The sequence below is a fragment of the Lentibacter sp. XHP0401 genome (assembly GCF_025751535.1).
Taxonomy (GTDB): Bacteria; Pseudomonadota; Alphaproteobacteria; order Rhodobacterales; family Rhodobacteraceae; genus Lentibacter.
The window spans coordinates 169,234-223,822 of sequence record NZ_JAOWLC010000007.1 but is presented as its reverse complement, the minus strand read 5'-3'; the positions used below and the strand labels follow the sequence as shown (position 1 = coordinate 223,822).

Here is a 54,589-nt window from a genome sequence, read left to right as displayed (position 1 = left end):
AATCAAACCAACTAGATGAGCCAAACTCTCTCTTAGTTTAGGCCGCTCTTGGACCCAAAAACTCTGACGACGGACAGCCAAGCGCCCAACTCATCGGGAGTGATATGCGGATACCTTTGTCAAACGAACCTTCGCCGAACCGTTCTGATGAAAGGGTGGTTTTTGTGACATATGCACCAACGCTCCATCCATTCCCAAATTCGCGATCCAGGGAGGCCGTAACACCCCAATCACCCACAAGGTAACGACCGGCATCAATCTGTGTATGGAAGCCGTGCCCCAAATCATAGTAGGCTGAAACGTGGCCCGTTGCGACTTTGTAATCTTGAAGGCCAAAGCCCTGATTAAAGTCACGTTGCGCGACATAGTTAATTTCTCCACCCAACGCGAGGCGGCTGTTTACGGGTTTCCAAAGCACTTCGCCTGAAACACCTGCATACATTTGCTCGAGGTAGCCAAGAGTTACACGGCCGTAAAGGTCGTCACTCAAACGCCCATATTTGGCGATTGTCAGGTGTTCGATCTTGGGGCCATTGCCTTCTGCATATAGACGAGCATCAGAGCGCACGGCATGGGGCGGATTGACAGCAACCACACCAGTGCGGTTCTGAGGAAGGTCATCAAGGTTGCCGCCGATTTTATAATTGAACGAACCCGAGGCCACCCACCCGGGGGCGATGTGATATTGCCCCTCCAAGCTAGCGAGCACATCGGCTCGCACGGGGCTGTCCGGATCGAAAACACTTAACTTCACAGTCGGGCCGAAGCTCCAGAGCAGGCGCGGGTAGGTCTCGTCAATTACGTCGAAATCTCGGTTTCGGCTGTCAGCTGAAAAGCGTGCGCGCTCAAGAATAGCGGAAGAGGGCGCATTTTCGAACGCTTCGAGATCAGATCTTGCAAGGGTGACTGAACCAGCGGGAACACCTTGATTGGCCTGTGTTACTTTCAGGGTCTCGACCGAAGCAGGTAAAATGCGGCTCATGATGCGCATCGTGCGTCCAACGGCCTGACTTTCAATGTCAAAGCGTTCGTTACGGATAAGAACTTCAGCAGAAGTCGCATCAATCTTCACGCCTTCAAGGGCTATGCCTTCGCGCTTAAGCGCAGTCGTCAGAGAGGCTTTGATCTGAGGCTTTCGGCTGGCATCAGCGGTCCAGCCAAGGTCTTGCGCAGATTGCGCATTGCGGCGCGCGACTGGTTGTGGTGCCGTATCAGTGCCGCCCGCAGCGGGAGAGCTTTTCGGATCGAGCGCGATAGATACATTGATGCCGAACTCGCTGCCATACATGTACGAGGCGCCAAGTTGTACAGTGTTGTTAAACTTGTATTTGAGGCCAAAGTTAAACGGTGATTTGACATCGAACATATCGACGCCTTCTTGCAAGTATGCGTCAGATGAGTACTCAACAGCGAAGCCAAGCTTATCATTATGTTGGTAGCTTGCGCCTGCAAACGCAGCCATTGGGCCGCGGAACCAGCGGTCGAAGTTAGGGCTTCCGCCACCGCCAAGCAATTCGGTTGGCCGAGTTCCAAAGCTTGCAAAGCTGTTGTGGCTGCCTAGGCGCCCCCAGCCAACGCCACCTGTCAGGCGAACTTTTCCGCCTACGGATTTTGTGGCGACAATGTACTCACCGCCATAAAGGCCGGTTCCAAGTAGGTCGCGCAGGCCGACTGCAACCGCTGGACGGTAGTTGCCTTCGTCTAGAAGTTGGTAGTGAAGATCGAAGCTTCGGTCGTAATAGGTTGCAAGTGGAAAAGCCGGGTTTGTTGTTTTCTTTAGGTCTCTTAAGGCTGAATACCGGAACACTCCAGACAAGCGAGGTGTAAGCTGAAAGGCGAGGTTTGTTCTTGTAGTGCCGCCAAAGTGCGAGACAGTTGAGGTAAGTTGTCCGTCAGGGGCAACTTCGGCGGTAGGCATATCAATCAGCCCGCCGGAAACGCCATACATGTTGACCCAGGGTGTTGTCTGCGGTTCGGCTGAGGGCGTTGCTGGCGCAAGGGTAAGCGCGGCGATGCCTGACAGAAAGTGTGATTTGCGCATTTCGTGCGTTTGCCTCGTGTTCGTTGCGGGCCAAACTAATGCAAGCCAAGCTGGTTTCATAGGCATAAGCAGCGAGCTTTCGCCTAGTTGCTGCAAATTCGCCTCAGACTGAGAATAAAATGAAGCCAAGGGCGGTAAGCCCGGCACCGCATAGAGCCGCAACAGCGACTAGGGTGCGCGATGTTTTTGGAGTTGTCTTAGATGGCTCTGCGGCCTGTGCCGCCAGCGCGCTTTCAACAAGGCGCGGTAGCCGCGGACCAAATCGCGCGACAACCTGAAGCGTTTTGATGAGATCGCCCGCAAGAGCGCGAGGGCCGAGAGACTGTTTTATGTAGTCTCCAACAATCGGGCGGGCTACATCCCAAATGTTGAGCTGCGGGCTGAGGCTGCGCGCAACGCCTTCAACAACAACCATGGTGCGCTGTAAAAGAATAAGCTCGGTGCGCGTTTCCATGCCAAAGCGCTCGGTAACTTCAAAGAGATAGCTCAAGAGCTTGCCCATGGAAATGCGTGTGGCATCCATCCCGAAGATAGGCTCGCCAACGGCTCTGAGGGCACGAGCGAACTCTTCTACATCGCGGTCGGAAGGGACATATCCCGCTTCGAAGTGAACTTCGGCCACGCGCTGATAATCGCGTTTGATAAAGCCGTAGAGAATTTCGGCATAAACGCGACGGGTGTATTCATCAATATGGCCCATGATTCCAAAATCAAAGGCGATAATATCTCCGTTGGGTGCAACCTTGAGATTGCCTTGATGCATGTCTGCATGGAAAAAGCCGTCGCGTAGTGCGTGGTTCAGGAAGAGTTGCAACACGCGCGTTCCCAGTTCGTCCCGGTCGTGGCCCATGGCGTCAATGGCAGCGTTGTCTCCCAAGGGAACACCTTCGGCCCAGCTCATCGTCATCACGCGGCGACTGGAGTGATCCCAGATAATTTTTGGCAAGGTGAAGCCGGCGTCGCCTGCAGTATTGGCTGCAAATTCACTTGCGGATGCGCTTTCAAGCCTTAGATCCAACTCACCTTTTACGACGCCTTCAAAATGCTTGATGACATCACGAGGTTTGAGACGGCGCGACCCGGGGCTGAAGGCTTCGATAAAACCGGCCACAAAATAGAACACATCGATGTCGCGCTGAAAAGCGCGCTCAATACCAGGGCGAAGAACTTTGATCGCGACGCTCTCCCCTGTTTCACGCAGGCGGGCCTTATGAACCTGCGCAATTGAGGCCGCTGCCACAGGCTCGCTGAAATCTTCAAAGATGGTATCCAAGGGCTGGCCGAGTTCAGAATCAATCATTGCCTTGGCTGCGGGCGTCGGGAAAGGTGGTAGCTTGTCTTGTAGAACCCGGAGTTGCACCGCCAAATCATTTCCGACAAGGTCAGGTCGCGTACTGAGTACCTGACCAAATTTGATGTAGGCGGGCCCAAGAGCAGAAAGTGCGCGGGAAGGTGGCGGCAACTCGGCATCGCCGCGTTTGCCAAGCCATTGAAATGGCCAAACCAGTGTGCGCGCAAGAATTCGCAGGGAGCGGGGCGCATCGAATGCCTCGAGAACGATTGGCATCGCACCCGTGCGTTCAAGGGTGGCTCCCATCCGGATCATCCGGAAGATATTGTGCGGACCCTTCAAATTTTCCAGCCTGAGTGAAGGGCCGCAATTCCAAGGCTGAGGTTGCGATAACTAGCGTTTTCAAAGCCTGCGTCTTTGATCATGCCAAGGAAAGTTTCCTGATCGGGGAAGCGGCGAATAGATTCGACAAGATACTGGTAGCTGTCTTTGTCGCCTGCAATGGCTTGGCCAAGACGCGGAATGATGTTGAACGAATAAAGGTCGTAGGCTTTTTGCATCAGATCGTTTGGGATTTGGCTGAATTCCAGCACCATGATCCGCCCGCCAGGTTTGAGCACGCGGTAAGCCTCGTTCAGTGCTTCCTGCGGGCGGGTGACATTCCGGATGCCAAAGGATATCGTATAAACGTCAAAGTTGTTGTCTGGGAAGGGCAACGCCATGGCATCCCCCACAACCCAACTCAATTTGCTGGCCATTTGCTCGGCCTCAGCGCGCTTGCGCCCTTCGATAAGCATCGGCTCGGTGAGGTCGCAGACAACGGCTTCGGCCTCGTCCGCACGCTCGATAAAACGGAAGGAGATGTCGCCCGTGCCACCTGCCACATCAAGCAAGCGCTGTCCTTTGCGGGGCGCAAGCCAGTCCATCATCGCGTCTTTCCAGATGCGGTGAATGCCGAGGCTCATTGCATCGTTCATCACGTCATATTTGGATGCGACCGAACCGAAGATGCCCTGAACGCGCCCTGCCTTCTCGGATTCGGGGACAGTTTGAAAGCCGAAATGTGTTGTTTTATCTGCCATGGGCCTTGCCGATTGATTTGTACATTCCTCATATAGTGCTGGTGTGTCGCGCACAATGCGTTGAAATGACACGAAACAGTAAAGCGAGTGGCATATGCCTGAACTGCCCGAAGTTGAAACCGTCAGATGTGGCCTTTCGCCTTCTATGGAAGGGGTGCGAATTGAACGGGTTGACGTGAACCGCCCTGACCTGCGCTGGCCCTTTCCCGAGCGCATGGCCGAGCGGTTGGCGGGGCAAGAGGTTTTACGACTGCGTAGGCGTTCAAAATATATCTTGGCGGATCTCTCCAGCGGGGAATCGCTTCTCATTCATCTGGGCATGTCCGGGCGTATGACGGTCTCGGGCGACCCTTTGGGGCAGTTTGTTCACGAGCACCCGCAATTGGAAAAGCATGATCATGTGATCATCTGGATGGAGGGTGGTGCGCGCATTGCTTTTAACGACCCTCGCCGCTTTGGGGCGATGGATCTTTTGCCCACGCAGACAGCCGAGAGCCACCCACTTTTGGCCAAGCTGGGGCCGGAGCCTTTGGGCAATGCTTTTTCTGAAAGTTATCTGGCGGAGGCGCTTGCGGGGCGGCGTACCCCGATGAAAGCGGCGCTGCTGGATCAGAAGATTATTGCGGGGCTAGGCAATATCTATGTCTGCGAAGTGCTTCATAGAACAGGCATTTCTCCAACGCGACTGGCAGGAAAGGTGAGCCGAGCCAAGCTTGCAAAGGTTGTTCCCGCTGTCCGTGAGGTGCTCCAGAATGCGATTTCTGCGGGAGGATCTTCGTTGAAAGATTTTAAGCAAGCCAGTGGTGAACTCGGCTATTTCCAGCATCAGTTTCATGTCTACGATCGCGAAGGGGCCGCTTGTCAGACGCCCGAGTGTGGCGGCACGATTAAACGGATTGTGCAATCGGGGCGCTCAACCTTCTACTGTCCGCGCTGTCAAAGATAGCTTGAACCGAACGACAGGGATGATATGCAAACGTCTCTGAGTGAAACAAGCGAAAGCGACATTCTCATGGCCTTTGAGACGATCATCGTCGACGTGGAAGACCACATTGCACTTATCCGCCTAAACCGCCCTGATGCCCTCAATGCTCTTAATGCCGAGCTTCTCACCGAACTTGTGGAGGCGCTCAAGGAAGCGCAGTCCAATGAGAAAGTGCGCTGCATTGTAATTACGGGGAGCGAAAAAGCCTTTGCTGCGGGCGCTGATATCAAAATGATGAGCGAGAAAAGTTTCGTGGATGTGTTCACGGAAGATCTCTTTACGCCCGAAAGCCACGAGATCGGGCGCATTCGCAAGCCTATTGTTGCAGCTGTTTCCGGCTATGCGCTAGGCGGCGGGTGCGAACTTGCGATGATGTGCGATTTCATCATTTGCTCTGATACGGCCAAGTTTGGTCAACCCGAAATTAACCTTGGCGTTATGGCCGGACTTGGCGGCACGCAACGTCTGACACGGGCGATTGGCAAGGCAAAGTCGATGGATATGAACCTGACTGGTCGCTTCATGGATGCTGAGGAAGCCGAGCGCGCAGGGCTTGTAAGCCGTGTTGTGCCAGCGAAAGAGCTGATGAAAGAAGCGATGGGAGCTGCAGCCAAGATTGCCGAGAAGTCGATGATTACAGTTATGGCCATCAAGGAAGCAACGAACCGCTCTTTTGAGACCACGCTGAACGAAGGTTTGCTCTTTGAACGTCGTGTCTTCCATTCGCTCTTTGCCACGGAAGACCAGAAAGAAGGCATGGCTGCGTTTAGTGAAAAGCGTCAGCCACAGTTCCGCGACCGTTAACCACAACAGCGAGGCTGCTATATAAGGGTTTGCATTTACAGCAAACTGGCTTATACGGCCTCGCAATACATGCGTGTGCAGCCCGCTAAGGCTCGAATCACCACTTCGGTGTCGGCTAATGGGCGCATTGCGTTTTAACGAAATAACATAACCGAACCGAGGTCACTCACATGGCAAATTCGCCCCAAGCAAAAAAACGCGCCCGTCAGAACGAAGCACGCTTCGCTGTGAACAAGGCGCGTCGTTCGCGCATTCGCACATACCTGCGTAAAGTTGAAGAAGCACTCGCATCTGGCGACAAAGAAGCAGCCGCCGCCGCTCTGCGCGCAGCTCAGCCAGAGCTGATGCGCGGCGTGACAAAAGGTGTGTTTCATAAAAACACAGCAGCGCGCAAAATGTCGCGCCTGACATCACGCGTGAAGGCGCTCGGCTAAGCTCCGAGGCCAGACTATGGTTAAAATGCGGCGTTCCTTCGGGAGCGCCGTTTTTCGTTTTTTCTTATGTTTTCAACATTCCGTGAGCGGCCGTGAGATTCTTTTTAAAGGAATCGTGAGTCAAGCGTGAAGATAAGTTGCGGCAGGCGCGCGCATATTGCTAATTTCAGCTTCAGCGATTCACCTCGCATTGGGGGGACAGGCCGCAAAAAGTCATGCTTGATTTGGGAGTTGAGCATTGAAATTGGCCATATGTCCTAAGGTTGCAGTGATAAAGTGCACATTTACCGGCCTTTGCCGGAGTGTTTTTCTATTTCGCGACCTTAAGGGGATCGCTCAATCGAAGTTGCCCTCTGCGGGTATTTGATTGCTGTTTGAGAATTGGTGGCGGCCTCTTTTAGGGCCCTAGGGACGAAGCGGGAAAAGTATGACGGACGAACAATGGGGCGCGTTGCAGGGCAACCTTCTTAACGCAGTTGGTAAGAACAATTTCGCAAGCTGGATTGAGCCTTTGGCATATGAGGGCCTCAACGATGGGGTTGCGACATTCAATGTTCCCACGACCTTTTTGGGCAATTACGTAAAACAAAATTTTGGCGATCAAATACTTTACCAAATGATGGGTCTTGGCTTGGATGTGTCACGCGTCCGCTTCATGGTTCCTGCCGGGAACGCTCCTGCGGTCAAAGGCAGCAGCACTTCAAACAGCGTGGAAACCGAGACCGAAGCGGTCCCTCAAAAAGCTGAAAAGCAACACAGTGTCCTTGCTGCGGCTCCGTTGGACCCGAAGTTTACCTTCTCTCGTTTTGTTGTAGGCAAGCCCAACGAGCTGGCACATGCGGCGGCCAAGCGTGTTGCTGAAGGTGGGCCAGTCACGTTCAATCCACTGTTTCTCTACGGTGGTGTTGGCCTTGGGAAAACCCACCTTATGCACGCAATTGCTTGGGAGCTTCAGGCCTCACGGCCTGATCTCAACGTGGTTTATCTCTCGGCTGAACAGTTTATGTATCGCTTCGTGCAGGCTTTGCGTGACCGCAAGATGATGGATTTCAAAGAGCTTTTCCGCTCCGTTGATGTTCTTATGGTCGATGACGTCCAGTTTATCGCGGGAAAAGACAGCACGCAGGAAGAGTTCTTCCATACGTTCAATGCATTGGTGGATCAGCATAAACAGATCATCATTTCAGCTGATCGTGCGCCAGGTGAGATCAAGGGGCTCGAAGAGCGGATCAAGAGCCGCCTGCAGTGTGGCCTCGTTGTTGATCTTCACCCGACAGATTACGAACTTCGCCTTGGCATTCTGCAGTCAAAGGTTGAAGTGCAGCAGGCGCAATACCCTGAACTCGAGCTTGACGCAGGCGTGCTCGAGTTCCTCGCGCACCGTATCAGCACCAATGTGCGTGTGCTGGAAGGCGCTTTGACGCGGCTCTTTGCCTTCGCTTCACTTGTTGGGCGTCCGATTACGCTTGAGCTGGCGCAGGACTGTCTGGCCGATGTGTTGCGTGATTCCGAGCGCAAAATATCTGTTGAAGAAATCCAGCGAAAGGTTTCGGAGCATTACAACATTCGCCTGAGTGACATGATTGGCCCCAAGCGCGTGCGCACCTATGCACGACCACGCCAAATTGCGATGTATCTTTGCAAGCAGCTCACCAGCCGCTCGTTGCCGGAAATTGGCCGCTGCTTTGGCGGGCGTGACCACACGACAATCATGTATGGTGTGCGTAAGATTGACGATCTGCGCATGCAGGATGGTCAACTTGCCGAAGATATAGAAATCCTGCGGCGTCTGCTTGAGGCCTAAGCCTCTTGTAGGGCGTCTGCGCTTGACGGCTCCCGCTTTCCAGTGGACAACACAATAAAAGAACTTGAGTTGGCTGGCAGATGGGATAACTTGCCCCTCCCGCCAGCACAGAGGAGCTAGGGATGAAGTTTAGCATAGAGCGCGCCGCATTGTTGAAGGCCGTGTCACAAGCGCAGTCTGTTGTGGAGCGCCGCAACACGATCCCCATTTTGGCAAATGTGCTGATTGAAGCGCAGGACAGCGATGTGCGCTTCCGGGCAACTGACCTTGATATCGAAGTGGTCGACCGTGCCGATGCGCAAGTCGAGCGCGCGGGCGCAACGACTGTGTCGGCTGTGATGCTTCATGAGATTGTGCGCAAGCTTCCTGACGGCGCCCTTGTGACCTTGATAGATGACGGTGCGACCGGCCGCCTTACTGTTGAGGCGGGGCGCTCGAACTTCTCGCTGGCGACCTTGCCTAAGGAAGATTTCCCCGTGATGGCAACATCTGAATACAGCTCGAACTTTTCAGCGCCTGCACCTATGCTGCGTCGCTTGTTTGACAAGTCAAAATTCGCGATTTCGACGGAAGAGACGCGCTACTATCTCAATGGCGTTTACATGCATGTTTCTGATGCGGACGGCGGCAAGGTTTTGCGCTGTGTTGCCACTGATGGACACCGCCTTGCACGTATTGATGCAGAGTTGCCCGGAGGCGCTGCTGATATGCCAGGTGTGATCGTGCCCCGTAAAACGGTCAATGAGCTGCGCAAGCTTCTGGATGATGACGAAGCCAAGATTGCGGTGTCTGTGAGCGAGACTAAAATTCGCTTTGCCACGCCTGATATCACGCTCACCTCCAAGGTGATCGACGGCACATTCCCCGACTATACCCGCGTTATTCCGCAGGGCAACACTCGCAAGCTTGAGGTGGATGCAGCCGAATTTGCCAAAGCGGTTGACCGTGTGGCGACTGTTTCATCCGAGCGTTCTCGCGCTGTGAAGCTGACGCTTGAAGAAGACAAGCTCATCCTCTCAGTAAATGCACCCGACAGCGGTGCGGCGGAAGAAGAGCTGGCTGTGGCCTATGGCGATGAGCGCCTCGAAATCGGCTTTAACGCCAAGTATTTGCTCGAGATCGCCAGCCAGGTTGACCGCGAAAACGCAGTCTTTATGTTCAACTCTTCGGGCGATCCAACGTTGATGCGCGAAGGCAATGACACGTCGGCTGTTTACGTCGTGATGCCCATGCGCGTTTGAGCTTTGGCGGGGTAAGCACGCATGGCTTCGCTTGCCCTCACCAAGCTTTCACTCTCTCATTTCCGTTCGCACAAGGCTGCGCGGCTTCAGGTTGATGCGCGCCCTCTGGCTATCTTCGGAGCCAATGGCGCGGGTAAAACCAACATCTTGGAAGCGGTCTCTTTGTTTTCGCCCGGGCGCGGTATGCGGCGCGCTGCGGCCAAGGATATGGCGAAGCGGCCTGAAGATATCGGCTGGAAGCTTGCAGGGCTTATCGAGAGTGATGGCCGCACATATGAGATTGAGACCAGCTCCGAAGACGGCGCAGCGCGTTCTGTGCGGATTGATGGCAAGCCCGCGGCGCAGACGGCGCTGGGGCGCATTGCGCGGGTAGTTTGGCTGATCCCGTCGATGGATCGACTCTGGATCGAGGGCGCTGATGGGCGGCGGCGCTTTCTGGACCGCATGAGCATGAGTTTTTTTCCTGATCACTCCGATGTGTCGCTTGAGTATGAAAAAGCTATGCGCGAGCGTAACAGGCTACTTAAGGCCGAGGTGCGCGATACACATTGGTATGTGGCGCTTGAAGGGCAAATGGCGCGGAGCGGAGCGGCTATTCATGCCAATCGTGTGGCGGCGCTAGAGCGGCTTAGAGCCGCACAGGAAGGAGCGGAAACGGCCTTTCCATCTGCGGAGCTTGAGCTGGTCCAAAGCGAAGGTGGAATGCCCGAATCCGAGACGGATCTGGCTGAGGCTTTAGCCGAAAGCCGCTTTCGTGATATGGCTGCGGGGCGGGCTTTGGTTGGGCCGCATCGCTCTGATTTATATGGGGTTTTTGCGGCTAAAGGCGTGCTTGCCAAAGATTGCTCTACAGGGGAGCAGAAGGCGCTTTTGATCTCGCTCATTTTGGCCAATGCGCGGGCCTTGAAGGCGGATTTGGGCGCGCCTCCGATCGTGCTGCTCGATGAGGTGGCAGCGCACCTGGACGCGAGCCGCAGAGCCGCGCTTTATGATGAGATATGCGCGTTAGGGGCGCAGGCATGGATGACGGGGACCGGCCCCGAACTTTTTGCAGAACTGGGCGCGCGAGCACAGCACATTGAGGTGCGCGAAAACGCTGGTGCTTCAGAGGTTATCTTGCTCTGAGGGCTTGTTTCGCCACGCTTTGAAAGCCCATTGCGCCAGCAGTCCGATAACGCCAATCAGAAAGACGGGCTCGAACAGATAAGCGACGTAAGCGTAGTTGGCCTGACCCATGGTGAACGCGAAAACGGATACAATCGCTACGGAAAACAACACGAACTCCAGAGGGGACCAAAGTTGGTCATCCTTGGGCTTGTTGGGCCTGAAGGCTTCGGCATGTGGCTTGCGGGGCTTGGATGCTTTTTCATTTATCATGCCGAGAGTTTAGCAAAAGACTGTGCCGATATGCGGAAACCGGCGTGGCAAAATCAAGACATTTGCCGAGAACAGGATACAAAATTCAACGTGACAGGTTCCTTTGGCTTAACCCGCGTGGGGGCCGCAAAATCTAGCGGTTGGGCGTGACATCCCCCCCTATAAACAGTATAAAATGACAAAATCGCAAAGGAAGCGTGTGAATGTCAGATAATGAGCAGAAGCCGGAAGAATATGGCGCGGATTCTATCAAGGTTCTCAAGGGGTTGGAGGCTGTTCGCAAGCGTCCCGGGATGTATATCGGCGATACTGATGACGGCTCCGGTTTGCACCATATGGTCTACGAAGTTGTCGATAATGGCATCGACGAAGCGCTGGCGGGCCATGCCGACTACGTAAACGTCAAAATCCACGCAGATTCTTCTGTTTCCGTGCGTGACAACGGGCGTGGCATTCCTGTGGGCATCCACGAGGAAGAGGGCGTTTCGGCTGCAGAAGTTATCATGACGCAGCTTCATGCGGGCGGCAAATTCGACAGCAACTCTTACAAGGTCTCAGGCGGCCTCCATGGGGTTGGTGTTTCGGTTGTGAACGCGCTCTCTGTCTGGCTTGAGCTGCGCGTGTGGCGCGATGGTAAGGAGCATTATGCGAAATTTGCTCATGGTGACACGGTAGAGCACCTGCGCATTGTGGGCGATGCCAACGGCGAGACGGGAACGGAAGTGCGCTTTCTGGCCTCGACAGACACATTCTCGAATCTTGATTTTGAATTCTCCATTCTCGAGAAGCGCTTGCGCGAACTGGCGTTTCTGAACAGCGGTGTGCGGATTATTCTGGAAGACGAGCGCCCCGCAGAGCCGGTTAAATCGGTTCTGTTCTATGAAGGCGGTGTTAAGGAATTTGTTAAATATCTCGATCGCTCCAAAAGCTCGGTCATGGAAGAGCCGATCCATATCATCGGCGAAAAGGATGATATCGGCGTTGAAGTGGCAATGTGGTGGAATGACAGCTACCACGAGAATGTTCTTCCTTTCACAAACAACATCCCGCAGCGGGATGGAGGCACGCATATGGCGGGCTTTAGAGGGGCGCTGACACGGACGATCAACAACTATGCGCAATCATCGGGTATAGCTAAGAAAGAAAAGGTTAACTTCACGGGCGATGATGCGCGCGAGGGGCTGACCTGTGTTCTTTCGGTAAAAGTTCCTGACCCGAAATTTTCAAGCCAGACGAAGGACAAATTGGTCAGTTCGGAAGTGCGGCCTGTTGTTGAAGGTTTGGTGGGCGACAAGCTGGCGGAGTGGTTTGAAGAAAATCCTGCGCAGGCGAAAACGATCGTAGGCAAAATTGTCGAAGCGGCACATGCCCGTGAAGCGGCGCGCAAGGCGCGCGAGTTGACGCGGCGCAAGACGGCTATGGATGTGAACTTTCTGGCCGGAAAGCTCAAGGATTGCTCGGAGAAAGACCCAAGCAAAACAGAGCTTTTCATCGTGGAGGGTGACTCTGCCGGCGGCTCGGCCCAGACGGGGCGTGACCGTGGCACACAGGCCATTCTGCCGCTCAAGGGTAAGATCCTCAACGTGGAACGCGCGCGGTTCGACCGGATGCTGGGAAGCCAGGAAATCGGCAACCTTGTGATGGCGCTTGGAACAGGGATCGGGCGTGACGAATTCAACATCGAAAAGCTGCGCTACCACAAGATCGTTCTGATGACGGATGCGGACGTGGACGGCGCGCATATTCGCACGCTTTTGCTGACGTTTTTCTACCGTCAGATGCCAGAGCTGATTGACGGCGGTTATCTCTACATTGCGCAGCCGCCGCTTTACAAAGTCGGGCGCGGCAAATCCGAGGTCTATCTCAAGGACCAGACGGCGCTGGACGACTACCTTGTGCAACAAGGCGCAGACGGCGCTGTTTTGAAGCTTGGTAACGGCAGCGAAATGGCTGGGCAGGACCTGATCCGCGTGATTGATGAAGCACGGCAACTGCGGCGAGTTTTGGACGCGTTTCCAACGCATTACCCACGCCACATCCTTGAGCAAGCCGCGATTGCAGGGGCGTTTGTACCTGGTGCGATCGAGGGCGATTTGCAGGGTGTTGCGGATAAGGTTGCGCAGCGGTTGGACCTTATTGCATTGGAATATGAGAAGGGCTGGCAGGGCCGCATTACGCAGGATCACGGTATCCGGCTGGCGCGGATTTTGCGCGGTGTGGAAGAGGTCCGCACGCTGGACGGGCCTATGCTGCGCTCGGGTGAGGCGCGCCGTACGGGCAGCTTTACGCAGAGCTTGCAGGAGGTTTACGGAACCCCCGCAAAGCTGGAACGCAAGGACCGCAACCAGATGATTTATGGGCCGCTGGACCTACTGAAAGCGATACTGGAAGAGGGTGAGCGCGGGCTTTCACTGCAGCGCTACAAAGGGCTTGGCGAGATGAACCCGAGCCAGCTCTGGGAGACAACTCTGGACCCTGATGCACGCACGCTTTTGCAGGTGAAAGTGGAGGATATGGCCGAAGCTGACGACCTCTTCACCAAGCTGATGGGCGATGTGGTTGAACCGCGACGCGAGTTTATTCAGCAGAACGCGTTGAGCGTGGAAAACCTAGATTTCTAAGAGACTTAGAGACAGACCAAGGCCCGAATTTCGAGAGAGGTTCGGGCCTTTTTTATGTGCCCTCAGTCATTCACCGCGCGGATGAGTTTGCGCTCGAGCACGCGCAAAACGGACTTGAGATCATGGCCGCGTTTGAGGGTTTGACCGCCCAAACCTATGACGGAGTATTGCCCCTGTTTGAGCCTGAGTTTCGGGTGCTTTTCTATGCGATAGAGCGGGTGCTCGGCGGTGCGGCGGAAGACGGAAAAAACGGCATGATCCTTGAGGCAGGAAATGCCGTAATCGCGCCATTCACCCGCGGCTACCATGCGCCCGTAGAGGCTTAGAATGAGTGCCAGTTCGGTGCGATGAAAGGCCACTTGCGAGCTGATCGGGAAGGGCGTGTGAGGTGCCATGTTCATACCCCTAGCTTTGCCCCGATTGTCGCCCGAATCAAGCCCCTCGTGAAAATGGTTAATTGGGGGTGATTCCAGGGGGGTGATGTGCGTGCACAACCCGTGCACCATATGTGCACCGCCAAAACGGGGTTTTGGAGGGTGAACGGGGCGTGCGGTGAAGGCGAAAGCTTGAACGAAAGGTTTATTCGCCTGCGAAAGCGTTAACAGTGTTCTTCGGGAACCCAGTCGGGTGTTTCACGGTTCCAGAATTTGTGGGGGCTGTCCTCGCCAAGGCCGCGAATGTGGCGGGTTCGGGTTGTCGGGGTGAGGTAGATCACCGGCTCCTCATAAGGGTGGGCATGGTAGAGCGCGTCGATGAGAGCGGTTAGGGCAGCGCCCGAGAGAGCGGTGAAAAAGCGCAGGTCATGGCAGGGCACGGCGACGGCAGACCCGGTGGCGGCGTTGCGGCCTGTGCCGAGCGAGCGAAACTGCTGTATGCCGCAGGCCGAGTGAAAGGCAACTTCGCCATAGTCGCCATAGAGCAGGGGATCGTGGGCGAGAATGGCGGCGAGCACGGTGGCGCGCGCCTCTTGTGGCAGCTCGATGATGACGAGGTGGCCTTGTTCCAGGCTGAAACGGGAGTTGGTTGTCATTGGAAGTGCTCTGGTGTGAGGCCCAAGAGCGTGCCGTAGGCGCGGCGGCCTCTGGGGGTGATTTCGAGAAAGCGGGCTTCACGGGCGGGGCGGGCGAGCCAGCGCTTTTCGAGTGCGTGAGTGAGCAAGGCTGTGCCCATGGGGCCAGCGATGTGAAACTTGCGCTCGGACCAGTCGAGGCAGCATTTACCGAACGGCGCTTTGGGCGGCGCGGCGGGGAGAGTCACGCCCAACTCGGCCCAGAGCGGGGAAGGTTGCGGCGCGAAGTGGCCGTTTTCCTCGCGAATGAGATCCTTGGAGGTAAGGGCTTCGGTGATGTTGATGGCGATGCGGCCTGCGAGATGATTGTAGCAGGAACGGGCGCGCCTGAGTTCGGGCGGGGTGCGCGAGGCCAGCGGATTGGCTGTGAGGGTTGAAAGCGTTTCGAGTGCGCTTGCGACCTCGGGTGAGGCGATACGCGCGTAACTGTGGCGGCCCGATTTGAGGCGGGTGATGAGGCCGGCGTATTGCAAGCGGTCGAGATGGGCTGTCGCGGTTTGCGGCGTGATACCGGCAAAGCTTGCCAGCTCCTTATTGGTGAAGGCGCGGCCATCCATCAGCGCGTTGAGCATCCGTGCGCGGGAGGGGTGGGCGAGGGCATCGCCGAGAATATCGAGGCGGTCTGTTTCCATGGATTGAAGGTAGGGCGGCGGCTTGGGTTTGGGAAGCGCTATCGGTTCGCTGTGAGGCGAAGCATGGTTTCGAATTGCCCTGCGGGCAATCCTACCAACCGGGGGACGCTGTCCCCCGGACCCCACGTATCGTAGGATATTTGGGGAAAGAGGAAACAGGGGAGGCGCGGCCGAGGCCTGTTAACAATGTTGCGGACACAGGCCCGCGGAGTGGTCTGAGGGGATTTCAAAACCGTCGGGATTGTTGACGAAGGGTAGGAAATCCAGCGCGACGCGGGCGGCGAAATTGGCCTCCCAGCCGAGTTTGGAAAAATGCAGGCGGTTGTGGCGGATATTGTCGATGAGTTTGCCTACGCGAATGCGGGCATCGCGGTTTGAGTGGGAACAGAAAGGGAGGGCCTCGACTGCATAGGCCACGGCTGCTTGAGCCTCTTCCGTGTTCGAGTAGGCTTTGAGGAACTTGACGATCGTGGTTTCGGCGCGGAGCCTGTCGGAGCGGTTCAGGCTGAGGTGAGCCCAGAACTTCTTGAGCGCATCAAAGGCCAGCTCACAGATGTCAAACCGGGTCCAATTTTCTTCAAGGGCTGTCATGAGGATCTGAAATGTGGCGGCGTTTGGCAGACGGGCAACATAGTGCAGGGCTTCGGCGGGCATGTGCCAGCGCATCAGAGCGCTTGGCAGGGCAACGCCTTCTGCGACAAGCTCTTCATCTGTGAGGCAGCGGAAGGTGCTGCCTTCAAAAACGACCAGTTCATCTTGAAGTTTTTTGAAAGAGATCAGGGAGAGGCGGTGATCTTCTACCACGGCGTTGGTGCCGCCGATGAAGTCGGGTGTATTGGCGCCGTGGTGCACGAGGGTACGGATGTAGCCATCGGCATGGGCGGAGAGATTTGCGCCGTTCACATCATATGTGCTCTTGAGCTCGCCGTGGGTCTGGATGCGGGCTATGGCAGGCTTGAGGGCCGCGTGATTGGCACTGAGAAAGCGGGTGAGGGTGAGTGTTGTTGTTCCGTCGAATGTGATCGCTTGTTTGCGAGGCTTCAGCTTTTGGACATTGGCGAGGAAAGGCGTGATGCCTTTGCGTTCAAGCTTGCTGTCGCTGATTTCGAAATAGTTATAGGCGAGCCCGATTTTGCTGGCCACTTCGCGGGCGCGGTGTGGCGGCATACTTTGATACCAGTTGTGAACGGACCGAGGATCAACGCCAAGCGCGTCTGCGAGAGCTTGTTTGCTCATCACATTGAAGTCGGTGATCAGCATTTTGAGGCGGGCCCCTGCTTTCTTTCGAAGATCGTCTTTCATGACTTCCGATTCCCTTCCGATCCAATTTGACCGCTCTCGTTTAGAACGATTCTAGCGGTCAGGCAGTCAGCATGGTCGCTGAACGTAACAGTTTTGTGACAGTTGGAGGGGTGAATTCCGGCGGGTGTTACAGAACCTTCATCGCAAGGGAGAAACCGATGAGCGAGACGAAAACGGCAAGTGACTATCGCGCAGAAGCGCGGGCGCTGGAGCAGAAGGCCGAAGCGCTGGAGACGAAGGCGGCCGGGAGTGATTGCGGCTGTGAAGTTGTCAAGGCGGTGGCCAGCACGGCTGTGCGCGTGGGGATCATGGCGGCGATCGGGCTTCCGCTCAGCCTTTAGAAGAACGCTCCGGGCGGCGGGCTGTTGCCCGGGGCACAACGCAGACATGCCGGAAAGGAGAGAGAGATGGCGAGAGCGGATGCATTGAGAAAAGAGGCCGAGCGCAAGCGGATGATGGCACAATCTATCGAGGAGGCCGAGTATGCGCAGAACCTTCGTAATCAGGCCGCACAGGCAGAGCAGAGGGCGCAGAAGCTGGCGAGCGATGCCAAGGGCGACGAGATCGGCGAAGTGATTGGCGGGATCATCGGAGTGATCGTTCTGATTGTGATTGGCTTTTGGATATTTGGGTGAGGGTTTCGAATTGCCCTGCGTGCAATCCGACCAACCAGGGGACGCTGTCCCCCAGGCCCCGCGATACGTGGGGGACCAGTCCCCCACACCCCCTGGGATATTTGGGGCAAGAAAAAAGGGTGGGCTGGAGTCTTGTGTTAGAGCGGGTCGATGTCGCCTTGGGCGCGGGTGCTGTGGAAATTGCGCTCGAATTCGGCGAAGCGGTCTTCTGCGATTGCGGTGCGCATCCCGGCCATGAGGTCTTGATAGTAGTGCAGGTTGTGCCATGTGAGCAGCATGGAGGAGATAATTTCCTGACTGCGGAAGACATGGTGCAGGTAAGCGCGGCTGTAGTGCGAGCAGGCGGGGCAGGCGCAGTTTTCATCGAGCGGGCGGGGATCATCCTGATGCCTGGCGTTTTTGATATTGAGCACGCCGAGGCGGGTGAAGACCTGCCCTGTGCGGCCTGAACGCGAGGGGAGGACGCAGTCCATCATGTCGATCCCGCTGGCGACGGCGCCGACGATATCGTCGGGTTTGCCCACGCCCATGAGGTAGCGGGGTTTGTCTTCGGGCAGTTGGTCAGGCGCGAAATCAAGCGTGGAGAGCATGGCTTCCTGACCTTCGCCTACCGCGAGGCCGCCGACGGCGTAGCCTTCGAAGCCGATGTCTTGCAGGGCGTCTGCGGATTGAGCGCGCAGGTCTTCCTCGAGGCCGCCTTGCTGGATGCCGAAGAGGGCATATCCCGGGCGATCACCGAAGGCTGTGCGCGAGCGGCGCGCCCAGCGCATGGAGAGTTCCATCGACTTGGCGATGTCATCGCGGGTTGCGGGGAGTGCGGGGCATTCATCAAAGCACATGACAATGTCAGACCCGAGGAGGCGCTGGATTTCCATGCTGCGTTCGGGGGTGAGCATGTGTTTGGAGCCGTCGATGTGCGACTTGAAGGCGACGCCTTCTTCGGTGAGCTTGCGCAGATCGGCTAAAGACATGACTTGAAAACCGCCAGAATCGGTGAGGATCGGGCGATCCCAGTTCATGAATTTGTGCAACCCGCCAAGGGCCGCGATGCGCTCGGCTGTGGGGCGCAGCATGAGGTGATAGGTATTGCCGAGGAGAATATCGGCCCCTGTGGCGCGCACGCTTTCGGGCATCATGGCCTTTACGGTGGCCGCTGTGCCGACCGGCATGAAGGCGGGTGTGCGAATGTCACCGCGCGGTGTGCTGATGAGCCCTGTGCGGGCCTTGCCGGAGGTGGCTTTGAGGGCGAATGAGAATGGCTGTGTCATAGTTCTGTGTCTTGGCGCAAATATGGCTGATTGCCAAGAGAGAAGCCGACAAACTTAAGGGCTGGCCGAGCGCTAGAAACTGTGCGAAAGCCCGCGAGTTGGGTTCTGAGCTTATATCGGGTAGGTTCGGACACAACATTTTCAAACATTGGAACGAGCCGCATGAGCATTGAGAAGAAAGACGCCATTTTGTCATTTGGTTGGGAGGAGTGGGTTGCTTTGCCAGAGCTTGGTTTGCCCGCTATTCAGGCCAAAGTTGATACGGGTGCGAAGACTTCTGCGTTGCATGCTTATGACATCGAGGTGTTCGGGCCTTCGAGTAAGCCGAAGGTGCGCTTTATGGTGCATCCTGTGCCGGGGCGGGAGGATATTGTTTTTCCCTGTTCTGCCGAGATCAAGGACCGTCGCGAAGTGACCTCTTCCAACGGGGAGAGCGAGAACCGTTATGTGATTGAAACCATCTTGCAGGTGAGCGGGCATCGCTGGCCTGTCGAGATTACGCTGAGCAACCGTGCGACCATGAGCAACCGTATGTTGCTTGGGCGGCAGGCGCTCAAGGACCATATCAGCATTGTGGCGACCGAGCGGTTTTTGCAGCCCGAGCTGAGCTATGATGTGTATCACTCCAAGGGGCTGCGCGAGGCTGCGCCCGAGCGTGCGCTGCGGATTGCTGTGCTGAGCCGGGAGGACAATTACTCGACCCGCCGCCTTGTGGCAGAGGGAGAGAAGCGGGGCCATGTTGTTGAGGTGATCGACACGACGCGCTGTTATATGGCGCTGAATGCGCTTGCGCCCGAGGTGCATTATGATGGCAAGCGGCTGGCGCGGTATGATGCGGTTATTCCGCGGATTGGTGCTTCGATTACATCTTACGGCACGGCTGTTGTGCGCCAGTTCGAGACCATCGGGACGTTTTGTGTGAACTCGTCGCAGGGCATTACGGCGAGCCGGGACAAGCTGCATGCGCATCAGCTTATGGCGCGCCACAAGATCGGGATGCCGAACACCGCGTTTGCGGCCAGCCCGAAGGACACCAATTCTATTGTCGGGCTGGTGGGCACGGCGCCTTTGATTGTGAAGCTGCTCGAGAGCACGCAGGGCAAGGGTGTTGTTCTGGCGGAGACAAAGAAGGCGGCGGAATCGGTTATTGATGCGTTTCGCGGGCTGAAGGCGAATTTTCTGGTGCAGGATTTTGTCAAGGAAGCGGCGGGAGAGGATATCCGCTGTCTGGTGATTGGCGGTAAGGTTGTGGCGGCCATGCGGCGCACGGGGGCTGACGGCGACTTCCGCTCGAACCTGCACAGAGGCGGGTCTGCCGAAGTTGTGAAAATTACAAAGGCCGAGCGCGAAGTGGCGTTGAAGGCGACAAAGGCTTTCGGGCTGCATATGGCGGGGGTTGATCTCTTGCGCGCCAGTGACGGACCGAAGGTGCTTGAGGTGAACTCGTCGCCGGGGCTTGAAGGGATCGAGGGTGCGAGCGGCAAGAACATTGCCGGCACGCTTTATGAGATGATCGAAAGCCGCGTGCGGCCTGCGCCCGTGCGAAAAAGGACTACACGGACGAAGGCGTGAGCGGGCTTACGACAGCGCTTTGAACCGCTGCGTGAGATCGGCCATGGCGGAGGTGTATGGCCCCGGGCCGTAGCTTATGCGAGAGGCGCCTGCGCTCGTGGCATCGGCTATGGAGGTGAGTGTGCCACGGATCATGGCGTTGACCGGCAAGGGGGACGCTTCGCAGAGCTTTTTGAGCAGGGCAAGATCGGTCAGCGCGGGGGCGAAGAAGCCGTCGGCTCCTGCTGCGGCGTAGGCTTGCGCGCGTTTGATGGCTTCGGGGAGGTGTGTTCCGTGCTCTGACGGATCAGACTTCAGGAACAGATCGGTGCGGGCGTTGATGAAGAGGGGGATGTCCTCGGCTTCGGCGGCGGCGCGCACGGCGGTGATGCGCTTGGCTTGCTTTTCATTCGGGTAGATGTTGGTGCTGCCAACGACTTGGTCCTCAAGGTTGAGCCCGATAGCCCCTGCCTGAATGAGCGCGCGAGTGTTGGCTGTGATGGTGGCGGGGTCGCTTGCATATGCGCCCTCGAAATCAACCGAGACAGGCAAGTCTGTTGTCTCGGTGATGCGCTTTACCAGTGTGAGCACCAACTCCAGCGGGATTTTCTCACCATCGCCGTAGCCCTGCGCGGCGGCGACGGAGAAGCTGCCTGTGGCGACGGCCTTGGCTCCCGCTTCGGCGAGAGCTTTTGCGCCGCCTGCATCCCAGATGTTATAGAGCACGATGGGCGCGCCTGATTTATGAAGGGCTTTGAAGGCGAGGGCTTTTCGAGCTTGTGTCATGGTGTTTGTCTTTCTGGCTGAGGAGTATATTGGCGCTCGATTTCGAGCAATTTTTGTTTGCGCCAGAGACCGCCGCCGTAGCCTGTGAGAGAGCCGTCTGCGCCGATGACGCGGTGACACGGAACGACAAGGGCGATCTGGTTGGCCCCGTTTGCGCGGGCCACGGCGCGGGTGGCTGTGGGGCGGTCTATCTCGCGGGCGATGTCGGAATAGCTTTTGGTTGTACCTGCGGGGATGAGCCTGAGGGTATCCCAGACCGATTGCGCGAAGGGTGAACCAGTGTAGGCGAGAGGCGTTTCAAAGCGCGCGGAGGTGCCTGCGAAATAGGCGGCAAGTTCGGATTTGATCTGCTCGGCGGGGGCGGTGCTGCCAATGCCGAGGCTGCCTTTGGCCAGCGCGCGGAGCTTGGCCAATTCGCGGGGAAGGCCTTTGCGATCGGTGAATTCCAGCAAGTGCAGATGGGTGCGGCTGCTGACGGTGATCATATCGCCCAAAGGGGTGCTGACCCAGCCAGCAAAGAGCAGCGGATTTTGCGCGAGGCTGCCCGGAGCTGTGCCAAGGAGCGCGGCAAAAGCTGTGCGGAACGCGCTGGGCGAGCTGAAGCCGGCATCAAGCTGTGCCTCGATGACCTTGCCGCCTGTGGCCATGGTTTCAAATCCGCCGCGGAGGCGGCGTTGGCGGGCCATTTCAAGAAATGTCATGCCGAACTGGCGCTTGAAGCTGCGGCGGATTGTGGAGGCATCTAGCCCCAAGCGGGAGATATCACGCTCGGAAAAACGGTATTCAGGCCGCTCATCGAGCAGGGCAAGGAGTGCGCTTATGGCAGGGTCGGACTCGGCCATGGGGGCGAGCGGGTGACAGCGTTTGCAGGCGCGGAAACCCGCCTCGATGCATTCACCGACCGAGGCGTAAAACGTGCAGTTCTCACGCTTGGGCTTGCGTGCGGGGCAGGTGAGGCGGCAGAAAATTCCTGTGGAAGAGACGCAGACATAGGCCTGCCCATCGTAGCTTTCGTTACGGTCAAGCAGGGCTTGGTAGAGCGTGGCGTGATCTGGCAAATTGAACAACATGGTCAATGAATAGCAGTATTGCCGTGCCGCGCCGCCTTAAATCGGGCGTCTATTAAAGATAGCTTCAAAACCGGCGTTTTGTTGCCCTTCACAATAGCTTGTCTTGATTGCCTGCGTGATCCGTGGCGTAATCTGGCGAGCAACATGGAGTATAGCTATGAAAAAATTTCTTGTGACACTGGCGCTTGGCGCGACACTTGCCGGCACGGGTTTTGCCATGACCGAAGGTGTGGAAAATGAAGCCGTCAAAGCGCGGATGATGGTGATGGACGGCGTGAAAAACGCGACTGGCGCATTGGGTGCCATGGCTAAGGGCGAGATGGAATTTGACGCGGATAAAGCGGCTGAAGCCCGTCAGGCATTGATTGATCACGCGGCTGAAATTCCTGCGGCATTCGAAGCACAAGAGATGGACCCGAAATCAACCGCGCTTCCTGCGATCTGGGAAAACTGGGCTGACTTTGAAGAGAAGGCCAAAGCCTTGGGCGCGGCTGCCGAAGAGCTTGACACGAGTGCAGTTGAGTGGGTTCAGGCCGGAATGGGCGACCTCGGTGGCACATGTGCGGCGTGTCACAAGGCGTACCGCGTCAAGAAAGACTAAGCTGCGAATGCTGCAAGGAATGACGGGAAGGGCGGTATAAACGACCGCCCTTTTTTGATCTGAACCGTAAATTAGCCGCAGTGAAACCCTGTGATCCGCTCGGAGCTGTCGATGTCGACATTCAGGCGGTCGGGCCGGTGATCCAGTGTTACGACGCTTTTGGGGCCGACAATACGCACGGGGCGCTCCAAGGTATCAAACTTGATTTCGCCAACGCGCATTCCGGTCATGAACGCCAGATCATTTGCGCCGCACGGGTCCGTTTTGGACGTTGTGGGAAGCTTGGCTTCCTGCGGTATTTGGTCTGACGGCAGTGACGTCTGGCAGGCGGCCATGGTTGCAAGGCTTACAGCGGCCAAGATGAATCGTGTGAATTTCATATAATTTCCCCCTAATCCCTGATTTTCAATACGATATCGGCAACACCGGTATCAGGGGAATAAACCCATCTGCTTTCCCCCCTAAGTCTTGCAACCGGGCGGTATTTGCAGCAGGCTCTGTCGGGAAAGTTCAGGAGAAAAAACGATGCGAACACGTGCAGCTGTGGCACTCGAAGCGGGCAAGCCACTCGAAATTATGGAAGTCGAGCTTGAGGGCCCGAAGGCGGGCGAGGTGCTGGTTGAAATCAAGGCGACGGGTGTGTGTCACACCGACGAATTCACCCGCTCGGGCGATGACCCTGAGGGGTTGTTTCCAAGCATCCTCGGCCATGAAGGCGCGGGCATTGTTCTTGAGGTGGGCGAGGGCGTGACAACATTGAAGCCCGGTGATCATGTGATCCCGCTTTACACGCCGGAATGCCGCGAGTGTCATGCTTGCCTGTCTGGCAAGACCAATCTCTGCACCGCTATTCGCGGCACGCAGGGGCAGGGCCTTATGCCCGACGGGACCACACGCTTCAAGATGCTCGATGGCACGCCGATATTTCATTACATGGGGTGCTCTACCTTCGCGAACCACACGGTTATGCCCGAAATCGCGTTGGCCAAGGTGCGTGAAGATGCGCCATTCGAGAGCATCTGCTACATCGGCTGTGGCGTCACTACGGGCATTGGCGCGGTGATCAACACTGCGGGTGTCGAGATCGGCTCGACGGCTGCTGTCTTTGGCCTCGGTGGCATCGGCCTTAACGTGATCCAGGGTCTGCGCATGGCAGGGGCTGACAAGATCATCGGAGTGGACCTGAATGACGACAAGGAAGCCATGGCGCGTAAGTTCGGCATGACCGATTTCGTCAATCCGTCAAAGCTCAAGGGCCAGAGTGTCACCGAGGCGATTGTCGAGCTTACCAAGACCGAGCAAGATGCCTTTGGTGGCGTGGATTACTCCTTTGATGCCACAGGCAATGTGAAAGTGATGCGCGATGCGCTCGAATGCTCGCACCGTGGCTGGGGTGTTTCGGTCATCATCGGGGTCGCTCCAGCAGGTGCCGAGATCAGCACGCGCCCGTTCCAGCTCGTCACAGGGCGGGTCTGGAAAGGCACAGCCTTTGGCGGTGCAAAAGGGCGCACGGATGTGCCCAAGATTGTTGACTGGTATATGGATGGCAAAGTCGAGATCGACGAGATGATCACCCACAAAATGCCGCTTGAGGATATCAACAAAGCCTTTGATTTGATGCACTCGGGCGAAAGCATCCGGAGTGTGGTGATCTACTAGGCCGAACTTCTTTTTCTTGCCGAAAATATCCCGGGGAGAGTGCGAGAGGGGCTGGCCCCTCTCGCTTGGTCGAATTTCGCCATTGAACGCCCCGCGCGACAAGCGCGCTGTAGCGTTCAATGGCGAAATTCGAAGCCCTGTGCAGTTTTTCTTTTCTTTCACAGGCCTTTTTGCGACAGTTGGGCAAAACCGATCTGGCGGGTGATGTAAGTCGGATTAACACTGCCCATATCGGGGCAAAGAGATTTTGGATAGGAGTAAAGATGGCTGATTTTGATGCGCAGGTGCGGGCCTCTGCCGCTGAAGTAGAAGAGGCACAGGCCAAGATTGCGGAACTGACAGGGCGGATTGAAACCGCGCGCGCCAAGATGGCGAGTGGCGAGGATATCGCGATTGATATTGAAAACGCCTCGCTTGATGATGTTCATGCCCACACCGAGTTGATGAACGCCAATATCGCCGAGCTGATTATGGGGCTGGATGATGTGACCAGCGCGTTCTCACAGGATTTCGAGCAGCTGCGCAGCAAGACGGCTTGGGAAAGCTTTGTCGGGATGTTCAGCAAGGCCAAGTCTGACAGCATGCGCGGCGAGCGTATCAAGACGGCGAGCATTGATGACAAGTTGCAAGATCTGATCTCGAAGTCTGATGTGATCACCCGGCTTCTGCAAGGCCAGCTCGAGACGCTGAACGAGCAAAAGGAAAAGGTGCAGAGCAACCTCGCCAGCACGCTGGACGAGCGCGAATTTACCGTCGGCGACCTTGAGGCGCTGAAGGCCGAGATACTCGGGATGGACCCGAAGATCATCGAACTGGAAAACAAGATCGCCTCCGAGCAAGACGCGGCAAAACGCACCAAGCTTGAGACACAACTTGCCGACCTTAACGCCAAATACAATGAAATGGTGCAGCAGGAGCAGGTGAAGCTCGCCAAGAGCCAAACGCTTGAGCGCTATATCGAGAAAGGCAAGACCTGGATCGACTCGTTGCAGAACCAGGCGGCGACACAGATGGTTCTCATCAACAAGCTCGAGACCGACACCAAGCAGCGGGTCGTGCTCTATGACGCTTTGACCAAGTCTCTCAAGACTGCGCAGCAGCAGGATGTGGCGCACCGGATCAACGAGATTGGTGTTGAGACGGATAAGGAAGCGCAGGCGAGCATGGCCGCCATCGGCACGGCGACAAACCAGCGGATGGCCGACATGATGGAAGCGCACGAGGATCACATGGTCTTTGCCCGCGAAGTTCTGGAAGCCAAGGCGAAGGCCGACGAGCGCTTTGCACGGCGCTTTGAGAAGATTGTCGAGAAGCACGACAAAAACGCTTACGGCGGGTGAGCCTGTCAGGGGGAGGCCCGAGCATGATCAGAAAAGCAGTGGTTTTTATTGTCGGGATTTGTGTGGCGTTTGCTTTGGTGCTGAGCCTTGGTGACCTCATTGGATATGATGCCTGGGCGCGGTTTGATGCGCTGGGTTTGTCGGCGATTCCTGTGGGGATCGGGCTTATCCTGTTCTCCGCTGTTGGCGGGATTGCCTATCTTTTGGATAAGAAAAAAGAAGATGAGTAAAGCCTCACACGAGCATGCGGCGCTGAAGGATACGTTTGCGTCGCGGCGCTATTTTCGCAAGTTCGAGGGCATTACCCAACACTTGGGCCGTGTGGCCGCTGTGATGCAGGGCGAGGGGCGGTTGGCCAGCCGTGACGTGGAAATTCTCACACGTTACATTGCGCAGATGAGCTACACTTTCAAAGCGCTGGGGATGAAATACCTCATGGTCGGGCGCGGCAGCCGGCTTGGCACGGGGCTCAGCATGGACCGTGTTGAAAGCGGATTTCCTGTGATGAGCGAGCTGATGCTCATGGCCAATGATGCGCAGCAAGCCAAGCGGCATTTGCAGGATATGCCAACGGCGGAGGCGCTCAAAGACGAGATGGTGCGCAAGATTGTCGGGGAGCGGGAGGTTCCGCTCAAGCTGCAATATGCGCTGAGCCAGCGGCTGTATTACGAAGAGTTGCTCAGGGGCGAGTTGTTTTGGGCGCGCAATGATCCGCGCGCGGAATGGGACGGTGACCTGGGCGACAGGCGGCGCAAATATACGGTGCATTGGGCGGTTTATGACAGCCTGATCAACCTGCCGACCGTTTACATCATGGAGCTGGAAGACAGCGGGCGCACGGCCTTGCCGAAAGACCAGAGGCGCTGGCCTGAAGCTCAGGCGCACTTGATGGCGCAGTCCATGGAGGGCTTGAAGCTTCTGACCATTGCCAAGGGATTTGACGAAGATTTTGACGACCTGCACCCCAAGCGTTTGCGCCGCTTTCACATCGGGCCGATGTATTCATCTGCATTTACGCTGCAAACGGGGCCGATGCGTGACGTGTTGCGCGATGCAAGCGCGCCCGCAGGGCAGGACTGGGCGCTGGCCTGGACGATTGAAGAGCTTGAGAGCGAGCGCGTGGAAGAGGCCAAATCGGGCTGGTTTGGCACGGTGGAGCGCGAGGTGTTTGCCCTTGATCCTTTTGCGGGGCGCGGGGCCGACACGGGCGCGACACGGATGGAGCGGGCGATCATTATGCCGCAACGGCCCTTTGCCGCGCTGCAAGAGCTGGGCCCGCCCGGATTTGCGGATGTGCGCAAGTTTGTGGTGAACCAAAAGGGTGCGGTGCTGAGTGTTTGAGCGGCCCTGCGGGGCGGATATTTAAAGCAAGAAAAAAGAGTTGGGTGACGAGAGATGAACCAGACAAGTGATTTGATGGAGTTGCGCGAAGAGGATGTTGTGAAACAGTACGCGCGGGCTGTGGCGATGCTTGAAGGGTTTGACCATACACCGCGTATCGGCAAGGGACGGGCCGAAGCGCCTGCGGAGAAGTCATCGGGGCTTGGCACGCGGCGGCGCTTTCGCTCTACGACTCCGGGGCTTGTGACGCGGAGCACGGCGCGGCCAGAGGGGGTGCAGCTGATTGCGCGGATTGAGGGCGCGGACGGGGACGATCCGTTGGTTTCAACCCAGCAGGCGGGGGTGATGCAAAGCCTCAGGCGCGCGATTGCGATTGCGCTGGCTGTGGCGGAAAACTACGCGCAGGTGACGCCGCTTGCGGACCTCAAGCGCGCGAACCTTGAGGGCGGTATCCCGCGCGGGAAGGAAGAGGAGTTTGCCGAGCTTCTGGGCGCCGAGGCGCTGATTGTTGCGCATGTGTTTGGCAATGCGACCGCGTATTTGCTGAGCGGTATGGCGGGCGAAGTGACTGTTGAAGTCGGTGAGTTCGAAGAGCTTCTGACAGAGAGCGGACAGGCGGCGCTTTATGGCGCGCTTTGGGAGCTTGATCAGGACATTGCGGCACATGCGAGCGACGATGCGCGATTGGTGGCGACGGTTGCTGCCTTTGCCGAGCAGTTGATGGAAAAGGCCGCTTTGCGCGCGCAGACCATCGCGCGGCTGGAGCCGTTTCTGGCGGCGAGTTGGCGGGTGGAGGCGGATGATTTCACCGTGCAGGGCTTTACCCCTGCAAGCCGCGCCAAGGGCAGCAAGCTGACTATGACGTTCAAAAAGCCCCACGAGGTTGTGGGCAACCATATCGCCAAGTATCAGGCGCTTCGGCTGAGCAAGATGCTTATGGCCTATGACTTCGAGAAGCGGCTCAACCCGTTTGCCGAGCTGGGCGGATTTATCTTTACGTTCATGGGCGACGGTAAGCCCGGGACGGGGAAAACCACGCTTATCCAGATGATGGCGGGTTTGCTGAATGATTATTGCCAAGTGGCGGGGTATCCGTTTCGCTACCAGAATCTGAGCACCGATAATATCGACAGTTATCAGGGTAAATCGGGGCAGAATGCGAAGGCGTTTATCAACAATATCATTGATCCGCATGTCATCGGATTTGGCACGATTGACGACATCGACACGCTGGCCGGCAAGCGCGGCGACAGGCAGAGCAGCGCGGGGCAGCTCGAGATCACCGCTGTCTTGATGGAGAGTTTTGCGGGGGCAAATACGGTTGTGCGGGGTAACTGCACCTTTGGAATGTTCTCCAACTACCCCGAAAATGTGGATGACGCTTTGCGCCAGAGGGCGGGCGCGCGCTTTTTGGTGGACGGGCCGCAGACGCGGGAGGATTACATCGACATTCTCGCGCTTTTGATGGGCAAGAACCACGATATTCCGCTGGGGGAGCATGACTTATATGCCGCGCAGGAGATTAAAACCGCTGTGGCTAAGAGCTTTGAGGCCCATTCAAAGCCGCATGAGGCGGGCTTGCTGGAGGTGTTTGACCGTGTGAACAGCACGGTTGGAGAGCTGGATACGATTGCCAAGATGGGGACCTACCTGAAGGCCATTCAGGAGGCGGACGAGCGCTTTACGGGGCGGGCTATCAAGAATATCACCGACGCTGTGAAGGTGCGGGCGATGGACTTCGAGCTGCCCGACGAGTGGATGGAAAACCCAGAGCTGTTTTTGTTCAAGGGGTATGACGAGAAGAAAGCAATGATTGCCGAGTTGCGTGTGCCGATCACCACCGAGATGGTCTTGCAGGAGATCAACCGCTACGCGGACTCCGAGTTCCGCTATGCCGACAAGTCAGACGAAGTTGCGATCGAGAATATGGTCCGCGAGTTTGGCCGTCAGGAAGAGGCGAAGAAGCGGTATTTGGGGGGTAAGGGGTGATCTTAAGTCACCTAAAAGCTGCCTACAAATGGGCTGTTCCTGAGGGATGGGGGGCCAGTCGACGTCGGCTGGATTCTAACAATCGGAATCTTTGCGTTGGTTCAATGGGCTGCGTTCAGCCCTGCTAGCGATAGTGCATATGCAAACAAGTTTGATGAGTTTACCCATCTCAAGCCTAGTGAAATGGGCGATACCCTTGCAGGTGTTTTCGCCGCGCTTGCGTTCATTTGGATAATTGTAACGGTGTTTTTGCAAAGCTACGAGCTTAGAGAACAGCGGAAAGAATTTCGTGAGCAACGAAGGGCTACAGAAGACATGGCTCGGTCAATGGCGGCGCAAGCGGATATCTTTGAAAAAGAACAACGTCAGCGAGAGCAAATCGAAGCGGATAACCAAATACACAGTTCTCTGGAAGAGATTGAGGGCGTCTTACGAAGAAAAATACATTTTAAACTAAGGTGGTCAACGTCGGAAACAGAGGAACCTGACCCTTGGAACGAAGTTGTATGTGATTACCTTACTGCCTATCCGGGGAACGATGCTAGTTTCGATGATCTACTTTATCAGCGCTTTGACAATCTACAAAAATCAATGAGTAACGTGACCGAAAACCTTAATAGGAAAAGCTATCGTGCGAAGCCGCAGTCTTCGAGTGCTTTGTTAGAACTAGTTCAGATATGTGAAGGTGTTGGTGTACTCAGTGAGCAAGCATCAGAAGGAATGCGATCGAGGCTTAGGAAGATTGGCATGCAAGAATTCTCGGAAGCCCTTAGTAAGTTTCTTGCTCGCGATGATTTGTGGAGTGACGTCACCCAATAAAACGCCTCATCTAAAACGGTTTGATTTTAATGAGAGGTGGGTTGGCTCCCACCCTACCTGTGCTGCGAGGGCGGCCTACGCATAAACCGCTTTCGCGTTCTTCAGATGCCGCGCCACCAGCGCTGATTGTAGCTTGCCTGACGGGATATGCGCGGCGGCGATTGCGGTGTGGTTGAGCGTTGTGAGCTCGGGGAAGAGTTGCATCAGCTCGGCGCGGGCGGCGGCTGGGACGGACTTTAAGGCTTCGGGGCCTGTGAAGAGGCTTTCCGAGGCCGCGCCTTCGGCCATGATGATTTCATGTTGGTCAAACAGGATGTGGACGTAGTGCACGCTGTCGACTGTTTCGTCGACATAGACACCCGGCAAAGCGGTGAGCTTGATGGCTGACACCAGCGCTTCGGGCGCGCCGAACATGCGCTCGGCCACGCGGGAGCGCACGAGCATACGGTGCTGGCGGCTGACCAGCAGGTCGCGCTTTGGAAGGCCGTTGCCAAGGCTGCCTGCGGTGATGCGCACGGGGCGCAGCTTGGGGTTGCGCGCGAGGTCTCTGGCGCTGACGCGTGTGGTACTGATCCAGCGGATCGTCTGCGTGCCGCCGCGGGCGACTGGGATGTTATCGCCTATGCGCAGTGTTTCAACGGGCTGTTCGCCTGCGGCTGTTGTCATCAGGGTGCCGGCAGTGAAGCAGAGGATTTCTTCGGTGTTGCCGAAGAGTGTGAAAATCTCGGCGGGTGTGATCGCCGAATTGTTTGCGCCAGTGTAATAGTCGAGCGGGATTGTGGAATAGAACACATTGCCAGACCCGACAGGGTAGGTGAAGGCAACGATCTGTGAGGAGTCGCCGGTTGTGAGCAGCGGCACGGCCCCCGCGGGCAGGGAGGCAAGCGTGACATATCCGTGGGCCGAATAGTTGCCGCCATCGAATGTGTTGTCGTCGATTGTGCCGTTGGGGCCGTTGGTGAAGCCGCTGGGCGCACCTGCGGCGACATCAATATCGGATGTAAAAGACCGCACGGTTGTGACTGTTGCGCCCGAGCCCGGGAGGATTGTCTGGGCATTTGTCACGTAGCGGTCAAAGATGATGAGATTCATGCCATCGTTGACGGCTGAGGAAATGGCCCCGAGGTTGGCCATATACTCGGCGCCGAAAGCGCCGTTGCTTTCGTTGACCACGTAGAGGCTGTCGAGAGAGGCAAGTTGCGTGGCATTGGGAATGGTCACGTTAACAGCGGTGTCGCCGTTGTTCGTGATCTCGTCGACCTGTGACGCAAGGCCTTGGCCTGCTGTCATTGCGTAGTAGCCAACCGTGGCCATTCACTCGCCCCTTTATTTGCGCAAGGGGAGATTGACGGAGCGGAGTGGCGGATATTGGACCGATTATAGAAACAATTTAGATCTGTTTCGGGCAAAATTGTGTGTTTTGTCAAAACAAAGGGGAGGCTGATCCGGGAATGTTTCGCAGCCGAGCGCCGAGAGTTCAGCCGCCGTAGTGATCGGGGAGGCGTTGCAAAGTGATGCGAAATGCAGGACTGTGCGCGCAGGTTTTAAGGAGTGTGTGGGGCTATGAAACGGCTGATCGAGCGCGGGCTTATGTTTGGCAATCTCATGCATGTGAGCAGTGCAGCGCTTGTGGAGCGGTATAACCGCGCACTTGAGCACCTCACAGGGAGGCGCACGGCTTTAAGCGACTTTCATGTTGATATCTCAGGATATTCCCCCGAAGTGGGCGACGAACTGGGCGACCATCTTTACCTGAACCATGCGGGGGTGAACCGGCAGTTTATCTTGCTGAGCACGGAGCAGCGGAGCGCGCCTTTGCTCAATGCGAAGTTTTCGACCAGCCGCGGGATATTGCGGCAGTTTATCGAGGACAACGAGCGCCAGCTTTTTGCTCTGACGGCGCGGGACGCTGTGGCGGGGGAGTTGCTCAACTCGGTTTACAAAGTGGAAACGCCTGCGCGGCTGTTCGACATCCGCAAGATTGAAGTCGAAGCGGATACGACCGAAGGCACGGTGCGGCAGGGTGCGAAGCTGGGCAAGCTGATTGACCGTTTCAAAGGCGAGGAAGACGGCTGGTTTGATGATGTGCTGATCGCCGAGATGATCGAGACGGCGAAGAGCACCGGGGATGTCGTGCGCAACCCTGTGAAGCTGACGGCCCGCGCTTTTGCGCAGGACAACTTCTGGACCGCGCATTTTGGCGGGCTGTATCTGTTTCGCGGAGTCGAGCATCCTGCGGTGATTGCGAGTGGTGACAAGGCCGGTTTGGGCAAGCTGCCGATTGCGCATGTATTTGATTTGAAAGACCGAAACCAGATTGCCAAGTTTCTTGAGCTGAACGGGCTGGTGGAGTCGATTGTGAAAGCGCGCGGCATTGATGCAGCGGCGATTTTGCGTCAGAAGATGGATTTTATCGTGGTGGATGCGGCACAGGAGGTGGGGCTTGACCTTACCGGTGCGACACGGGCGGACATTCGCGCGTTGGCACGGGGCAATGCGGCGGGGCTTCCGCAAGAGTTTCACACGCTGGCGGCGCTTGTAAGCTGGGCCGAGGGCGGGGGCAAATGGCCTAAGATCACCAGTGACAACCCTGCATATTTTTACACGCTACGGGCAGCGAACCATGAAGACCGCGACCTTGTGAACATGCTTTTGGCAGAGCTTGCGCCCAAGGATGTGCGCCAGCTTTTCATCTGCCACAAGGAGCTGTTTTACCGCCTGTATGCGGGCTGGAACGAGACGAAGAAATCTTTTGTAGCCGATTTTCTGCACCGCGAATATGCTGTGGACAAGGCGGGCGCGCGCGAGGCGCTGTTTGGCCATGACGCGCCACTCTTTGAAGCAGGGGATGAAGAGGCTGCGCGGGAAGACTTGATTGTGAGGGTTGGCCCTTGGGGCGCTGTGAGGAGATAAGATGCAGTTTATCTGGTTTGGGATACTCGGGTTTATTCTGCTCACGATTATCTATGTGCTGATCTCGATTTATTCGCGCTCCGTGCGGCGCGAGTGGCTTGAGGACGAGTGGGCGGAGCAAAACGAGGCAGGAGAGACCGAGACAGACCGCGACACGTTTGTTGAGGCGGGTATGGCCAGATATCAGAGCGGCTTCAGGCGGAAGTTGATCTTGCTGGTTTATGTGATACCCACCATTGCGGTGGTGACGCTGATTTATGTGATCAACTGAGAGGACGCGCGATGCGCAATGTAAGACGATTTTTGCGGGTGATCCTGTTTTTGGTTGCGGGGTTCTACCTGCACTACACGCTGCCACAGCATGATGTGGTCAAGATCACAGGGATTTCGGACCGGCTGGAGCGGCTGTCATGGATACAGCGGCCGTTTTACAACCAGGTTGATCTGGGTGCGGACGAAGGCGACATGCGCGACTTGCGGTTGATCAACACGGTTAAGGTGAACACCTGGTTCCTCGGGCTGTGGCGTGGGGGCGAGCGTGTGATGGTCTATCGCAACGAGGATACGGGGGTGTATCCGCCGTATTTCAAGTTTGACAGCTCGGACCTTGAGGCGGAAGCCTCGGCGCTTGCAGGCAAGGATCAGTGGGTTTCGATTACCCATTATGGCTGGCGGGTGCGCTTCCTTTCGATCTATCCCAATGCGATTGCTGTCAAGCCTGTGAGCGGGCCCGAGTATCGGCCTGTCCCGTGGTTTAACATCTTCTTCTTTGTCTTCCTGATTGTCGGGTTTTTCTTTGTGCGGGCGATGTGGCGCCAGTTTCTGGAGCGCACTGTTGACCCCGCTGTAGACGCGCTTGAAGACGGGTATGACACGCGTAAGAGCCGCGTACAGAAGTGGCTTGATAGCTGGCGCAAGTGATCTGAGCTTTGAGAGGCGGGCGGTGGCACGGCTCCCGCCCGCCCACCCCGCCGTGCCATCGCCCGTGCGCTATGAATCGCGTGGCGCATTTGGCGGCTGCGGGATTCAAGTATTTTGAACAGAAGAAGCCTAGAGGACTGTTCTTAGCAGGCCAGCCGCGCCGAGACCTATGAGTAGGGTGAGGCAGAAGGGGCGGTAGAAGCGCTCGTATTCGGGCTTGAAGTTGGCACGGCCGATGAGGACGCCTGCGAGCATGGGCAGCGCGAAGATTGCGAAGCGGGTGAGGGCCAGTTCCGTGATCATGCCGTAGAGGATTTGCCAGAGGAACGTGAGCGTGCCGCCGATGAAGATGATCAGGATGAGCGAGCCGCGCATGTTTTTGGGGGGCATTTGCAGCGCCAGCGTATAGAGCGCAATGACCATGCCACCGATACTGGCGAGGCCTGTGACGAAGCCCGATGTGATGCCTGTGACAAAGGTTGCCACCGGAGATGGCGAGACAGGCAGGCGGACGCGCGCAAGCTGTAGCAGCGCGAGTGTGACCACGAGGCAGAGTGCGATGATTTTGGAGAGTTCCGGATCAAGCGTTTTGGTGAGGTAGAGGCCCGTTGGCACGCCGATGAGCGCGCCTGCTTGTAGGGTGAAGGCCATGCGCTTGTTGGCTTCACCGAAGCCGCCGCGCAGGAGAAGCATGGCGGAGGCGAGCTCTAGCATGGTGCAGACGGGAATAAGCTCGACAGGGGGGATCATGCTGGCGAGGGAAGCCATGACGAGCGCCGAGAGCGCAAAGCCGGCAAAGCCGCGCACCATTCCGGCGACGAAGACCGCAATGAGCGCGAAGGCCAGCTCGGAGGCTGTGAGTTGGGCGAGGGCTGTCACCTGTTGTCCATATCCACGTAATCGCGCATTTCGGGGCCGTTGTAGAGAGTGAGCGGACGGATGAGAATATTGCCGCGTTGTTGCTCGATGCATTGGATGATCCAGCCGGGCATGCGGCCGATTGCGAAGATCGGCACGTAGAGGTCCATCGGAATACCGTGCAACTGGTAGATGACGCCTGAGTAAAAGTCGACATTTACGTTGAGACCGTGGCGGGAATAGGGTTGCATGGCTTCCACGACCGCTTGCAGTATTTCGTACCATTCCGGCGCGCCCATCTCTTGCCCGAGCTTGCGCACACCTTCGCGCATGTGGCGCGCGCGCGGATCTTCGGCGCGGTAGACACGGTGGCCGAAGCCTGTGACGGCTTCGCGGGCGGCGCGTTTGGTTTTGACGTAGGCGGCGGCATTTTCGGGGGTGCCGATTTCCTGCACCATTTTCATCACATCTTCGGCTGCGCCGCCATGGGCGGGGCCAGCCAGCGTGCTGAGGGCTGTGACCATGGCGCCGTGCAGGTTTGCCTCGGTTCCAACAGTGACGCGGGCGGCGAAGGCGGAGGCGTTTGCACCGTGTTCGGCGTGAAGGATGAAATCAACATCGGCGAGGCGCGCGGCATCGTCAGACGGGCGCTCGCCTTTGAGCATGTAGAGCCAGTTGGCTGCGTGGCTTAGGGAAGGGTCAGCCGTGACGGGGGGGCGTCCGTTGCGGATATTTTCATGTGCGGCGATGATCATCGGGACTTGGGCTGTGAGGCGGATGCCGTTTTCGATGAAAGCTTCCTCGCCGACTTCCTGACTGGCGGGCTCAAGTGCTGCGAGGGCGGAAACGGCGGTGCGCAGGACATCCATCGGATGGCCGTGTTGTGTGGCCTGGATGATGTCGTAAATCTCGGGGGGCAGCGTGCGGGCGGCTTTGAGTCTGGCATCAAAACCGGCCAGCTCGGGCGCGCTTGGAAGCTCACCGAAGATAAGCAGGTAGCAGACTTCCTCGAAGGTGGATTTGGTGGCGAGATCGTGGATGGAATAGCCGCGATAGGACAGCTCGCCTTTTGCACCGTCGATGTGGGACACGCCGGAGCGCTCGAAATAGATGCCTTTCAGGCCTCTGTTTATCTTGACGTCAGTGCTCATTGCTGGCTCCTTTGCAGGCAGTATGGGGGGCATTTATGGCGTTTTTGGAGAAGATATTTGCGGCGGCGACAGCGCGGCGCGCGCGCGTGGTGTTTCCCGAAGCCGAGGAGCCGCGGGTGGCTGCGGCCATGGCGCAGCTTGAGGCGGAGGGGATTTGCATGCCTTTGGATTTGGGCGAGGTGACGGACGCACAAGTCGCGGCCTTGGTAGCGGCGCGGGGGATGAAAGAGGCGATGGCGCAGCGGCTTTTGGCGAAGCCTCTGTATCGTGCGGCGGCTATGGTGGCCGCTGGCGAAGCGGACGTGATGGTTGCGGGGGCGGACAGCCCAACGCGGCGGGTGATCGAGGCAGCGGCGATGGCTATCGGCCCTGCGGAGGGGGTTTCTACGGCCTCATCGTTTTTCGTGATGCTGTTTCCTGACGGGCGCGAGGTGATCTTTGCGGATTGCGCGCTGAACCTGTTGCCGAGTGCCGATGAACTGGCTGATATTGCACGCGCCTCGGAGGTTTCGGCCAAGGCGCTGCTGGGGCACGCGGAGGTTGCGATGCTGTCATTCTCCACAGGCACGAGCGGCGCGGGAGAGAGTGTGGAACGGGTGCGAAACGCGGCGGAGCGCACGGGCTTTACCGGGCCTGTGCAGGGCGATGCTGCTCTTAACGCGACTGTTGCGCAGAAGAAAGGAATGGGAACAGGCAATGCGAATGTGTTGATATTCCCAAATCTGGATGCGGGGAATATCGCGTATAAGCTGGCGCAAGAGCTGGCGGGTGCGCAGGCGCTTGGGCCAATTTTGCAGGGCTTTGCCAAACCTGTCGGAGATTTGAGCCGCGGCGCGACTGTTGAGGATATTGTCGCCGTTACAGCGGTATGCTGCGCTATGAGCTGAGTTTTTGATATGGCAGGTCCAGCACCTTGCGCCGGAGTGGTGCTTGTGATGCTGGACCCTATCATAACTTAGGCTTGAGGAACCATGTCGGCAGCAGAAATGCCCGCCACGGAGACAGGCTTTTTCATCGCGTCGCGGCGGAAGGGCTCGCCGAGTTCCTGGTTGATCATGGCCTCAATGAGAGTGGTGATGCCTTTTTTCTGATCTTCACAGGCTTGCGAGAGCGCGCTTGTCAGCTCGTCCATTGTGCGGGCGACAACGCCTTTGAGGCCACAGGCGGTTGCGATGCCAGCGTAGCTGACATCTGTGTCGAGTTCGGTTCCGACAAAGTTGTCATCAAACCAGAGCGTGCTGTTACGCTTTTCGGCGCCCCACTGGTAGTTGCGGAACACAACCTGCGTGACGGCGGGCCATTCGCCGCGGCCAATCGCCGTGAGCTCGTTGACCGCGATACCGAAGGCGCCATCGCCCGAGAAGCCCACGACAGGCACATCGGGGCAGCCGATTTTGGCACCGACAACGGCGGGGAGGCCATAGCCGCAGGGGCCGAAGAGGCCAGGGGCGAGGTATTTGCGGCCCTCGTTGAAGCTTGGGTAGGCGTTGCCGATGGCGCAGTTGTTGCCGATATCGGACGAGATGATCGCATCGGCAGGCAGGGCCGACTGGATTGCGCGCCATGCCATGCGGGGGCTCATCCATTCGGGTTTGTCGGCGCGGGCGCGTTTGTTCCAATCGGTGCCTTCGTCGTCGTCTTCGTGGTCCATCGAGGAGAGCTGCTGCGCCCATTTGGATTTGGTCTCGGCAATACGGGCTTTGCGGGCTTCGCGGCCTTCATCGCCTGCTGTGCCTGAAAGCTGGCCGAGGATGCCTTGAGCAACCATGGCCGCGTCACCGACGATTCCGACTGTGACTTTCTTGGTGAGGCCGATGCGGTCGGGGTTGATATCGACCTGAATGATTTCGGCATTGGTGGGCCAGTAATCCATCCCGTAGCCCGGAAGGGTAGAGAAGGGGTTGAGGCGCGTGCCGAGACAAAGGACGACATCGGCGTCGCGGATAAGCTCCATGCCTGCCTTGGAACCGTTGTAGCCGAGCGGGCCAGCAAAGAGAGGGTGAGAACCCGGGAAGGCATCGTTGTGTTGATAACCGACGCAAACAGGCGCATCGAGGCGCTCTGCGAGCGCCTGGCTTGCTGCGATTCCGCCTGCGGAGAGGACAACGCCTGCGCCGTTGAGGATCACTGGATTTTTGGCCGAGCTGAGGAGCTTGGCGGCCTCTGACACAGAGTTTGTGCCACCAGGGGAGCGCTCGAATTCGATTGGATCACTGATCTCGGTATCAATCACCTGTGTCCAGAAGTCCCGCGGGATGTTGAGTTGGGCGGGACCGGAGAGGCGCTTGGCCTGAGAGATAACGCGGGTGAGCACTTCGACCACGCGGGAGGGGTCGCGGACCTCTTCCTGATAGGCGACCATATCTTCAAAGAGCTTCATCTGCTCGACTTCCTGAAAGCCGCCCTGACCGATGGTTTTGTTGGCGGCTTGGGGGGTGACGAGAAGGAGCGGTGTGTGGTTCCAATAGGCTGTTTTGACAGCAGTCACGAAGTTTGTGATGCCGGGGCCGTTCTGGGCGATCATCATGCTCATTTTGCCGGTGGCGCGGGTGTAGCCGTCGCTCATCATGCCTGCGGAGCCTTCGTGGGCGCAATCCCAGAAGGTGATGCCTGCCTTTGGAAAGAGATCGGAGATCGGCATCATGGCGGAGCCGATAATGCCGAAAGCATGGGCGATGCCGTGGCGCTGGAGCACCTTTACGAAGGCTTCTTCTGTTGTCATTTTCATGGGTGTTTTCTCCGAAGGGGACACGAGAATCAGGCGGCATTTGCCGACAGATGGTTGGTGACGAAATTACGGGTGTGCGGGGCATCGGGTTAGGGCCAGCTTTGGCGCGCGCCTAAGGCCAGTTGCGCAGGGCTTCGCCGATGAGGCGCACACCTTCGGGGATTTTGGACGCGGGGATCGAACTATAGCCGAGACGGTAGTAGTTTTGCGGCGCGGTAGGTGCATCAAAGAAGGGGGCACCCGGCTCGATGAGGACAGAACGGGCCTGAAGCCTTACGGCGAGTTCGGATGTGTTGATACCTTCCGGCGCGCGCATCCAGAAGGCGGACCCGCCTGTGCCGCTTTGGCCAGCGATCTCGAGGCCGTGCAGCTCCATCGCTTCGCTCATGATGCGGCGGCGCTCGGACAAAACACCCGACATGCGGCGTATGAGGGCATCGTAATGCCCCAAGCGGAGGAAATAGGCGGCGGTGCGCTGGATATGGCCCGGGACATGGCGCAGGACCGATGCACGGAGCGCACGGGCCTCGCGGATGAACGGACGGGAGCCGACGAGATAGCCCAGCCGCAGGCCCGGAAAGAGCGATTTGGAGAAACTGCCGACGTAGACCACGCGGCCATCCCCATCGAGCGATTTGAGGGCGGGCGAGGGCGCGCCTGCGAAAGACATTTCAAACTCGTAGTCGTCTTCGACGATGACCGCGCCTACCTCACGCGCCTTGGCAAGCAGAGCGCGGCGGCGCGCGAGCGGCATGGTGGCTGTGGTCGGGCATTGGTGACTTGGGGTGGCGAAGATGACATCGGTTTCGGGGGGGATATCTTCGTGCATCAGGCCCTCACCATCAACGCCGACAGGGGCGAGGTGACAGCGGGACTGGTTGAGAATGGTGCGCAGGGAAGGATAGCAGGGTTCTTCAAAAGCGGCGGTGCGGCGCTGGGTGAGGAGAACTTGCGTGGCCAACCAGAGCGCGTTTTGCGCGCCCATGGTGACGAGAATTTCCTCGGGTTCGGCAAGGATGCCACGGCGCGGGAGGGTGTGGCGCGCGATGAACTCGATCAACTCGGGGTCGTCCTGATCGTAATAATCGGAGGTGAGCGGCTCGAAATCTTTTTGGCCCAGAGCCTGAAGCGCGCAGAGCCGCCAGTTGGCGTGATCAAACAGGGTCGGGTCGGTCTGACCGTAGATGAAAGGGTAGCGGAACCGCGCCCAGTCGCGCGGTTTGGTGTGTAGCGTGTCGCCTGAAAAGCGCTGGCCGATGGCGCGGGACCAGTCGAGTGCATCTTCGGCCTCGGGGCGGGGCGGGAAGCTGGGCGGCTCGGGGGCGTTTTCGGAGACAAAGTAACCAGAGCGGCCCTTGGAGCTGAGGTAATCATTGGCCAGCAGTTCGGTGTAGGCGAGGGTCACTGTGATCCGGCTGATGCTGAGCTGTTGGGCGAGCCTGCGGGTTGAGGGGAGTTTCTCGCCCTTGCGGAGGCGGCCAGAGAGGATTCCCTCGGCGACCATTTGCTGAATCTGGGCTTGCAGCGTGCCTTGCGCATCGGGATCGAGGAAGAAGGTTTCAACTGAAATGGCCATGCGTCTCAGCCTAGATTGGACTGACGTGATTGGCAATCTGGACTTACGTTATGCGAGCGGATCGGGCGCTATATTTGCGCCGCAGAGAAGGACGGCCACACGCTCGCCTTTGGCGGGTTGATATGCCCCGCTCATAAGGGCCGCGAGTGCGGTAGCGCCTGCAGGTTCGACGAGCAAGCGGCGCTCCTGCCAGAGGGCTTTTTGCGCGCTTGTGATGGCCTCGTTGGTGACGAGGACGCTTTCAGCGCGGTGTTCACGGGCGAGATCGTAGCAGATCTGGCCGACTTTTCGCGCACCGAGGGCGTTGGCAGCAACGCCCGAGACCTCGACATCGCAAGGCGCGCCATTGGCGAGGGCAGCATGGAGCGCGCAGGATGTTTCGGGCTCGACCGCGACAACCTTGCGCGCGCCCTCAAGCCAGCCGAGTGCGCCTGCGATGAGGCCGCCGCCGCCTACGGCGATAAGCACAGTGTCGGCCATCAGGCCCTGCTCTTCCCATTCGGCCATGCAGGTGCCCTGGCCAGCGACTGTGCCGGGGGCATCGTAAGCGTGAATTTGCATGGCGCCAGAGGCGGCTTCATATTCGGCTGCGGCTTCGGCGGCGTTGGCGTATTCGCCTTTCACCACGGTGAGTTGCGCACCTGTGCGCTTGATGAGGGCGATCTTTGAGGGGCCGGCCATTTCGGGCACAAAGATATGCGCGGTGTGGCCGAGCGTTTGGGCGGCATAGGCAACGGCTGCACCGTGATTGCCGCCCGAGGCCGCTACGATACCCGCTTGCGGGACGGGGCCACTGAGCAGAGTGTTGAACGCGCCGCGGGCTTTGAAGGTGCCTGTGTGCTGGAGCTGTTCGAGCTTGAGCTCTATGGGCTGCGCGAGGCTGAAGCCTTGAGTTGTCATGACGGGGGTGCGCTGAACATAGGGTGCAATGCGTTTGGCAGCGGCGCTAATTCGAGGTTTCCATGTCATTGCGCGCGTCTCCGTCACTGGTATTTGAAGTGCGAACCCTATAGTCGTGAAAATAACATGCAAGCAGGGAATGAAACTATGAACGACGAGCGTATGAGTCCTTTTCGGGACGCCCACACAGACCGCGATACAGCCGAGCAGATACCTGACACACCGCAGACGCGTGCGCCCGCCTATCGGCTGGCGTTTGCGGATGATGACTTTTTGTGCCGCGACGAGTTGCGCCCTGTGCGGCTTCAGCTTGAGCTGCTCAAGCCGGAGATGGTTTTGAATGAAATGGGCATTGAAAGCACGATTGTTTTGTTTGGTGGCGCACGCATCCCTGAACCTTCAAAGAAGGACACGGCGCGGACGAAGACGCTGGCCGACCTGAGCCGCTTTTATGACGAAGCGCGAACATTTGCGCGGCTGATGACGGCCAAGTCGATGCAAAGTTACGGGCGGGAAAATGTGATTGTAACGGGTGGTGGGCCCGGTGTGATGGAAGCAGGCAACCGTGGAGCGGTTGACGCAGGCGGGCAGTCTATCGGCCTCAATATCGTGCTGCCGCACGAGCAGGCGCCGAACGAATATGTGACGCCGGGATTGTGCTTTAACTTTCATTATTTCGCCATTCGCAAGATGCATTTTTTGATGCGGGCGAATGCGGTTTGTATTTTCCCCGGGGGCTTCGGCACGCTGGACGAGATGTTTGAAAGCCTCACGCTGATCCAGACCGGGCGGATGAAGCGAATTCCGTTTTTGCTGTTTGGCCGCGACTTCTGGCAGACGATTGTGAACTGGGATGCGCTGGCTGATGCGGGCACGATCTCGCCCGAGGACCTCGACTTGTTCCGCTTTGTGGATACGGCGGAAGAGGCGATGGATATCATTGATAACTGGGAGCCTGCGGGGCCACGGGATAACATACCCGGGCGGTAGACTGCAGGGATTGCGCTGCGGCTGCGCCGCATCGCGGTAGGGGCCTCGGCTGCGCCTCGGCCCCCTTTGCCCTAAGCTGCGAGAGCGGCGCGGGCTTGGCCTATGGCAAGTGCGGCTTGGGCGGCTTCGCGGCCTTTTTGGACGAAATGTTCCGCGTAGATGGCGATGTGGTGCTCTGTTTCCTGAAAGTGGTGCGGGGTGAGCGAGACGCTGAGCACGGGAACACCTGTATCAAGACTGGCGCGCATCAGTCCGTCGACCACGGCTGCCGCGACAAAATCGTGGCGGTATATCCCGCCATCAACGACGAGCGCTGCGGCGGCCACGGCGGCGTAGCGATTTGAGGCGGCGAGGTCACGTGCCAGAAGCGGCATTTCGAACGCGCCGGGGACATCGAAGACATCGACTTGCGAGAGCGGGATGATTTCGGTGAAGCCGTCGAGTGCGCGGGTGGTGATATTGGCGTGCCAGCCAGCCTTGATGAAGGCGTAGCGGGGCACTGTCTGGTGGTTTGTCATGCGTTTCTCCTTTTTGACTTCAGACACGTGCCCAGAGCATAAAAAGGGACAGCACAGCGCTATGGGCGCGGCCCACATCGCTTAGCCGTTCTCTCCCATCCGGACTATGACCGTCGGCTCTGGAATTGCACCAGATCTGCTGACACTCTGACCCGAAAAAGGCCAAAGCCGCTCGCGGGCTTACCTTTGGCTGACGCTTTGGGCTTACCGCCGGTGGGGAATTTCGCCCCGCCCTGAGAACACCGTGAAGGTGGCACAGTTTTGCGGGCGGGGGAAGGGGCTTTGCCCCTCTTGGCCCTTGGCCAATTCACCCCAGGATATTTGGAGCAAGAAAAAAGAGCGGATTATTGGAAGGCTGCGCCTGCGCGGATTTCGCCGGTGTGAAGACCCGCGAAGTTCTTGATCGGGGCGTTGAGGCGTTTGAGCGTGGCCGGGTGCTGTGGATCAAGCAGGCCGAGGCGCACGAGGATTGCGGCGATAGCGCATTCGGCACCGCGGGTGGAGCCGTCGGTTATTTTGAGGGCGATGCCTATTTTCTTTTCGGGCACAATGCCGATGAAGAAAGCCTCGGCGCCTGTTTTGAGGGCGACGCGGCCATCCATGGCGCGCATCAGTTCGGTGCAGGCGCGGCCCTCGCCTGCGACAAGCTCGGGGTAGGTGCGCATCGCGTCGCGCAGGCGGGCGGCAGCCTTTTCGCGGGTGTTGCCGCCATCGGATGCGCTGGCGAAGAAGGCCATGGCGCGGGCGATGCCATGCAGGGTCGCGGCATAGTTGGGGGCAGAGCAGCCGTCGATACCGTAGCCGGGGCTTGTTTCTTCTGTCAGTTCCTCAAAGGCTGCGAGGCAGGCTTTTTGGACAGGGTGGGATGGGTCAACATAGATTGGATCTTTGCTGCCCAAGTGCTGGCTGAGCGTGAGGAAGCCTGCGTGTTTGCCGGAGCAGTTGTTGTGATAGCGGCAGGGGGAGCTGTCGGTTTTGTGCAGCTTTATCAGGTCGGCGTCATCGCGGGGCCATTGCGGGCCGCAGTTGAGATCGGCATCGGACAGGCCCATGTCTTTGAGCCATGCTTGCACGCGGTCGGTGTGCATTGGCGCACCCTGGTGCGAGGCGCAGGAGAGCGCGAGCTGTTCGCCTGTGAGGCCGAAGGCGTCAGCTGCGCCGCTTTCGACGAGGGGCATGGCCTGAAGCATCTTGGACGAGGAGCGCGGGAGCACAACGGCAGTAGGGTCGCCCCAACTTTCAATGATTTCGCCGCCTTCGCCGCAGACGACTGCGTGGCCCATATGGACACTCTCCAGAAAGGGGCCGCGCCAGATTTCGGCCATTGATACAGGTGCGTTCATGTCATTCTCCCAAAAACGTGTGCAATTTTCCGCCAATTCCTCTTTCGTATATGGCAGTTTTCAGGGTAATGTAGCAATGTCGAGTGGAAATCGGCCCGAGTATAAAAACTGGCAAAAGCCACGGGTCAAACGGAATTGAGGCAACGGACAGCTGGAGGCTGGACAATATGGTATTACGAATAGCGCAAACTATGGCTTGTGCTGCAATGATTTTTGCAGGGACAACAGGCGCGTACGCACAACAGACAAGCACGAACCAAGTGGCGACAAAGACGGCCTGGGCCGTGTTTGAAGACGCCAACCCCAAAGAATGCTGGGCGGTTAGCTCTCCTAAAGAAACAGTCAACAGTAAGGACGGCCGCGTTGTGGCTGTGCGCCGTGGAGATATTCTGCTGATGGCGTTTTTCCGCCCTGCAGCAAATGTGAGTGGTCAGGTGGCCTTTACCGGCGGCTATCCTTTTGCGCCAGGCTCGACTGTGAACCTGACGATTGATGGTTCGAGCTTCGAGTTGTTTACCGAGGGTGAGTGGGCATGGGCGGCTTCCGCTGCGGATGATGCGAAGATTGTTACGGCACTTAAGCGGGGTTCCGGTGCTGTTTTGACAGCGCGTTCGGCGCGTGGGACGCAGACGAAAGATACTTTCTCGCTGTCGGGCTTTACTGCGGCTGTTGAGGATGCGGAAACGCGCTGCAAGTAAGTTAGCTGCGTTGAAAGAATTGCGAATGCGCCGGGTGAAAGCCCGGCGTTTTTGCGTTAGGGCCAGCCGACAAGGATTGCGCGAAAATCATTGACGTTGGTTCCTGTGGGGCCGGTCATGAAAAGCGCGTTTGCGGCGGTGAAGGCTGTATAGGCATCGTTTGACGCAAGAGCTTCTGCGGGGTCGATGCCTGCCGCGCGGATGGCGGCGGCTGTTGCGCCTGTGGCGAATGCGCCTGCGTTGTCTTCGGAGCCGTCTATGCCATCGGTGTCGGCCGCGAGGGCGTTGATGTGTTTGGCGCCATCAATGCCGAGGGCGAAGGCGAGGAGATATTCGGTGTTGCGCCCGCCACGGCCGCGGCCTTTGAGCGTGACCGTTGTTTCGCCGCCCGAGAGGATGAGGCGGGAGCTTTTTGCAGCCAGTGCGCGTTTGGCGTGCTCTGCGCCAAGGGTGCGCGCTTCGCCTTCGAGATTGTCGCCGAGGATGTCGACCTGCCAACCCATATCCTTTGCCAGAGTTGCGGCGGCGGCGAGGGAATGTGCGGCGGAGGCGATGACGCGGACTTGGTTGCGTGCGAAGATGCTGTCTGTTGGTGCGGGTGGTGCGGGGGCATCTTTGAGAAAAGTCAAAAGGCGTTCTGGCAGGGCGATGCTATATCGCTTGATTGCCGAGAGGGCCTCGGCGCGACCAGAGGGGCAAGGAACCGTGGGGCCAGAGGCGACTTGGGCGGGGTCATCGCCCGGAACATCGGAGACGATGAGGCTGACCACGCGCGCAGCCGTGCCGGCGGCAAGGCGACCACCTTTGACGCGACTGAACATTTTGCGGATTGCATTCATGGCTCCGATGGGTGCGCCAGAGGCGAGGAGAGCCTGATTGAGGGCTTGTTCATCTGCGAGGGTGAGCCCCTCGGCCGGGGCGGCGAGAAGGGACGAACCGCCGCCGCAGACAAGGGCGATGACGAGATCATCTGAGGTGAGGCCTTTGATTTCGGCAAAGAGTGCATCGGTGGCTTTGAGGCCTGCGGCATCGGGTACGGGGTGCGCGGCCTCGAGCACTTTTATGTGCTTGGTGGGCGCGCCGAAACCGTATCGGGTGACGACGGTGCCTGTGAGTGGACCCTGCCAGAGTTGCTCCAGTGCCTGCGCCATTTGAGCTGCGCCTTTGCCTGCACCGATGACGACGGTGCGGCCCTTTGGGCGCACGGGCAAGTGAGGGGCGAGGGCTTTAAGGGGATCAGCCGTTGTGATGGCGGCATTGAAAAGGGAGGTAAGGAAAGCTTGTGCACGTGTGTTCATGGTGCCAGCTTAGCCGGCGCTGAGGTGCGATCAACCAGATAAGGGCCGAGTGAGAACTTCGGGGGCAGGGCAGATGATGCCTTGAGAGCAGGCGCTTTGGGCTGACTGGGTTGTGTCATAGGTCAGCGCCAGAGCTGTTGCTGCTGCGATGATCGTGCCGATAAAGAGTTTATGGGTCATGAAAAATGTCTCCTGAATGGAAAGATAGGTAGTCTTCCGCAAGATTTTAGGGGGAAAAATTTGAACCCGAACTCACATGTGAAGCTACTGATAACTAATAATAATTCATGTTTCAGTTCTGTAATTTTCGGACAGCTAAATTCCGCTCATGTTGTTTGTCATAAGATTTTTTGAATCCTAAAAGGCACGGGTTGATTAACAAGTTCTGAAAGGATTTAACGATGAACCAACATCTCAAATTGGCCGGCGTTTCCATGTTTGCACTTATGCTGGCTTCACCCGTTTTTGCCCAAACCGCGATCACCGGAGTTGATGATCTCAACGAGAGAATCGAAGACATCGAAGACGATGCTCGTGAAGATTTGAACCGGGGCAATGATGCCAACCGTTTCGGATCAACAGGTGTGGCTCAAGGTTGGAGCGGGTCTTTCGCTTTGTCAGCTTCGGGCTCGTCGGGCAACACAGATTCCGGTGAGCTTTCGGGCGCAGGCCGTGTAAGTTATGGCGTCGGTGACTGGAACCACCTTTTCGGCTTTGCTGTTGAGTATGGCGAGGCCAATGGTGCAAAAAACGAAGAGAAGTTTTTTGCGGTGTATGAGGGCAGCCGTTACTTTACAGAAAAAACCTATGCGTTTGGTCTCGCACGCTATGAGTATGACGGCTACCTGACAGACGCCGCTGGCGCGCCTCTGGCGGGAAGCGAGAAAGATGCCTTTGTTGGTGCCGGTATCGGGTACCGCTTTTTGAACACACAGAAAAACACATGGCGTGTTCAGGGTGGCCCCGGTGCACGCTATGTGAGCGATATTACGGGTGCGAGCGACACTGAACTCGGCTTTATTCTGTCTTCACGCTACTACTATGCGTTTAACGACAATGTGTCGTTTACCATGGACACAGATGTTCTGGGTTCGGATGCCAACACCATTTTGTCAAACGATGCGGGCCTGAACTTCAAGATGACAAACACGCTGTCAACACGGATCAGCTATCGCACTGATTATAACTCGTCGCCTGCGGCGGGTTTGAAATCAACTGACAACACGGTCGGTGTTTCGCTTGTATTGAACTTCTAAGTTTGGGCCTGCCGCGCCTGTCTCTCGGGGGCGGCAGTTCAGGCTGAAAAAAGAAAGCGCCCGCATTTGATGCGGGCGCTTTTGCATGTGGCCCCATGGGTCAGGACCGGCCTTTCCACGGCACGAGGGTTTTTTCGGCGATGCGCATGAGAATGTCGATGCCGTAGCCGATGATGCCGATGAGGATGATCCCCATGATCACGATATCGGTGAGCTGGAAGCGGGAGGCGACCATGATCATCATGCCTGCGCCTTTTTCGGCGGCGACAAGTTCGGCGGCAACAACTGTGCCCCAGCAGACACCCATTGCAACGCGCGCGCCTGTGAAGATTTCGGGCAGGCTGTTGGGCACGATGACGTGCCGCATGAGCTGGAACCTGGACGCGCCGAGGGAATAGGCGGCGTGAACCTTGGTGATGTTGACGCCTGACACGCCCGCGCGCGCGGCGATAGCCATGATCCAGAGAGCTGCGAGGAAGAGGAGGATGATTTTTCCGACCTCTCCGATCCCTGCCCAAATGATCACCAGCGGGATGAGGGCAAGCGGCGGCACGGGGCGCATGAACTCGACGATCGGATCAAACCAGCCGCGGAACCAGTTGGACAGGCCCATAGCGTAGCCCAGCGGGATGCCTACGAGTGCGCCGAGAAGGAAGCCGACGATGACGCGGAAGAGCGAGTAGCCCAAGTGCTCCCAGAGGGTGAAACCCTGGTAGCCTTCAGTGCTGATTTCGATGAAACGGGCGACAACCTTTTCGGGCGGAGGCAGCCAGATCGGTTCCATCTGCATACCTGCGGGCGGGGTAATCTGGATTGCGCCTTTGTCGGTGAGGCTGACCTTGCCTGCGGCGACAGAGATGGGCTGGCCGATCTCGATGGGTTTGCCGTCAATCGCGATGACTTTTGCACCATCGCGGCGCTTGATCTCGTCGTTCTTATCGAACAGCACGGTTTTGGTGCGCCCCGCCGAGACAGTTTCGGCATCGTTTCTGGCGAAACCTGTGCCTTCGTCAACTTCGGGCGTAGCCGGGTCTTCGCCGAATTTGTAGACACGCAAAGTGATGGTTGCATCATCTGTGCTGCCATCGGGTGCTTCCAGCGTGTAGGTGAGCTCTGTATCGCCGATGAAGGGAGCAGGGGCGTGAATGGGTGTCCATTTGGAGCCGGTGAAAGCCCCCCAGAGCAGGAAGATTGTGAGAATGGAAATGACGCTTGCCCAACGGTCGGGGCGGACTGCGCTTTCGTCACCGAAGGTGACTGTTTTGAGGGAGGTATAGTCGGCCGTTGTATGCATCAGGCGTTTGACACCATAGCGGACGAGGAAGAAACCTGCGGTGAAGATGGCGATGTAGATGAGGAGAATAATCATGCGCTTGCCTCCGTGGCGTTGCCCATGATTTCTTCTTCCATATCCCAGATCATGCTCAGGATTTCTTCGCGTTTCTCGGCGAATTCGGGGTGTTTTTTCACTTCACGCAGATCCTGCCCCACGCCCATATCGGCGAAAGGCAGGCTGTATTCGCGGTGAATACGGCCGGGGCGGGGGGCGAGAACCAGCAGACGCTCGCCCAAGAGCAGTGCTTCTTCGACCGAGTGGGTGATGAGGATGATGGTTTTGCCTGTTTCTTTCCAGAGTTTGAGCACAAGGCCCTGCATCTTCTCGCGCGTCAGGGCGTCGAGTGCGCCGAGGGGTTCGTCCATCAGGATGACATCGGGGTCATTGGCGAGGCAGCGGGCGAGGGCCACACGCTGTTGCATGCCGCCCGAAAGCTCGAACACTGATTTTTCCTTGAAGTCGCGCAGGCCGACAATATCGAGGAGGTGATCAACGGTATCGCGCCACTGGCTTTCGCGCTGGCCTTTCATGCGGGGGCCGAAGCTCACGTTTTCGCGCACGGACATCCACTCGAAAAGCGCGCCTTGCTGGAAAACCATGCCGCGCTCGGCATCGGGGCCAGTGATGAGATGATCGTTCAGGGTCATCGTGCCCTCGGTGGGAGCGAGAAAGCCTGCGACGATGTTGAGAAGCGTTGTCTTGCCGCAACCCGAGGGGCCAAGCACGCTCATCAGTTCACCTGTTTTGATTTCAAGGGAAATATCCTTGAGCGCCTGCACATGGCCGCCGTTTGGCAGATCAAAGCGCATTGAAATTTTGTCGATCGAGAGTGTGGACATGCCCGCCTTCCGGAGCCTTAAGCTCCTGTTGCTTCGTTTTGGCAAAGAGCCTCGCCTATGGGCCGCAGTGACCCACCGGGCGCGCATTGGTCCGCTGCGATGCTCTGCAACGGACCAGTTAGCTTTACATATCACTGGCCGCTTGAAGGGGACCAGTATTAACCGCGTTTTCGTATGTATCGAGGGCTGCGTCGATGCTGCCGGCCTCAAGGAAGACATCGGCGACGCCTTTCATGAAGATGGGGGCATTGCCACCGAGCCATGCGTTGCTGAGCTGCTCTTCGATTGTCGGAAACTTGAAAGTCGCGATGGTTTCCATCGTCGCCGTTTCGTCCATACCAGCATCTTTGGCGATGACGGGGAGCATTTCGGCGTGGTTTGCCTCGTCTGCCCACATGGCGTTGGCATCGGATGTGACTTTGAGGAACTTGGCCACCAGATCAGTGTTTTCGGCCACGAAGCCTGCGGGGCCGGATGTGACATCAAACACAAGGATACCGATCTCTGTTTTTTCGTCGCCGGTGAGCAGCACATTGCCATGCTCGACCGCGCGGCGCAGCGAGCCGCCCCAGCCACAGAACATATCAACTGCGCCTTGCGCGATGGCCGCCGCGCCTTCGGGCGGGTTCATGTTGACGACTTCCATGGAGCCGACATCGACGCCGAAGTGGCTCATCTGCTTGAGGAAGCCGTAGTGCGCGGCGGTGCCGAGCGGCACGGCCACTTTTTTGCCAGCGAGTTCGGCGGCGTTTGATTTGTCGATTTCGAGGGCTTCGGCGACGACGCAGTTGTCATTGTCGGCATAGCTTACGGCTACGTCGAGGATTTGAAGATCCTGACCGCCCGATGTGGCGACAACGAAGGGAGGGACGCCTTGGCTGACGGAGAGGTGAACATCGCCCGATGCCATTGCGGCGCTCATTTCGGTGCCTGAACCGAAGGCGCGCCAATTTACTTTAACGCCCATTTCTTCGTCATAGGTGCCCATGACTTTGGCGTATTCAAAAGGCATTGGCCATTCCTGAAAATAGCCGACTGTGATCTCGTCAAGTGCGGCGGCCTGGCTGCCTGTCATCATGGCGGCGGCGGCAACGGCGGATAAAAGGGTTGTTTTGATTTTCATGGAGTAACTCCCGTTGGTATGACACGCTTTGGCGGCGCGGCCCGCCAGTTTTTCTGGCTTATGGGCATTGTGCGGGGGGTGTGCATATTGCACGCCTCGCCCTTGCCACTATGAGGGCGCAAATGACGATTCCGATCAACGGTTAATTTGGGGAATGGAACCTATTTTTAGGTTTTGTGAAAAGCGGGTTTTGGTGGTTTGAGCAAGCGGGCGTGTCTTTTTCCGGTCCTGCGTGCTAAAATCAGCCTGAACGGCGAGAGGTTTTGGCCTTATACGAGCCTATCGACTGGCGCTATCAGACTCAGAGGAAATAGCGCTCTTCTTAGCTTTAGATTTTGATCAAATATGCGCGGGCGGCTGCGCCCGGAACGCGACCCCAACGGAGGCTTCTGACCATGGACGGCAATCTTTCTGCAAACGATCTCAGCCATATTGTTGACGCGGATCGCGCGCATGTCTGGCATCACCTGACGCAGCACAAGCCGTTTGAAACCGGTGAGCCGCGGATTATCATTGAAGGCAAAGGCGTGCGTGTCTGGGACCAGAAGGGCAAAGAATATCTAGATGCCGTGTCTGGTGGGGTCTGGACTGTAAACGTGGGCTACGGGCGTGAGAGCATTGCCAACGCGGTGCGTGACCAGCTGATCAAGCTGCCGTATTTTGCGGGTTCGGCAGGGTCTGTTCCCGGGGCCTTGTTTGCGGAAAAACTGATCAGCAAGATGCCCGGCATGAGCCGTGTCTATCAGACGAATTCGGGCTCGGAAGCCAATGAAAAGGCCTTCAAGATGGTGCGCCAAATCAGCCACAAGCGGCATGGTGGCAAGAAGCACAAGATCCTGTATCGCGACCGAGACTATCATGGCTCGACTTTGGCGGCGATGTCGGCGGGCGGACAAGACGAGCGCAACGCGCAGTATGGGCCGTTTGCGCCCGGTTTTGTGCGGGTTCCGCACTGCATGGAATATCGCGCCCAGTGGGACCTTACCGGTGAAGCCTATGCAGCAGCATCTGTGAAAGCGATTGAAGAGGTGATCCTAGCCGAGGGCGCGGACACCATCGGCGCGCTTTGCCTTGAGCCTGTGACTGCGGGCGGCGGGGTTATTCCGGCACCCGAGGGCTATTGGCCGCTCATTCAAGACCTGTGCCGCAAGTATGACATTCTCCTGCACATTGACGAAGTGGTCTGCGGCGTCGGACGCACAGGGACAGAATGGTTTGGCTATCAGCACTACGGTGTGGAGCCCGACTTTGTGACCATGGCGAAGGGTGTGGCCTCGGGCTATGCCGCGATTGCCTGCTGTGTGACCAACGAGCGTGTCTTTGAGATGTTCAAGGACGACACCACCGATCCGCTCAATTACTTCCGCGATATTTCCACCTTTGGTGGCTGCACGGCCGGGCCCGCAGCGGCGCTGGAGTGTATGCGGATTATCGAAGACGAAGATTTGCTGGAGAACACGACCAAGATGGGTGCGCGGATGATGGCGAACCTTTGGGAGCTTGCCGAGCATCACAAGGTTATCGGTGATGTGCGCGGGCTCGGGCTGTTTTGCGGAGCCGAGCTTGTGCAGGATCGGGCAAGCAAGGAGCCTGTGGACGAGAAGCTTGTTGCGCAGGTTGTTGCGGAGTGCGGCGCGATGGGCGTGATCATCGGTGCGACGAACCGCTCAATTCCGGGCTTTAACAACACGCTCTGTTTCTCGCCTGCGCTGATTTCGACGGCGGATGACATCGACCAGATTTGCGAGACGGTCGGCAAGGCGTTGGATAAAGTTTTTGGCTGAACGGATGAACGAGATGGGCCAGCCGATTGGCTGGCCTGTCGAAACAGATTTGCCAAGGCCGCGGCCCGAGAGTGTGAAGCTTGAGGGGCGGTATTGTTCGCTTGTTCCGCTGGATGTGAAGGCGCATGGGGCCGGGCTTTGGAGCGCTTTTTCTGCGGATAAGACAGGAGCGAACTGGACCTATTTGCCGATCGGACCATATGAGCGCGAGGAAGATTTCCTCACGTTTTTGCGCGGAGCCGAGGCGAGTGCTGATCCGCTCTATTACACGGTTCTGGACACTGCCGGCCGCGCTGTTGGCCATGCGACTTTCCTTCGGATGGATCCTGTAAACGGGGTGATCGAGGTTGGATTTATCCATTTTTCGCCCCTGATGCAGCGCACGCCTGTGAGCACGGAAGCGATGTATCTGATGATGCGCTATGTGTTCGAGGGGCTGGGCTACCGGCGTTATGAGTGGAAGTGTGATGCCTTGAATGCGCCCTCGATTGCGGCGGCGAAGCGGCTTGGTTTTACCTTTGAGGGCGTGTTTCGGCAGGCGACCGTATATAAAGGGCGCAACCGTGATACGGCCTGGCTTTCGATTTTGGACAGGGAGTGGCCAAACCTGAAAGCGAGGTTTGAGCGCTGGCTGGATGTGGAGAACTTTGACGCGGACGGTCGGCAGAGGGCTTCGCTTTAAGGGTCGAATTTTGCTTCGCAAAACCCGACCCGCTGGGGGACTAGTCCCCCAGACCCCCTAGGATACTTGTGGCAATAAAAAAGGGGTTTGCGTGCTTGTTTTAAAGCTGTCGCACAGCCCCTTTGGCGGCGCTTGTGGTCAGAGCGGCGTAGGCCTTCAACGCGGTGGAAATTTTGCGCTTGCGTGGGGCGGCGGGTTGCCAGCCTTTGGCGTCTTGGGCTTCGCGGCGTGCTGCGAGTGTGGCGTCGTCAACCGCGAGGTTGATTGTGCGGTTGGGGATGTCGATTTCGATGAGATCACCGTGCTCGACAAGGCCGATGAGGCCGCCTTCGGCAGCTTCTGGCGAGACGTGGCCGATGCTGAGGCCGGACGTGCCGCCCGAGAAGCGGCCATCGGTGAGCAGCGCGCAGGCGGCGCCGAGGCCTTTTGATTTGAGATAGCTTGTCGGATAGAGCATTTCCTGCATGCCCGGCCCGCCGCGTGGGCCTTCGTAGCGGATGATGACCACATCGCCTGCTTTGACTTTGCCTGTCAGGATGTCGCTGACGGCGGCGTCCTGACTTTCGCAGACGTAGGCGGGGCCGGAGAACTTGAGAATGCTGTCATCGACGCCTGCTGTTTTGACGATGCAGCCGTCTTCGGCGAGGTTGCCGAAGAGAACGGCGAGGCCGCCATCCTGACTGAAGGCGTGGTCTTTGGTGCGGATCACGCCTGCTGAGCGATCAAGATCAAGCTCGGGGTAGCGGCGGCTTTGAGAGAAAGCGACTTGTGTTGGCACGCCGCCCGGTGCTGCGCGGTAGAACGCGTGCACGGCTTCATCAGAGCTTTGGGCAACATCATATTTTGCCAGTGCATCGGCCATTGTTGGGGAGTGAACCGTGGGCAAATCGCGGTGGATGAGGCCAGCGCGGTCAAGCTCGCCCAAGATGGCCATGATGCCTCCGGCGCGGTGCACGTCTTCCATGTGCACATCCGCTTTGGCGGGTGCAACTTTGCAAAGGCAGGGGACATTGCGGCTGAGCCTGTCAATATCCTGCATGGTAAAGTCGATCTCGCCTTCATGGGCCGCGGCGAGCAGGTGCAACACCGTATTTGTCGAGCCACCCATGGAGATATCGAGGGTCATGGCGTTTTCGAACGCTTTGAAGTTGGCGATGTTGCGGGGCAGAACCGAGGCATCGTTGCCCTCGTAGAAGCGCTTGCAGAGATCGACAACGCGGTGCCCCGCTTCGCGGAAGAGCGCTTCGCGATCCGAGTGAGTTGCCAGCACGGAGCCGTTGCCCGGCAGTGAGAGACCTAGGGCTTCTGTGAGACAGTTCATCGAGTTGGCGGTGAACATGCCCGAGCAGGAGCCGCATGTCGGGCAGGCGGAGCGCTCAATGGCGTGGACTTGCTCATCAGACATGTTTTCATCGGCAGCGGCGACCATGGCATCGATCAGATCGAGTGCTTTTTCTTCGCCCTCCCAAACGACTTTACCGGCTTCCATCGGGCCGCCAGAGACGAAGACGCAGGGGATGTTGAGGCGCATGGCAGCCATGAGCATGCCGGGGGTGATCTTGTCGCAGTTGGAGATGCAGACCATGGCATCGGCGCAGTGGGCGTTGACCATATATTCTACTGAGTCAGCAATGATCTCACGGCTTGGCAGCGAATAGAGCATACCATCGTGGCCCATGGCGATGCCGTCATCGACGGCGATTGTGTTGAACTCTTTTGCTACACCACCTGCCTTTTCGACCTCGCGGGCGACAAGCTGGCCCAGATCCTTGAGGTGCACGTGACCGGGGACAAACTGTGTGAAGGAGTTGACGATGGCGACGATGGGCTTGCCGAAATCGTCGTCTTTCATGCCTGTTGCGCGCCACAGGCCGCGTGCGCCTGCCATGTTGCGGCCGTGTGTGCTGGTGCGTGAACGTAATACTGGCATGAT

Annotated in this window: 52 protein-coding genes and 1 riboswitch; of the genes, 26 read left to right on the top strand and 26 right to left on the bottom strand. The window is 57.7% G+C overall.

Translation table 11 applies throughout. From position 1 onward, the window contains the following. Positions 1–37 precede the first annotated feature (37 nt). The 3 genes from OE750_RS11125 to ubiE form a co-directional block, all read right to left on the bottom strand. On the bottom strand, positions 38–2,041 hold the full coding sequence (locus OE750_RS11125) for a YjbH domain-containing protein (RefSeq protein ID WP_263764258.1): 2,004 nt from the start codon (positions 2,039–2,041) through the stop codon (positions 38–40). A gap of 103 nt (positions 2,042–2,144) precedes the next feature. Beyond that, complete coding sequence (gene ubiB / locus OE750_RS11120) at positions 2,145–3,674, bottom strand: 2-polyprenylphenol 6-hydroxylase (RefSeq protein WP_263764257.1); 1,530 nt, start codon at positions 3,672–3,674, stop codon at positions 2,145–2,147. Next, on the bottom strand, positions 3,671–4,414 hold the full coding sequence (gene ubiE, locus OE750_RS11115) for a bifunctional demethylmenaquinone methyltransferase/2-methoxy-6-polyprenyl-1,4-benzoquinol methylase UbiE (protein ID WP_263764256.1): 744 nt from the start codon (positions 4,412–4,414) through the stop codon (positions 3,671–3,673). Before ubiE ends, ubiB begins: the two co-directional genes overlap by 4 nt. Positions 4,415–4,508: 94 nt before the next feature. Here ubiE and mutM point away from each other — a divergent pair, with 94 nt between their 5' ends. The 6 genes from mutM (at position 4,509) to recF (ending at position 10,807) form a co-directional block, all read left to right on the top strand. Then, positions 4,509–5,360 (top strand): bifunctional DNA-formamidopyrimidine glycosylase/DNA-(apurinic or apyrimidinic site) lyase, encoded by an 852-nt coding sequence (mutM, locus tag OE750_RS11110; protein ID WP_263764255.1) that lies wholly within the window; start codon positions 4,509–4,511, stop codon positions 5,358–5,360. 66 nt (positions 5,361–5,426) lie between these two features. After that, positions 5,427–6,203: an enoyl-CoA hydratase gene (locus OE750_RS11105; RefSeq protein WP_263764267.1), complete on the top strand. Its 777-nt coding sequence runs from the start codon at positions 5,427–5,429 to the stop codon at positions 6,201–6,203. Between the two features lie 170 nt (positions 6,204–6,373). Further along, a complete protein-coding gene (gene rpsT / locus OE750_RS11100; RefSeq protein ID WP_263764253.1) occupies positions 6,374–6,637 on the top strand; it encodes a 30S ribosomal protein S20 in 264 nt (87 codons plus the stop codon). Between the two features lie 427 nt (positions 6,638–7,064). Beyond that, the gene (dnaA, locus tag OE750_RS11095) at positions 7,065–8,441 is read left to right on the top strand and encodes a chromosomal replication initiator protein DnaA (protein ID WP_263764252.1); all 1,377 of its coding nucleotides are present in this window, start codon (positions 7,065–7,067) and stop codon (positions 8,439–8,441) included. A gap of 122 nt (positions 8,442–8,563) precedes the next feature. After that, complete coding sequence (gene dnaN, locus OE750_RS11090; protein ID WP_263764251.1) at positions 8,564–9,682, top strand: DNA polymerase III subunit beta; 1,119 nt, start codon at positions 8,564–8,566, stop codon at positions 9,680–9,682. Positions 9,683–9,703: 21 nt separating this feature from the next. Continuing rightward, complete coding sequence (gene recF, locus OE750_RS11085; RefSeq protein ID WP_263764250.1) at positions 9,704–10,807, top strand: DNA replication/repair protein RecF; 1,104 nt, start codon at positions 9,704–9,706, stop codon at positions 10,805–10,807. Here recF and OE750_RS11080 read toward each other — a convergent pair. Next, complete coding sequence (locus tag OE750_RS11080) at positions 10,787–11,059, bottom strand: hypothetical protein (RefSeq protein WP_263764249.1); 273 nt, start codon at positions 11,057–11,059, stop codon at positions 10,787–10,789. The two genes, recF and OE750_RS11080, sit on opposite strands and share 21 nt — an antisense overlap. Positions 11,060–11,262: 203 nt before the next feature. On the opposite strand from OE750_RS11080, the gene gyrB reads away from it, so the two are divergent. Next, positions 11,263–13,680, top strand: a complete 2,418-nt coding sequence (gene gyrB, locus OE750_RS11075; RefSeq protein ID WP_263764248.1) for a DNA topoisomerase (ATP-hydrolyzing) subunit B — start codon at positions 11,263–11,265, stop codon at positions 13,678–13,680. A 62-nt stretch (positions 13,681–13,742) separates the two neighbouring features. Here the strand turns inward: gyrB and OE750_RS11070 are convergent, their stop codons facing one another. From OE750_RS11070 to OE750_RS11055, 4 genes are all read right to left on the bottom strand, one after another. Next, complete coding sequence (locus OE750_RS11070) at positions 13,743–14,081, bottom strand: DUF2794 domain-containing protein (protein ID WP_263764247.1); 339 nt, start codon at positions 14,079–14,081, stop codon at positions 13,743–13,745. A gap of 197 nt (positions 14,082–14,278) precedes the next feature. Beyond that, positions 14,279–14,710: a hypothetical protein gene (locus OE750_RS11065; protein WP_263764246.1), complete on the bottom strand. Its 432-nt coding sequence runs from the start codon at positions 14,708–14,710 to the stop codon at positions 14,279–14,281. Continuing rightward, the gene (locus OE750_RS11060; protein ID WP_263764245.1) at positions 14,707–15,381 is read right to left on the bottom strand and encodes an ArsR/SmtB family transcription factor; all 675 of its coding nucleotides are present in this window, start codon (positions 15,379–15,381) and stop codon (positions 14,707–14,709) included. Before OE750_RS11060 ends, OE750_RS11065 begins: the two co-directional genes overlap by 4 nt. A 180-nt stretch (positions 15,382–15,561) precedes the next feature. After that, entirely contained in the window at positions 15,562–16,683 is a 1,122-nt protein-coding gene (locus tag OE750_RS11055; RefSeq protein WP_263764244.1) for a hypothetical protein, read from the bottom strand. A gap of 158 nt (positions 16,684–16,841) precedes the next feature. Here OE750_RS11055 and OE750_RS11050 point away from each other — a divergent pair, with 158 nt between their 5' ends. Further along, the gene (locus OE750_RS11050) at positions 16,842–17,024 is read left to right on the top strand and encodes a hypothetical protein (RefSeq protein ID WP_263764243.1); all 183 of its coding nucleotides are present in this window, start codon (positions 16,842–16,844) and stop codon (positions 17,022–17,024) included. A gap of 66 nt (positions 17,025–17,090) precedes the next feature. Further along, on the top strand, positions 17,091–17,318 hold the full coding sequence (locus OE750_RS11045; protein WP_263764242.1) for a hypothetical protein: 228 nt from the start codon (positions 17,091–17,093) through the stop codon (positions 17,316–17,318). A 137-nt stretch (positions 17,319–17,455) separates the two neighbouring features. Here OE750_RS11045 and tgt read toward each other — a convergent pair whose 3' ends face one another. Continuing rightward, on the bottom strand, positions 17,456–18,586 hold the full coding sequence (gene tgt / locus OE750_RS11040; protein WP_263764241.1) for a tRNA guanosine(34) transglycosylase Tgt: 1,131 nt from the start codon (positions 18,584–18,586) through the stop codon (positions 17,456–17,458). 162 nt (positions 18,587–18,748) lie between these two features. Here tgt and rimK point away from each other — a divergent pair, with 162 nt between their 5' ends. Beyond that, positions 18,749–20,158, top strand: a complete 1,410-nt coding sequence (gene rimK / locus OE750_RS11035; RefSeq protein ID WP_263764240.1) for a 30S ribosomal protein S6--L-glutamate ligase — start codon at positions 18,749–18,751, stop codon at positions 20,156–20,158. Between the two features lie 6 nt (positions 20,159–20,164). Here rimK and OE750_RS11030 read toward each other — a convergent pair whose 3' ends face one another. Together OE750_RS11030 and OE750_RS11025 are read right to left on the bottom strand one after the other, a co-directional pair. Further along, complete coding sequence (locus OE750_RS11030) at positions 20,165–20,923, bottom strand: isocitrate lyase/PEP mutase family protein (protein ID WP_263764239.1); 759 nt, start codon at positions 20,921–20,923, stop codon at positions 20,165–20,167. Further along, on the bottom strand, positions 20,920–21,993 hold the full coding sequence (locus tag OE750_RS11025) for a bifunctional transcriptional activator/DNA repair enzyme AdaA (RefSeq protein WP_263764238.1): 1,074 nt from the start codon (positions 21,991–21,993) through the stop codon (positions 20,920–20,922). The genes OE750_RS11030 and OE750_RS11025 overlap by 4 nt, the downstream gene beginning before the upstream one ends. Positions 21,994–22,150: 157 nt before the next feature. Here OE750_RS11025 and OE750_RS11020 point away from each other — a divergent pair, with 157 nt between their 5' ends. Next, entirely contained in the window at positions 22,151–22,594 is a 444-nt protein-coding gene (locus tag OE750_RS11020; protein WP_263764237.1) for a c-type cytochrome, read from the top strand. A gap of 71 nt (positions 22,595–22,665) precedes the next feature. Here OE750_RS11020 and OE750_RS11015 read toward each other — a convergent pair whose 3' ends face one another. After that, complete coding sequence (locus OE750_RS11015) at positions 22,666–22,974, bottom strand: I78 family peptidase inhibitor (RefSeq protein ID WP_263764236.1); 309 nt, start codon at positions 22,972–22,974, stop codon at positions 22,666–22,668. A gap of 145 nt (positions 22,975–23,119) precedes the next feature. Here OE750_RS11015 and OE750_RS11010 point away from each other — a divergent pair, with 145 nt between their 5' ends. The 6 genes from OE750_RS11010 to OE750_RS10985 all read left to right on the top strand — a co-directional run bounded on the left by OE750_RS11010 (position 23,120) and on the right by OE750_RS10985 (position 29,742). Continuing rightward, positions 23,120–24,253: an S-(hydroxymethyl)glutathione dehydrogenase/class III alcohol dehydrogenase gene (locus tag OE750_RS11010; RefSeq protein WP_263764235.1), complete on the top strand. Its 1,134-nt coding sequence runs from the start codon at positions 23,120–23,122 to the stop codon at positions 24,251–24,253. Positions 24,254–24,516: 263 nt separating this feature from the next. Next, positions 24,517–25,593 (top strand): hypothetical protein, encoded by a 1,077-nt coding sequence (locus tag OE750_RS11005; RefSeq protein ID WP_263764234.1) that lies wholly within the window; start codon positions 24,517–24,519, stop codon positions 25,591–25,593. 23 nt (positions 25,594–25,616) lie between these two features. Continuing rightward, entirely contained in the window at positions 25,617–25,823 is a 207-nt protein-coding gene (locus OE750_RS11000; RefSeq protein ID WP_263764233.1) for a hypothetical protein, read from the top strand. Beyond that, complete coding sequence (locus tag OE750_RS10995; RefSeq protein WP_263764232.1) at positions 25,816–26,934, top strand: hypothetical protein; 1,119 nt, start codon at positions 25,816–25,818, stop codon at positions 26,932–26,934. Before OE750_RS11000 ends, OE750_RS10995 begins: the two co-directional genes overlap by 8 nt. A gap of 54 nt (positions 26,935–26,988) precedes the next feature. Continuing rightward, positions 26,989–28,923, top strand: coding sequence for an AAA family ATPase (locus OE750_RS10990; protein WP_263764231.1), 1,935 nt, complete (start codon positions 26,989–26,991; stop codon positions 28,921–28,923). A 96-nt stretch (positions 28,924–29,019) separates the two neighbouring features. Then, positions 29,020–29,742, top strand: a complete 723-nt coding sequence (locus OE750_RS10985) for a hypothetical protein (protein ID WP_263764230.1) — start codon at positions 29,020–29,022, stop codon at positions 29,740–29,742. Positions 29,743–29,817: 75 nt separating this feature from the next. Here OE750_RS10985 and OE750_RS10980 read toward each other — a convergent pair whose 3' ends face one another. Further along, positions 29,818–31,056 (bottom strand): Hint domain-containing protein, encoded by a 1,239-nt coding sequence (locus tag OE750_RS10980; protein WP_263764229.1) that lies wholly within the window; start codon positions 31,054–31,056, stop codon positions 29,818–29,820. Positions 31,057–31,305: 249 nt separating this feature from the next. Here OE750_RS10980 and OE750_RS10975 point away from each other — a divergent pair, with 249 nt between their 5' ends. From OE750_RS10975 to OE750_RS10965, 3 genes are read left to right on the top strand one after another with little or no spacing between them, the layout of a single operon-like run. Further along, positions 31,306–32,655: a DUF6638 family protein gene (locus OE750_RS10975; protein WP_263764228.1), complete on the top strand. Its 1,350-nt coding sequence runs from the start codon at positions 31,306–31,308 to the stop codon at positions 32,653–32,655. Between the two features lies 1 nt (position 32,656). Next, positions 32,657–32,926 (top strand): hypothetical protein, encoded by a 270-nt coding sequence (locus tag OE750_RS10970; protein WP_263764227.1) that lies wholly within the window; start codon positions 32,657–32,659, stop codon positions 32,924–32,926. Positions 32,927–32,937: 11 nt separating this feature from the next. Beyond that, on the top strand, positions 32,938–33,576 hold the full coding sequence (locus tag OE750_RS10965; protein ID WP_263764226.1) for a DUF1523 family protein: 639 nt from the start codon (positions 32,938–32,940) through the stop codon (positions 33,574–33,576). 129 nt (positions 33,577–33,705) lie between these two features. On the opposite strand, the gene OE750_RS10960 is transcribed toward OE750_RS10965, so the two are convergent. Together OE750_RS10960 and OE750_RS10955 are read right to left on the bottom strand one after the other, a co-directional pair. Beyond that, positions 33,706–34,455, bottom strand: a complete 750-nt coding sequence (locus OE750_RS10960; protein ID WP_263764225.1) for a sulfite exporter TauE/SafE family protein — start codon at positions 34,453–34,455, stop codon at positions 33,706–33,708. Beyond that, positions 34,452–35,585, bottom strand: a complete 1,134-nt coding sequence (locus OE750_RS10955; RefSeq protein WP_263764224.1) for a citrate/2-methylcitrate synthase — start codon at positions 35,583–35,585, stop codon at positions 34,452–34,454. The genes OE750_RS10960 and OE750_RS10955 overlap by 4 nt, the downstream gene beginning before the upstream one ends. A gap of 35 nt (positions 35,586–35,620) precedes the next feature. On the opposite strand from OE750_RS10955, the gene OE750_RS10950 reads away from it, so the two are divergent. Continuing rightward, positions 35,621–36,472, top strand: a complete 852-nt coding sequence (locus OE750_RS10950) for a phosphate acyltransferase (protein WP_263764223.1) — start codon at positions 35,621–35,623, stop codon at positions 36,470–36,472. A 68-nt stretch (positions 36,473–36,540) separates the two neighbouring features. Here OE750_RS10950 and xsc read toward each other — a convergent pair whose 3' ends face one another. From xsc to OE750_RS10935, 3 genes are all read right to left on the bottom strand, one after another. Then, positions 36,541–38,313 carry a sulfoacetaldehyde acetyltransferase gene (gene xsc / locus OE750_RS10945; protein ID WP_263764222.1) on the bottom strand — a complete coding sequence of 591 codons (1,773 nt, stop codon included), beginning with the start codon at positions 38,311–38,313 and terminating at the stop codon, positions 36,541–36,543. A gap of 112 nt (positions 38,314–38,425) precedes the next feature. Beyond that, a complete protein-coding gene (locus tag OE750_RS10940) occupies positions 38,426–39,889 on the bottom strand; it encodes a PLP-dependent aminotransferase family protein (protein WP_263764221.1) in 1,464 nt (487 codons plus the stop codon). Between the two features lie 48 nt (positions 39,890–39,937). Continuing rightward, positions 39,938–40,858, bottom strand: coding sequence for a threonine/serine dehydratase (locus OE750_RS10935; RefSeq protein ID WP_263764220.1), 921 nt, complete (start codon positions 40,856–40,858; stop codon positions 39,938–39,940). A 78-nt stretch (positions 40,859–40,936) separates the two neighbouring features. Here OE750_RS10935 and OE750_RS10930 point away from each other — a divergent pair, with 78 nt between their 5' ends. Continuing rightward, entirely contained in the window at positions 40,937–41,779 is an 843-nt protein-coding gene (locus tag OE750_RS10930) for an LOG family protein (protein WP_263764219.1), read from the top strand. A gap of 71 nt (positions 41,780–41,850) precedes the next feature. Here OE750_RS10930 and OE750_RS10925 read toward each other — a convergent pair whose 3' ends face one another. Continuing rightward, on the bottom strand, positions 41,851–42,297 hold the full coding sequence (locus OE750_RS10925) for a 6,7-dimethyl-8-ribityllumazine synthase (RefSeq protein ID WP_263764218.1): 447 nt from the start codon (positions 42,295–42,297) through the stop codon (positions 41,851–41,853). Between the two features lie 83 nt (positions 42,298–42,380). Continuing rightward, positions 42,381–42,542: riboswitch (FMN riboswitch) on the bottom strand. 99 nt (positions 42,543–42,641) lie between these two features. Next, entirely contained in the window at positions 42,642–43,640 is a 999-nt protein-coding gene (locus OE750_RS10920; RefSeq protein WP_263764217.1) for an asparaginase, read from the bottom strand. A gap of 191 nt (positions 43,641–43,831) precedes the next feature. On the opposite strand from OE750_RS10920, the gene OE750_RS10915 reads away from it, so the two are divergent. Beyond that, positions 43,832–44,338: an invasion associated locus B family protein gene (locus OE750_RS10915; protein WP_263764215.1), complete on the top strand. Its 507-nt coding sequence runs from the start codon at positions 43,832–43,834 to the stop codon at positions 44,336–44,338. 56 nt (positions 44,339–44,394) lie between these two features. Here the strand turns inward: OE750_RS10915 and OE750_RS10910 are convergent, their stop codons facing one another. After that, a complete protein-coding gene (locus tag OE750_RS10910; protein WP_263764214.1) occupies positions 44,395–45,636 on the bottom strand; it encodes a glycerate kinase in 1,242 nt (413 codons plus the stop codon). Between the two features lie 30 nt (positions 45,637–45,666). Further along, positions 45,667–45,816 carry a hypothetical protein gene (locus OE750_RS10905; protein WP_263764213.1) on the bottom strand — a complete coding sequence of 50 codons (150 nt, stop codon included), beginning with the start codon at positions 45,814–45,816 and terminating at the stop codon, positions 45,667–45,669. Between the two features lie 221 nt (positions 45,817–46,037). Between OE750_RS10905 and OE750_RS10900 the strand changes: the two genes are divergently transcribed. Then, positions 46,038–46,892, top strand: a complete 855-nt coding sequence (locus tag OE750_RS10900; protein ID WP_263764212.1) for a YdiY family protein — start codon at positions 46,038–46,040, stop codon at positions 46,890–46,892. A gap of 100 nt (positions 46,893–46,992) precedes the next feature. On the opposite strand, the gene OE750_RS10895 is transcribed toward OE750_RS10900, so the two are convergent. From OE750_RS10895 to OE750_RS10885, 3 genes are all read right to left on the bottom strand, one after another. Beyond that, on the bottom strand, positions 46,993–48,261 hold the full coding sequence (locus tag OE750_RS10895) for an ABC transporter permease (RefSeq protein WP_263764211.1): 1,269 nt from the start codon (positions 48,259–48,261) through the stop codon (positions 46,993–46,995). Continuing rightward, the gene (locus OE750_RS10890; RefSeq protein ID WP_263764210.1) at positions 48,258–49,067 is read right to left on the bottom strand and encodes an ABC transporter ATP-binding protein; all 810 of its coding nucleotides are present in this window, start codon (positions 49,065–49,067) and stop codon (positions 48,258–48,260) included. Before OE750_RS10890 ends, OE750_RS10895 begins: the two co-directional genes overlap by 4 nt. 124 nt (positions 49,068–49,191) lie before the next feature. Beyond that, positions 49,192–50,190: an ABC transporter substrate-binding protein gene (locus OE750_RS10885; RefSeq protein WP_263764209.1), complete on the bottom strand. Its 999-nt coding sequence runs from the start codon at positions 50,188–50,190 to the stop codon at positions 49,192–49,194. Positions 50,191–50,585: 395 nt separating this feature from the next. Here OE750_RS10885 and OE750_RS10880 point away from each other — a divergent pair, with 395 nt between their 5' ends. Together OE750_RS10880 and OE750_RS10875 are read left to right on the top strand one after the other, a co-directional pair. Continuing rightward, a complete protein-coding gene (locus OE750_RS10880) occupies positions 50,586–51,974 on the top strand; it encodes an aspartate aminotransferase family protein (protein ID WP_318527998.1) in 1,389 nt (462 codons plus the stop codon). Then, complete coding sequence (locus OE750_RS10875) at positions 51,967–52,656, top strand: GNAT family N-acetyltransferase (RefSeq protein WP_263764208.1); 690 nt, start codon at positions 51,967–51,969, stop codon at positions 52,654–52,656. Before OE750_RS10880 ends, OE750_RS10875 begins: the two co-directional genes overlap by 8 nt. A gap of 100 nt (positions 52,657–52,756) precedes the next feature. On the opposite strand, the gene ilvD is transcribed toward OE750_RS10875, so the two are convergent. After that, positions 52,757–54,586 carry a dihydroxy-acid dehydratase gene (ilvD, locus tag OE750_RS10870; RefSeq protein WP_263764207.1) on the bottom strand — a complete coding sequence of 610 codons (1,830 nt, stop codon included), beginning with the start codon at positions 54,584–54,586 and terminating at the stop codon, positions 52,757–52,759. Positions 54,587–54,589 lie beyond the last annotated feature (3 nt).

Bases quoted from the DNA above. Each gene is read 5' to 3' on its own strand.
- OE750_RS11050 (WP_263764243.1), top strand. From the start codon at position 16,842: ATGAGCGAGACGAAAACGGCAAGTGACTATCGCGCAGAAGCGCGGGCG.
- OE750_RS11080 (WP_263764249.1), bottom strand. From the start codon at position 11,059: ATGATAAATGAAAAAGCATCCAAGCCCCGCAAGCCACATGCCGAAGCC.
- OE750_RS11025 (WP_263764238.1), bottom strand. From the start codon at position 21,993: ATGTTGTTCAATTTGCCAGATCACGCCACGCTCTACCAAGCCCTGCTT.
- OE750_RS10910 (WP_263764214.1), bottom strand. From the start codon at position 45,636: ATGAACACACGTGCACAAGCTTTCCTTACCTCCCTTTTCAATGCCGCC.
- dnaN (WP_263764251.1), top strand. From the start codon at position 8,564: ATGAAGTTTAGCATAGAGCGCGCCGCATTGTTGAAGGCCGTGTCACAA.
- OE750_RS11010 (WP_263764235.1), top strand. From the start codon at position 23,120: ATGCGAACACGTGCAGCTGTGGCACTCGAAGCGGGCAAGCCACTCGAA.
- OE750_RS10885 (WP_263764209.1), bottom strand. From the start codon at position 50,190: ATGAAAATCAAAACAACCCTTTTATCCGCCGTTGCCGCCGCCGCCATG.
- OE750_RS11020 (WP_263764237.1), top strand. From the start codon at position 22,151: ATGAAAAAATTTCTTGTGACACTGGCGCTTGGCGCGACACTTGCCGGC.
- tgt (WP_263764241.1), bottom strand. From the start codon at position 18,586: ATGACACAGCCATTCTCATTCGCCCTCAAAGCCACCTCCGGCAAGGCC.
- OE750_RS10970 (WP_263764227.1), top strand. From the start codon at position 32,657: ATGCAGTTTATCTGGTTTGGGATACTCGGGTTTATTCTGCTCACGATT.
- OE750_RS11030 (WP_263764239.1), bottom strand. From the start codon at position 20,923: ATGACACAAGCTCGAAAAGCCCTCGCCTTCAAAGCCCTTCATAAATCA.
- OE750_RS10940 (WP_263764221.1), bottom strand. From the start codon at position 39,889: ATGGCCATTTCAGTTGAAACCTTCTTCCTCGATCCCGATGCGCAAGGC.
- rimK (WP_263764240.1), top strand. From the start codon at position 18,749: ATGAGCATTGAGAAGAAAGACGCCATTTTGTCATTTGGTTGGGAGGAG.
- OE750_RS11070 (WP_263764247.1), bottom strand. From the start codon at position 14,081: ATGAACATGGCACCTCACACGCCCTTCCCGATCAGCTCGCAAGTGGCC.
- OE750_RS11105 (WP_263764267.1), top strand. From the start codon at position 5,427: ATGGCCTTTGAGACGATCATCGTCGACGTGGAAGACCACATTGCACTT.
- dnaA (WP_263764252.1), top strand. From the start codon at position 7,065: ATGACGGACGAACAATGGGGCGCGTTGCAGGGCAACCTTCTTAACGCA.
- OE750_RS10880 (WP_318527998.1), top strand. From the start codon at position 50,586: ATGGACGGCAATCTTTCTGCAAACGATCTCAGCCATATTGTTGACGCG.
- OE750_RS10925 (WP_263764218.1), bottom strand. From the start codon at position 42,297: ATGACAAACCACCAGACAGTGCCCCGCTACGCCTTCATCAAGGCTGGC.
- OE750_RS11015 (WP_263764236.1), bottom strand. From the start codon at position 22,974: ATGAAATTCACACGATTCATCTTGGCCGCTGTAAGCCTTGCAACCATG.
- mutM (WP_263764255.1), top strand. From the start codon at position 4,509: ATGCCTGAACTGCCCGAAGTTGAAACCGTCAGATGTGGCCTTTCGCCT.
- recF (WP_263764250.1), top strand. From the start codon at position 9,704: ATGGCTTCGCTTGCCCTCACCAAGCTTTCACTCTCTCATTTCCGTTCG.
- OE750_RS10890 (WP_263764210.1), bottom strand. From the start codon at position 49,067: ATGTCCACACTCTCGATCGACAAAATTTCAATGCGCTTTGATCTGCCA.
- OE750_RS10980 (WP_263764229.1), bottom strand. From the start codon at position 31,056: ATGGCCACGGTTGGCTACTACGCAATGACAGCAGGCCAAGGCCTTGCG.
- OE750_RS11045 (WP_263764242.1), top strand. From the start codon at position 17,091: ATGGCGAGAGCGGATGCATTGAGAAAAGAGGCCGAGCGCAAGCGGATG.
- OE750_RS10895 (WP_263764211.1), bottom strand. From the start codon at position 48,261: ATGATTATTCTCCTCATCTACATCGCCATCTTCACCGCAGGTTTCTTC.
- OE750_RS10975 (WP_263764228.1), top strand. From the start codon at position 31,306: ATGAAACGGCTGATCGAGCGCGGGCTTATGTTTGGCAATCTCATGCAT.
- OE750_RS11005 (WP_263764234.1), top strand. From the start codon at position 24,517: ATGGCTGATTTTGATGCGCAGGTGCGGGCCTCTGCCGCTGAAGTAGAA.
- OE750_RS10950 (WP_263764223.1), top strand. From the start codon at position 35,621: ATGGCGTTTTTGGAGAAGATATTTGCGGCGGCGACAGCGCGGCGCGCG.
- gyrB (WP_263764248.1), top strand. From the start codon at position 11,263: ATGTCAGATAATGAGCAGAAGCCGGAAGAATATGGCGCGGATTCTATC.
- OE750_RS10995 (WP_263764232.1), top strand. From the start codon at position 25,816: ATGAGTAAAGCCTCACACGAGCATGCGGCGCTGAAGGATACGTTTGCG.
- OE750_RS11065 (WP_263764246.1), bottom strand. From the start codon at position 14,710: ATGACAACCAACTCCCGTTTCAGCCTGGAACAAGGCCACCTCGTCATC.
- OE750_RS10990 (WP_263764231.1), top strand. From the start codon at position 26,989: ATGAACCAGACAAGTGATTTGATGGAGTTGCGCGAAGAGGATGTTGTG.
- OE750_RS10930 (WP_263764219.1), top strand. From the start codon at position 40,937: ATGAACGACGAGCGTATGAGTCCTTTTCGGGACGCCCACACAGACCGC.
- OE750_RS10955 (WP_263764224.1), bottom strand. From the start codon at position 35,585: ATGAGCACTGACGTCAAGATAAACAGAGGCCTGAAAGGCATCTATTTC.
- OE750_RS11125 (WP_263764258.1), bottom strand. From the start codon at position 2,041: ATGCGCAAATCACACTTTCTGTCAGGCATCGCCGCGCTTACCCTTGCG.
- ubiE (WP_263764256.1), bottom strand. From the start codon at position 4,414: ATGGCAGATAAAACAACACATTTCGGCTTTCAAACTGTCCCCGAATCC.
- OE750_RS10965 (WP_263764226.1), top strand. From the start codon at position 32,938: ATGCGCAATGTAAGACGATTTTTGCGGGTGATCCTGTTTTTGGTTGCG.
- OE750_RS10920 (WP_263764217.1), bottom strand. From the start codon at position 43,640: ATGAACGCACCTGTATCAATGGCCGAAATCTGGCGCGGCCCCTTTCTG.
- OE750_RS10935 (WP_263764220.1), bottom strand. From the start codon at position 40,858: ATGACATGGAAACCTCGAATTAGCGCCGCTGCCAAACGCATTGCACCC.
- rpsT (WP_263764253.1), top strand. From the start codon at position 6,374: ATGGCAAATTCGCCCCAAGCAAAAAAACGCGCCCGTCAGAACGAAGCA.
- OE750_RS11000 (WP_263764233.1), top strand. From the start codon at position 25,617: ATGATCAGAAAAGCAGTGGTTTTTATTGTCGGGATTTGTGTGGCGTTT.
- OE750_RS10905 (WP_263764213.1), bottom strand. From the start codon at position 45,816: ATGACCCATAAACTCTTTATCGGCACGATCATCGCAGCAGCAACAGCT.
- xsc (WP_263764222.1), bottom strand. From the start codon at position 38,313: ATGAAAATGACAACAGAAGAAGCCTTCGTAAAGGTGCTCCAGCGCCAC.
- OE750_RS11055 (WP_263764244.1), bottom strand. From the start codon at position 16,683: ATGAAAGACGATCTTCGAAAGAAAGCAGGGGCCCGCCTCAAAATGCTG.
- OE750_RS10900 (WP_263764212.1), top strand. From the start codon at position 46,038: ATGAACCAACATCTCAAATTGGCCGGCGTTTCCATGTTTGCACTTATG.
- OE750_RS11060 (WP_263764245.1), bottom strand. From the start codon at position 15,381: ATGGAAACAGACCGCCTCGATATTCTCGGCGATGCCCTCGCCCACCCC.
- ilvD (WP_263764207.1), bottom strand. From the start codon at position 54,586: ATGCCAGTATTACGTTCACGCACCAGCACACACGGCCGCAACATGGCA.
- OE750_RS10915 (WP_263764215.1), top strand. From the start codon at position 43,832: ATGGCTTGTGCTGCAATGATTTTTGCAGGGACAACAGGCGCGTACGCA.